43 protein-coding genes and 2 pseudogenes (1 of these 45 only partly in view) are annotated in these 57,671 nt (G+C 61.0%); 26 read left to right on the top strand and 19 right to left on the bottom strand.

What is annotated here, in order from left to right:
• The first annotated feature begins 608 nt into the window (after positions 1-608).
• The 4 genes and pseudogenes from YH62_RS07090 (at position 609) to YH62_RS07075 (ending at position 6,215) form a co-directional block, all read left to right on the top strand.
• Positions 609-2,525 carry an acyltransferase family protein gene (locus tag YH62_RS07090; RefSeq protein WP_046793460.1) on the top strand — a complete coding sequence of 639 codons (1,917 nt, stop codon included), beginning with the start codon at positions 609-611 and terminating at the stop codon, positions 2,523-2,525.
• Positions 2,526-2,632: 107 nt separating this feature from the next.
• Positions 2,633-3,218: pseudogene (locus YH62_RS07085) on the top strand (cupin domain-containing protein).
• A 73-nt stretch (positions 3,219-3,291) separates the two neighbouring features.
• Positions 3,292-4,595: pseudogene (gene gabT, locus YH62_RS07080) on the top strand (4-aminobutyrate--2-oxoglutarate transaminase).
• 66 nt (positions 4,596-4,661) lie between these two features.
• Positions 4,662-6,215 carry an acetolactate synthase large subunit gene (locus tag YH62_RS07075; RefSeq protein ID WP_046793459.1) on the top strand — a complete coding sequence of 518 codons (1,554 nt, stop codon included), beginning with the start codon at positions 4,662-4,664 and terminating at the stop codon, positions 6,213-6,215.
• A gap of 44 nt (positions 6,216-6,259) precedes the next feature.
• On the opposite strand, the gene YH62_RS07070 is transcribed toward YH62_RS07075, so the two are convergent.
• The 16 genes from YH62_RS07070 to YH62_RS06995 form a co-directional block, all read right to left on the bottom strand.
• Positions 6,260-6,640 (bottom strand): RidA family protein, encoded by a 381-nt coding sequence (locus YH62_RS07070; protein ID WP_046793718.1) that lies wholly within the window; start codon positions 6,638-6,640, stop codon positions 6,260-6,262.
• A gap of 16 nt (positions 6,641-6,656) precedes the next feature.
• On the bottom strand, positions 6,657-7,721 hold the full coding sequence (locus tag YH62_RS07065; RefSeq protein WP_046793458.1) for an ABC transporter ATP-binding protein: 1,065 nt from the start codon (positions 7,719-7,721) through the stop codon (positions 6,657-6,659).
• Between the two features lie 16 nt (positions 7,722-7,737).
• Positions 7,738-8,541, bottom strand: a complete 804-nt coding sequence (locus tag YH62_RS07060) for an ABC transporter permease (RefSeq protein ID WP_046793457.1) — start codon at positions 8,539-8,541, stop codon at positions 7,738-7,740.
• 6 nt (positions 8,542-8,547) lie between these two features.
• Positions 8,548-9,396, bottom strand: coding sequence for an ABC transporter permease (locus YH62_RS07055; protein WP_046793456.1), 849 nt, complete (start codon positions 9,394-9,396; stop codon positions 8,548-8,550).
• A gap of 99 nt (positions 9,397-9,495) precedes the next feature.
• Positions 9,496-10,536, bottom strand: coding sequence for an ABC transporter substrate-binding protein (locus YH62_RS07050; protein WP_046793455.1), 1,041 nt, complete (start codon positions 10,534-10,536; stop codon positions 9,496-9,498).
• Between the two features lie 13 nt (positions 10,537-10,549).
• Positions 10,550-11,521, bottom strand: coding sequence for a membrane dipeptidase (locus YH62_RS07045; RefSeq protein WP_046793454.1), 972 nt, complete (start codon positions 11,519-11,521; stop codon positions 10,550-10,552).
• Positions 11,518-12,240 (bottom strand): hypothetical protein, encoded by a 723-nt coding sequence (locus YH62_RS07040; protein WP_046793453.1) that lies wholly within the window; start codon positions 12,238-12,240, stop codon positions 11,518-11,520. Before YH62_RS07040 ends, YH62_RS07045 begins: the two co-directional genes overlap by 4 nt.
• Positions 12,237-13,946 carry a hypothetical protein gene (locus YH62_RS07035; RefSeq protein WP_046793452.1) on the bottom strand — a complete coding sequence of 570 codons (1,710 nt, stop codon included), beginning with the start codon at positions 13,944-13,946 and terminating at the stop codon, positions 12,237-12,239. The genes YH62_RS07040 and YH62_RS07035 overlap by 4 nt, the downstream gene beginning before the upstream one ends.
• 5 nt (positions 13,947-13,951) lie before the next feature.
• On the bottom strand, positions 13,952-14,707 hold the full coding sequence (locus YH62_RS07030) for an IclR family transcriptional regulator (RefSeq protein WP_046793717.1): 756 nt from the start codon (positions 14,705-14,707) through the stop codon (positions 13,952-13,954).
• Between the two features lie 169 nt (positions 14,708-14,876).
• Positions 14,877-15,830, bottom strand: coding sequence for a sugar-binding transcriptional regulator (locus tag YH62_RS07025; protein ID WP_046793451.1), 954 nt, complete (start codon positions 15,828-15,830; stop codon positions 14,877-14,879).
• 84 nt (positions 15,831-15,914) lie between these two features.
• Complete coding sequence (locus YH62_RS07020; RefSeq protein ID WP_046793450.1) at positions 15,915-16,622, bottom strand: HAD-IA family hydrolase; 708 nt, start codon at positions 16,620-16,622, stop codon at positions 15,915-15,917.
• A gap of 11 nt (positions 16,623-16,633) precedes the next feature.
• A complete protein-coding gene (locus tag YH62_RS07015; RefSeq protein WP_046793449.1) occupies positions 16,634-18,157 on the bottom strand; it encodes an alkaline phosphatase D family protein in 1,524 nt (507 codons plus the stop codon).
• On the bottom strand, positions 18,144-18,893 hold the full coding sequence (locus YH62_RS07010; protein WP_046793448.1) for a glycerophosphodiester phosphodiesterase family protein: 750 nt from the start codon (positions 18,891-18,893) through the stop codon (positions 18,144-18,146). The genes YH62_RS07015 and YH62_RS07010 overlap by 14 nt, the downstream gene beginning before the upstream one ends.
• Positions 18,894-18,919: 26 nt before the next feature.
• Positions 18,920-19,840 carry an ABC transporter permease subunit gene (locus tag YH62_RS07005; protein WP_046793447.1) on the bottom strand — a complete coding sequence of 307 codons (921 nt, stop codon included), beginning with the start codon at positions 19,838-19,840 and terminating at the stop codon, positions 18,920-18,922.
• Between the two features lie 2 nt (positions 19,841-19,842).
• A complete protein-coding gene (locus tag YH62_RS07000) occupies positions 19,843-20,832 on the bottom strand; it encodes an ABC transporter permease subunit (protein WP_082118271.1) in 990 nt (329 codons plus the stop codon).
• Positions 20,819-22,096 carry an extracellular solute-binding protein gene (locus YH62_RS06995; protein WP_245282064.1) on the bottom strand — a complete coding sequence of 426 codons (1,278 nt, stop codon included), beginning with the start codon at positions 22,094-22,096 and terminating at the stop codon, positions 20,819-20,821. Before YH62_RS06995 ends, YH62_RS07000 begins: the two co-directional genes overlap by 14 nt.
• 262 nt (positions 22,097-22,358) lie before the next feature.
• On the opposite strand from YH62_RS06995, the gene YH62_RS06990 reads away from it, so the two are divergent.
• The 3 genes from YH62_RS06990 (at position 22,359) to YH62_RS06975 (ending at position 27,455) form a co-directional block, all read left to right on the top strand.
• Positions 22,359-23,774 carry a sensor histidine kinase gene (locus tag YH62_RS06990; RefSeq protein WP_245282051.1) on the top strand — a complete coding sequence of 472 codons (1,416 nt, stop codon included), beginning with the start codon at positions 22,359-22,361 and terminating at the stop codon, positions 23,772-23,774.
• Positions 23,771-24,490: a response regulator transcription factor gene (locus YH62_RS06985; RefSeq protein WP_082118270.1), complete on the top strand. Its 720-nt coding sequence runs from the start codon at positions 23,771-23,773 to the stop codon at positions 24,488-24,490. Before YH62_RS06990 ends, YH62_RS06985 begins: the two co-directional genes overlap by 4 nt.
• 976 nt (positions 24,491-25,466) lie before the next feature.
• The gene (locus YH62_RS06975) at positions 25,467-27,455 is read left to right on the top strand and encodes a PhoX family phosphatase (protein WP_046793444.1); all 1,989 of its coding nucleotides are present in this window, start codon (positions 25,467-25,469) and stop codon (positions 27,453-27,455) included.
• Between the two features lie 56 nt (positions 27,456-27,511).
• Here YH62_RS06975 and YH62_RS06970 read toward each other — a convergent pair whose 3' ends face one another.
• On the bottom strand, positions 27,512-28,327 hold the full coding sequence (locus tag YH62_RS06970) for an ATP-binding cassette domain-containing protein (RefSeq protein WP_046793443.1): 816 nt from the start codon (positions 28,325-28,327) through the stop codon (positions 27,512-27,514).
• Between the two features lie 112 nt (positions 28,328-28,439).
• Between YH62_RS06970 and YH62_RS06965 the strand changes: the two genes are divergently transcribed.
• The 5 genes from YH62_RS06965 to fhuB all read left to right on the top strand — a co-directional run bounded on the left by YH62_RS06965 (position 28,440) and on the right by fhuB (position 36,386).
• Entirely contained in the window at positions 28,440-30,209 is a 1,770-nt protein-coding gene (locus YH62_RS06965; protein WP_046793713.1) for an ABC transporter ATP-binding protein, read from the top strand.
• 36 nt (positions 30,210-30,245) lie between these two features.
• Entirely contained in the window at positions 30,246-31,130 is an 885-nt protein-coding gene (locus tag YH62_RS06960) for an AraC family transcriptional regulator (protein ID WP_046793442.1), read from the top strand.
• A 182-nt stretch (positions 31,131-31,312) separates the two neighbouring features.
• Positions 31,313-33,448 carry a TonB-dependent siderophore receptor gene (locus YH62_RS06955; protein ID WP_245282050.1) on the top strand — a complete coding sequence of 712 codons (2,136 nt, stop codon included), beginning with the start codon at positions 31,313-31,315 and terminating at the stop codon, positions 33,446-33,448.
• Positions 33,449-33,550: 102 nt separating this feature from the next.
• Positions 33,551-34,405, top strand: a complete 855-nt coding sequence (locus tag YH62_RS06950; RefSeq protein WP_046793711.1) for an ABC transporter substrate-binding protein — start codon at positions 33,551-33,553, stop codon at positions 34,403-34,405.
• The gene (gene fhuB / locus YH62_RS06945) at positions 34,332-36,386 is read left to right on the top strand and encodes a Fe(3+)-hydroxamate ABC transporter permease FhuB (RefSeq protein ID WP_082118268.1); all 2,055 of its coding nucleotides are present in this window, start codon (positions 34,332-34,334) and stop codon (positions 36,384-36,386) included. Before YH62_RS06950 ends, fhuB begins: the two co-directional genes overlap by 74 nt.
• A 41-nt stretch (positions 36,387-36,427) precedes the next feature.
• Here the strand turns inward: fhuB and rhaI are convergent, their stop codons facing one another.
• Both rhaI and YH62_RS06935 read right to left on the bottom strand, forming a co-directional pair.
• Positions 36,428-37,720, bottom strand: coding sequence for an L-rhamnose catabolism isomerase (gene rhaI / locus YH62_RS06940; protein ID WP_046793440.1), 1,293 nt, complete (start codon positions 37,718-37,720; stop codon positions 36,428-36,430).
• Between the two features lie 21 nt (positions 37,721-37,741).
• Complete coding sequence (locus tag YH62_RS06935; RefSeq protein ID WP_046793439.1) at positions 37,742-39,838, bottom strand: bifunctional rhamnulose-1-phosphate aldolase/short-chain dehydrogenase; 2,097 nt, start codon at positions 39,836-39,838, stop codon at positions 37,742-37,744.
• Positions 39,839-40,036: 198 nt separating this feature from the next.
• On the opposite strand from YH62_RS06935, the gene YH62_RS06930 reads away from it, so the two are divergent.
• From YH62_RS06930 to cysG, 14 genes are all read left to right on the top strand, one after another.
• Positions 40,037-40,852 (top strand): DeoR/GlpR family DNA-binding transcription regulator, encoded by an 816-nt coding sequence (locus YH62_RS06930; protein ID WP_046793438.1) that lies wholly within the window; start codon positions 40,037-40,039, stop codon positions 40,850-40,852.
• Between the two features lie 47 nt (positions 40,853-40,899).
• On the top strand, positions 40,900-41,895 hold the full coding sequence (gene rhaS / locus YH62_RS06925) for a rhamnose ABC transporter substrate-binding protein (RefSeq protein WP_046793437.1): 996 nt from the start codon (positions 40,900-40,902) through the stop codon (positions 41,893-41,895).
• Between the two features lie 109 nt (positions 41,896-42,004).
• A complete protein-coding gene (locus tag YH62_RS06920) occupies positions 42,005-43,534 on the top strand; it encodes a sugar ABC transporter ATP-binding protein (protein ID WP_046793436.1) in 1,530 nt (509 codons plus the stop codon).
• Positions 43,535-43,543: 9 nt separating this feature from the next.
• Complete coding sequence (locus tag YH62_RS06915) at positions 43,544-44,533, top strand: ABC transporter permease (RefSeq protein WP_046793435.1); 990 nt, start codon at positions 43,544-43,546, stop codon at positions 44,531-44,533.
• Positions 44,530-45,531 carry an ABC transporter permease gene (locus tag YH62_RS06910; protein ID WP_046793434.1) on the top strand — a complete coding sequence of 334 codons (1,002 nt, stop codon included), beginning with the start codon at positions 44,530-44,532 and terminating at the stop codon, positions 45,529-45,531. The genes YH62_RS06915 and YH62_RS06910 overlap by 4 nt, the downstream gene beginning before the upstream one ends.
• Positions 45,528-45,848 (top strand): L-rhamnose mutarotase, encoded by a 321-nt coding sequence (gene rhaM / locus YH62_RS06905; RefSeq protein WP_046793433.1) that lies wholly within the window; start codon positions 45,528-45,530, stop codon positions 45,846-45,848. Before YH62_RS06910 ends, rhaM begins: the two co-directional genes overlap by 4 nt.
• Entirely contained in the window at positions 45,845-47,227 is a 1,383-nt protein-coding gene (locus YH62_RS06900; RefSeq protein ID WP_046793432.1) for an FGGY-family carbohydrate kinase, read from the top strand. The genes rhaM and YH62_RS06900 overlap by 4 nt, the downstream gene beginning before the upstream one ends.
• 52 nt (positions 47,228-47,279) lie before the next feature.
• A complete protein-coding gene (locus YH62_RS06895; protein WP_046793431.1) occupies positions 47,280-47,867 on the top strand; it encodes an ANTAR domain-containing response regulator in 588 nt (195 codons plus the stop codon).
• A 35-nt stretch (positions 47,868-47,902) separates the two neighbouring features.
• Entirely contained in the window at positions 47,903-49,186 is a 1,284-nt protein-coding gene (locus YH62_RS06890) for a CmpA/NrtA family ABC transporter substrate-binding protein (RefSeq protein ID WP_046793430.1), read from the top strand.
• Positions 49,187-49,536: 350 nt separating this feature from the next.
• Positions 49,537-50,778 carry a nitrate/nitrite transporter gene (locus tag YH62_RS06885; protein ID WP_046793429.1) on the top strand — a complete coding sequence of 414 codons (1,242 nt, stop codon included), beginning with the start codon at positions 49,537-49,539 and terminating at the stop codon, positions 50,776-50,778.
• 18 nt (positions 50,779-50,796) lie between these two features.
• Positions 50,797-53,247, top strand: coding sequence for a nitrite reductase large subunit NirB (nirB, locus tag YH62_RS06880; protein WP_046793428.1), 2,451 nt, complete (start codon positions 50,797-50,799; stop codon positions 53,245-53,247).
• Between the two features lie 4 nt (positions 53,248-53,251).
• Complete coding sequence (nirD, locus tag YH62_RS06875) at positions 53,252-53,587, top strand: nitrite reductase small subunit NirD (RefSeq protein ID WP_046793427.1); 336 nt, start codon at positions 53,252-53,254, stop codon at positions 53,585-53,587.
• Complete coding sequence (locus YH62_RS06870; RefSeq protein WP_046793426.1) at positions 53,588-56,248, top strand: nitrate reductase; 2,661 nt, start codon at positions 53,588-53,590, stop codon at positions 56,246-56,248.
• Positions 56,220-57,671 carry the 5' portion of a siroheme synthase CysG gene (cysG, locus tag YH62_RS06865; RefSeq protein WP_046793425.1) on the top strand. The gene runs 48 nt beyond the window's last position, so 1,452 of the gene's 1,500 nt are visible here — the first part of the coding sequence; it begins with the start codon at positions 56,220-56,222; its stop codon lies off the right edge, out of view. The genes YH62_RS06870 and cysG overlap by 29 nt, the downstream gene beginning before the upstream one ends.

The raw sequence follows: 57,671 nt of genomic DNA, 5'->3' as shown, positions 1-57,671 counted from the left end.
AAACTACCTCGCGCGGGCCAGCCTCATTGCTTTCAGCTTCTCCGTCTTTGCGCGCCGCCGTTCGATTTCCTCGTCGATTATCGATATGGCGACTTCGTGGGTCCGCTCGAAGCGGCGCCGCCTCTCATCCATCGGGCGAAGTTTCTCTTCTGGGATTGAAGGATTCTCTGTCATGCCAGCTAAATAGCGCCCAAAGTTTCATGAACAAGCTCCAGCGATGGCGTCCCGATGGCTGGTCGGCAAATCGGCGGAAGCCAACCCATTGTAATCCGCAAAGGCGGAAGCTGACTCACAAAGTGGCAGTGATCGTTCCATGTGATGCCGAGTGAATCCGTGACAGCGCAGGGCAAATTTCCAACCTAAGATGACAACCTTCTTGTTCTCGTGACATTTCTGCCGTTACATGCGTTTGGGCTGACCGGTTGTCGCTAGCCCGAAAGGCGAGCACTCGTTTGATCCAGAGTGCTTCACCTCATCTGTCTGTGAGGCCATTCTCCCGCATTGCGGTGGCCTCCAGCACAAGCATGCCTATGAATTGAGAGGCTGCGCCTCTCCTGCGTCGTCACGAATTCACGGTTCTAGGTTTATGTTCAGACAGTGAGGTGTACATGAAGTATCGCCCCGACGTGGATGGCCTGAGAGCCGTCGCCATTCTTCCGGTCCTGCTTTTTCATTCCGGTGTTTCTGGTTTCTCGGGTGGCTTCGTCGGTGTCGACGTCTTCTTCGTTATCTCCGGCTACGTGATTGCCTTGAGCCTGCTCAATGATCTCGAGAATGGAAAATTCTCGATCTTGCGCTTTTACGCCAAGCGCGTCCGGCGCATTTTTCCGGCTCTCTTCGTCACCGTCGCCATCACATGCGTCATCGCCTATCTTTTGTTTATCCCCTCGTACTTTCTTGATTTCTCAAAGAGTCTGCTTGCGACATCGATCTTTATGTCCAACATGTATTTCTGGAAGGCGTCCGGATATTTTGCCGCCGATTCAGTATTCAGTCCGTTGCTGCATACGTGGTCGCTCTCAGTTGAAGAGCAATACTATATATTCATGCCGATCGCGACGTTCATCATCTATCGCTTTTTCGGAAAGCGATGGCTGCTGACCTTGCTGCCTGTGATTCTCGTCAGCTTCGTGCTGAGCGTCTATGCGACCACCACCGCTCCGACCGCCAATTTCTACGTCCTGCCGACCCGGGCCTGGGAGCTGTTGCTCGGAGCAGCGCTCGCCCTGGGCATGATACCCATGGTGAGGTCCCGCTGGCTTGCCGAGGCGATCGGGTTTCTCGGTCTTGGCCTGATCGCCTTTGCGGTCTTCACGTTCGATGAGGCCACGCCGTTTCCGGGCTTGAACGCGCTTTATCCATGCCTCGGCAGCGTGCTTTTGATCTATGTCGGCAAATCGCCTGCCCGGCCCCTGGCGACATCGATCCTGTCGCTGCCTCCGATGGTCGGGATCGGCCTGATCTCCTATTCCCTGTATCTGGTTCACTGGCCAATCGTTTCCTTTTTCCGCTACCAGACCCTCGACCACCCGACCACAATCCAGGCATTCGCCATCGTCGCCGCCAGCTTCATCCTGGCCTACCTGTCATGGCGCTTTGTCGAACAGCCGTTCCGCACACCCAACCCGGCGATCACGCAGCCGCGGCTTCTGGCAGGCGGCGTGGCTGCGATCGTTGTTTTCGCGGCGGCCGGCGCTGTCGGCATCGCTTCCGGAGGCTTTCCCGGGCGCACTCCAGACTTTACCGAGCAGAAGATTGCCGGCCACGAGCAATGGAACCAGGGCAAGTGCTTCCTGTCCAACGACCCGGACTATCGCAAATGGAGTGCCGACGACTGCGCGATCACGCAAAGTGACGGGCCGGTGGCACTTCTGTGGGGCGACTCATTTGCCGCTCAATACGTTCCGGGGATCGCAGCCAATTCCGCACGGATCCCGATGAAGATCCTCCAGTACACGGCCGCGGGCTGCCCGCCGATCATTTCCTACTATTCCTATGCCCGGCCGCGCTGCACCGAGTTCAATGCCAATGCTTTGAAGATCATCAAGGATCTGAACATCGACACGGTGATCCTCAGCGCCCGTTGGACGGACCTGCAATTGCGCGGGTTGGACCAGCTCGAAAGCACGCTCGCACAACTTAAGCCGCTTGGTACGAAGGTTTACGTCATCGGCCAGTCGCCGCAGTTTTCCACCAGCGTGCAGGTGATCGCCTATGCTAAGGGAAGCCGCGAGCCGGACGCCGTGGACAAATGGAAGATCTTCTTCGACCCGGCCATCAACGCTGAAATCAAGCACTATGCTGGCGCGGCTGCATTCATCGATCCGTTGCCTTCACTTTGCTCCGGCGTGGAATGCCCGTATCGCGAAAAAGGCCAGTATCTGTACGAGGACGCCGAGCATTTCTCGGTCGACGGCAGCAAGCTGGCAGTAGCTGCCTACTTCCCGCTCGTAGGCCCAGCGCCCTTGCCCGCCGAGCCTTCACCTGCCCCGGTGGCAGCGGAAACCGTGTCAGATCTGCGGTAACCGATGAATGGATCTCGTTTCTTAATAGTTATGCTCAAAATATCATCCAGTTGAACAATCCATCGTTCCACGTCATAACCTGCCGACAGCGAGTGGAAAGATGTGAAATGGACCAGAAATTCGACATCGGCGCCCGCCTGAACGCCATGCGCGTCGCGGCGGGCCTTTCGCAGCGCCAGCTGGCCGAGCGCGCAGGCGTGCCGCATGCTCAGATATCGAACGTCGAGACCAACAAGGTCAGCCCTTCGGTCGCCACCTTGAGGAAAATCCTGAACGGCCTCGGGGTCGGCATGGGCGATTTCTTCGAGCCGGAAAGAAGCCCGCCCGAAAGGCCCGTTCTTCTCCGCTCATGAACTGGTCGACCTCACCTCCAAGATAGCAGCCTCCCCGATCTCGGACAGCGACGGCACGCTGATTTTTCGACAAATCGGTGATGCTCGAGCCCATAACCTTCAGATTTTACACGAGATCTACGAGGCCAATGCCGATACGGGCGATACGCTTCTTCAGCATGCGTCTTCCGAAGGCGGCTTTGTCGTCGAAGGCGAGCTGGAGGTAACCGTGGGTGATGAGGTCCGGGTGCTGAAGGCGGGCGAAGCCTATCTCTTCGACAGCCGCGTGCCTCACCGCTTCCGCAATCTTTCCGACCGTCGCACCATCGTCATTTCGGCCTGCTCGCCACCTTATTTATGATTCTGGACGGCATCTATTGCTCAATATAATGAGCAGCATTATAGCTGAGTCATCGACAACAGGGGAGATTGTCATGACCGCCTCAGCAGATCTTCAAACACGCCAGAAATCCGCAGTTGCGGGCGGGGTCGGCACCCGCTCCATCTTTGCGGAGAAGGCGCTGAATGCCGAGCTATGGGATGTGGAGGGGCGCCGCTTTATCGACTTCGCGGCTGGCATCGCCGTCAACAACACCGGTCATCGCCATCCGAAGGTCATGGGCGCGGTCGCAGAGCAGGCCGAGCATTTCACCCATACCTGCTTCCACGTGGCGCCCTATGAGGGCTAATCCGGCTTGCGGAGCGGCTGAACGGGATCGCTCCGACCGGTGCGGAAAACCGTACCATGCTGGTGACGACCGGTGCCGAGGCCGTCGAGAACGCCATCAAGATCGCCCGCGCCTATACTGGCCGCTCCGGCGTGGTCGCCTTTTCCGGCGCCTTCCACGGCCGCACGCTGCTCGGCATGGCGCTCACCGGCAAGGTCATGCCCTACAAGAAGAACTTCGGCCCCTTCCCGGCCGAGGTCTTCCACGCGCCCTTCCCCAATCCCTATCTCGGCGTCTCGACCGATGAAGCAGTCGCCGGACTTGAGTGGTTGTTCGCAGCTGACGTCGACCCTCAGCGGATCGCGGCCTTCATCGTCGAGCCCGTCCAGGGTGAAGGCGGCTTCAACGTCGCGCCGAAGGAATTCCTGGTCCGCCTGCGCGAGATCGCCGACCGGCACGGCATCGTGCTGATCGCCGACGAGGTTCAGGCCGGCATGGCCCGCACCGGCAAAATGTTCGGCTTCGAGCATGCGGGCGTGAAGCCGGACCTCGTCACCATGGCCAAGGGGTTGGCCGGCGGGTTTCCGCTTTCGGCCGTCACCGGCAGAGCGGAGATCATGAACGCGGCGCATCCGGGCGGGCTCGGGGGCACCTATGCGGGCAATCCGCTCGCCGTTGCCGCCGCCAACGCCGTGCTCGACGTCATCGAAGAAGAGAGGCTCTGCGAGCGTGCAGCCGAGATCGGCCGCAGGATCAACGATCGCCTCACGTCCATCGCCGCGCGCCAGGGAATGGAGCGGATCGGCGATGTCCGCGGCCCAGGCGCCATGGTCGCCTTCGAGTTGGTCGAGGATCGCGTCTCCAAGGCTGCAGCACCGGCTATCACCACCCGCATCGTCGCGGAGGCGGAAGCGCGGGGCCTCATTCTTCTGTCTTGCGGAACGCGCCTCAATGTGATCCGCTTGCTGGCACCTCTCACCATTGAATGGGAGGTCTTGGAGGAAGGGCTGGATATCCTAGAGGCCTCGATCGAGGCCGCCTTCTCGGATACCGCGTCCGCAGCGGCCTGATCCTTGCTCTCCGAAAATGGACCGAACCCGGTTCGCTTCGCCACTCCCCTAGAAGAGGAAATGTCCATGAACGGCGCCGATATGCTTTGTGATGTCCTTTTGGTGAATGGCGTCGATGTCTGCTTTGCCAATCCGGGTACATCGGAGATGCACTTCGTCGCCGCGCTCGACAGGAAGCCCGCCATGCGCTGCGTGCTCGGACTTTCCGAAGGTGTAGTGACCGGTGCGGCGGATGGCTATGCCCGCATGGCGGACAAGCCGGCTGCTACCTTGCTGCACCTTGGCCCAGGTCTCGCAAACGGGTTGGCAAACCTTCACAATGCCCGCCGCGCCCGCACGCCGATCCTCAATGTCGTTGGCGATCATGCCTCCTATCACCTGCAATATGACGCGCCACTGACGAGTGATATCGAGAGCCTCGCACGACCGATGTCGCATTGGGTCGGGCGCGCCGCCGGCGCCCAGGACATCCGCCGTTGCACGGAGGAGGGTTTCACGGCCTCCATTGCCCGGCGGGGCGTCTCCTCCATGATCCTGCCCGCGGATGCCGCCTGGGGCGAGGTTTCGCCCGTGCAGCTTTCGCCCGTCGTGGTTCCCTCCCCTTCCTCTATCGATCCCGAAGCGCTCAAGGCTTCCGCCGATGCACTTCGCAGCGGCAAACGTGTCGTCATCCTCCTTGCAGGCCAGGCCATGCGGGAAAAGCCGGTGAATACCGCCGGCCGGATCGCCGCCGCGACCGGTGCGGCTCTCTTCTCCACCTCCTCCGCGAGAAGCGCGCGCGGGGCAGGTCGTGCCCTTGTCAGACCGGTGCCCTACAATATCGAGCTGGCAATCGAGGCGCTGAAGGATTTCGAGGTGGCAATCTGCATTGGCGCCTCGCGGCCGGTGACATTCTTCGCCTATCCGGGAAAGCCGAGCACCACGCTGCCTCCCGGCTGCGATGTTATCCAACTGGCCGGACATGAACACGATCTTGCCGAAGTGCTGGAGCAGTTGGCCGATGAACTCGGCATCGCGCCGAATGCCGCGTTCGTAGAAAATCCGTTCCGGCAGAACGACATCCAGGTTCCCAGAGGCGCCTTGACGCCCGACGCAATCAGCCTGGCCATCGCCCGCCATCTGCCTGAAAACGCGATCGTCATAGACGAAGCGCTGACCTCGATCGGCCAGCACAATGCCCTAGCGCCTTGCCTTCATCCGCATGACCATCTGCCGATCACCGGCGGTTCCATCGGCATCGGCATTCCGCTGGCGACCGGCGCTGCGATCGGCGCCTCGGATCGCAAGGTGATCGCCATGCAGGCAGATGGCAGCGGCATGTATACGGTGCAGGGATTGTGGACGCAGGCGCGCGAACAGCTCGACGTCGTCACCATCGTCTTCGCCAATAGCGCCTACCGCATTCTGCAGGGCGAGATGGTGAATGTCGGGGTCAATTCCTACGGCGTGAACGCTCGCAAAATGCTCGATCTCGACCAGCCTAAGCTTGATTGGTGCTCGCTCGCCAAAGGGCTCGGCGTCGAATCCGGGCGCGCCACGACGACGGAAGAGTTCGTGAAGCTCTATGAGGGGGCGCTCGGATGCAAGGGACCGTTCCTCATAGAAGCCGTGATGGCCTGATCAACCTGGTCCGGAGGCCATGACATCCGCAGCGGACGACCTCCCTATGCTGCCCTGGTCGCTGCGACCATGATCATCTCGACTTTCATGTCGGGGCTTGCGAGTCGCGCCTCGAAACAGGCGCGCGCCGGCGGGGCGACGTCGGTGACCCATTCGTCCCAGACCTCGTTCATGGCGGCATAGTCGTCCATGTTGGCGAGCATGATGGCACAGAAGATCACGCCCTGCTTGGCCGAGCCGATCTCGGCCAGCCGCCCTTCCGCCTTGGCGAGCAACTGACGGGTCTGTTCGGCCGCACTAAGCGATCCGTCATAAGGCGCTTGCGGCGTGCAGGCGAAATAACCGGTACCCTGGTGAACGACGGCGAGGCTGCCGCGCTTGCCGATGCCGAAGCGGTGGATGATGGAGGAGAAATCTTGCGTCATGAGATAGATCACCTGATTACTTCGTGATGACGAATACGGAATCTGGCGTCCAGCTTATGCAGCATTCCTCGCCTTCCTTGATGATGACGACATCGGCGCCGAGCACACGTACCCGCATGGTGAGATCCCCTGCCCGGCCGATAACGAGTGCATTGTCGCCGTAGTTGACGATCGTCTCGACCGTCATGCGCACGTTCTTGCGGCCTTCGATTGGACTGCGGGAAAGCTTGATATGTTCGGGACGGATCAGCAGCGTCACCGGCTGGCCATCGGAGAGGACCTCCGTGCCCGCATAGTCGAAGGAATCGAGTACCGGGTTCTCGGCTATCCTGGCGCTCGCATTCGTCACCGTTGCGGGAATGAGATTGCTCTCGCCGATGAATGCGGCGACGAATGAGGTTTGCGGGCGATGATAGATGTCGAGTGGCGCTGCAGCCTGCTCGATGCGTCCCTTTTCGAAGACGACGATGCGGTCGGACATGGACATGGCTTCCGACTGGTCGTGGGTCACGAAGATCGTCGTGACCCCAAGGCTGCGCTGGATGCGCTTGATCTCGATCTGCATCTGCTCGCGCAAATTCTTGTCGAGCGCGCCTAGCGGCTCATCGAGGAGGAGCAGCGACGGCTCGAACACCAGTGCACGCGCCAGCGCCACACGCTGCTGCTGGCCGCCTGACAGCTCCTTCGGATGACGGTGGCCGAAACCCTTCAGGCCGACGAGCGAGAGCATGTCCTCCGCCTTTTTCAGCCCCTGGCTGCGGCTGACCCCGCGCATCTGTAGCGGAAAATAAACGTTCTCCACCGCCGTCTTGTGCGGAAAGAGCGCGTAGTTCTGGAAGACGATGCCGATGTTGCGCTCATGCGGTGCAAGCTGCGTGATCGACTGGCCGCCCACCTGAACAAGTCCGGACGTTGCCTTTTCGAATCCGGCGATGATCATCAGTGTCGTCGTCTTGCCTGAGCCGCTTGGGCCCAGGAAGGTCACGAACTCTCCTTTTTCGACCGAAAGATTGACGTCGCTGAGCGCCGTGAAATGCCCGTAGGTCTTGGTGATGCTGGAGAGCTGCAGATAACTGGTCATGGGAATTCCTTGGAAATCAGTGTGCGCCGGTAGGTTTGCTCGGCTTCGGAGCGCGGCTTCGGAGCGTGCTGATGAAATAGGGAGCCACGATGCCGACGAGGACTATGGCGAACAGAAGCGTGGAGATGACCGCGATCACCGGATCGGCTTCCTGGCGGATGCTGTCGAACATCTTGCGTGGCAGGGTCTCCGCGCCGCGGCCGGAGATGAAGATCGCCACCACGGTTTCGTCGAAGGATTGGACGAAGGCAAAGAGCGCACTGATGATGAGGCCCGGCCTCAGGATCGGCAGCGTCACATGGATGAAGGTTCTTGCCGGGTTGGCGCCGAGGCTTTGAGCCGCCCGCTCAAGGTTCCTGTCGAAGCCCTTCAGATTGGCCGACAACACCAGGAACGCGATCGGGACCGACAGGCAGGTATGGGCCAGGATGACACCGAAAGGGGTGGGCACGAGCCGTAGCTGACCAAAATAGGAATAGTAGCCCACCGCCATTACGATGTGCGGCACGGCAAGCGGCATCAGCATCATGAGGTCGGCGAAACCTTTGCCGCGGAAGCGGTGCCGTACCAGGGCAAAGGTGGCCGGCACCACCAGAAGCATGGTGAGGATCATCGTCGCCGTGGCGATCAGGATGCTGTTCCAGGTGGGGATCAGCCAGCTCATGTCCGTGAAGTAGGCCCGGTAATAGCCGAGCCAATAGCCTGGTGGCGGAAACTGTAGCGATCGGGCGTCGGAGAACGACATCGGCACGACGATGACGAGCGGTGCAGCGATGAAAAGAACGACAAGAAAGCCGGCCCAGCGCATGAATGTGTTCATGGACGATCACCCCCAGAGTTTGTCGAGGCCGAAGCGGCGGTGATAGATGGTGAGGATGACGAGGGTGACCGCGAGCAGCACCATGGCCATGGCCGAACCGAGGCCGAAGGCGAGGAACTCTTCGATCTGGTGCCCAATCAGGCCGGCGATCATCTGCTCGCGCGGGCTGCCGAGCAGAACCGGCGTCACGTAAAAGCCGAGGCAGATGACGAAGACAAGCACTGAGCCGTTTGCAATGCCCGGCGCCGTAAGCGGCAGGTAGACGTGCCGGAACAGGGAAAAGCCCTTGGCGCCGAGACTTTCGGCTGAACGAATGAGCGCCGGATCGATCTTTTTCATCACCGAATAGATGTTCATGATCATGTAGGGCGCCAGGATATGGATCATCGCGAGCGTGGAGGAGAAGCGCGTGAAGAGAAGCTGTGGCGGGCTCTCGATGCCGATCATCTGCAGGAAGGCGATCAACGGCCCGTTATTGCCGAGCAACACCATCCAGGAATAGGTGCGCACCAGGAAGCTGGTCCAGAAACTCATGGTCACCAGAAGCAGGATCAGCATCGCGGTGCGAGGCTTGGAATGGGCCATCAGGTAGGCGAGCGGATATCCCACCAGAAGGCAGCATGCAGTGACGAAAGCTGCCGTCAGAAAGGTGTTCAGGAAGACACGCTGGTAAAGCGCTCCGGTCAGCACCTTCGTATAGTTGGCGAGCGTGGGGCGCGGCTCCGTAAAGCTCATGATCGCCACGTCGGCGAGCGGAACCACGAAGAAGATGAGCATATAGATGCCCAGCGGCGACAGGAGAAGCCAGGGCCAGATGTTAGGCTTTTCTGTGAGTTTTGAAAGACTTGTGCCCATTGCCGCTCCCCTTTTCTAGTTTCGGCATGTCGCATGGCATCGCGCGGTGATCCGCGCGATGCTTTTAAATGGATGATGCAGGCGATCTTGAAGAGCGGATCAGCTCGCGATCCATTCTTCGAAGCGCTCGGCAATCTCTGCCGGATCGGCGCCAAAGTTCGCCATGTCCTGCTCGAAGGTCCGGGAATAGTTCTCCGGCGACGTGGGCATGCGCTTGGCTTCCTCCGCGGTGACGAATTCACCGGAAGCGGGGTTCAGTGGCCCATAGTCGGCCGCCTTGCAGAACCCGGCCAGCGGCTTGGCGCTGGTTGCGAATTGGACGAATTTCTTGGCGTTCTCGAGATTCGGCGTGTCCTTGGCCACCACCCAGTAGGAGCGATCGATTTCACCCTGGTCCCAGGTCATGGCGACCGGTGCTCTTGCCTTTTCCGCCTCGAAAAAGCGGCCGTGCCAGATGCCGATCATGTCGACTTCGCCGTCGCGCAGGATCTGGGTCGATTGGGCTCCGGCCGTCCACCAGACCCGGATGTGAGGCTTGATCTTGTCGAGCGAGGCGAAGGCCCGGTCGACGTCAAGCGGATAGAGGTCCTTCACGGCGACACCGTCGGCGAGAAGCGCGATCGGCAGAACACGGGCGGCATAGCGTTGCAGCGAACGCCCACCGGGAAACTTCTGCATGTTCCAGAAGTCCGCCCAGGTCTTCGGCGCCTCCTTGTATTTGTCGGAACGCCAGGCAAGCACCGTGGCAAACGCGTGCGAAGCGATGCCGTTCTCGAACAGGCCGCCCTCATAGGGGGCTTCCAGCTCCTCGATGATGCCCGCGTCGTTGGCGCGCACGAGTTCGCCGGCACCGAGCGTCGTCACGTCGAACTCGTAGATGCCGGTGTTCACCTGCTGGGCGAGCTTGGCAAAGGAGACCGGAGAAACGGTCTTCACCTGAATTCCGGTCTCTGCGGTGAATGGGTCGATCAGATGCGCCTTGGCCGCCTCTTCCCAAGGTCCGCCCCAGGTGTTGACGTAGAGTACGTTTTCCTGGCCGCGCGCGATATAGGGTGCGGCGAGCGAAGCACTCACGGCCGCACCCGCCGTCTTCAGAAACGTGCGCCGATCCGGCATGAGGAAAGTCTTCCTTGCAGGCATGTCTGTTCTCCTCCTATGCTTTTCTGAAAGTGGCCTCATAGAGCCGAAGCCAGTTCTTGTGGGTTATCTTCGCTACCTCTTCTTCCGAGAATCCCACTGTACGGAGACCGTCGGGGATTACCCGGATGTCCTCGACTTTCTGGAACCATTCCGGCGGCGCAGCCTTGAGCGGCTTGCCGGCGGCGCTTGCGCCGTAGTCTTCTCCGCGGGTCCAGCGGCCTTTGCGCATCCAGGCATAGTCGGGCGCGGTAAAATTATGGCTCTTATCCGTGCCGATCGCGACGGAATCGATACCGGCGATATCGACGGTACGAGCGACCATTGTGCACCAAGCCTCGATCGAGGCGCAGAATTCGTCGCCAGTGATGTTGCGATAGGCGGCGCAGCCGATCACGCCACCGGTATCCTTCAGCGCCCGAATGACGTCGTCCGACTTGTTGCGCTTATGGAAAAATAGCGACTGGGCATTGGCATGGGTCACGGCGATCGGCTTTTCGGAAACCTTGATCGCGTCCAGCGTCGTGCGATCGCCCACATGGCTGCAATCGACCAGAATGCCGGCCGCGTTCATCTCGCGCACCACTTCCTTGCCGAAGCGGGCAAGGCCGGAATCCTCCGCTTCGTAGCAGGAACCGCCGAGTTCGTTCTGGTTGTTGTAGGTGAGCTGCACGACGCGCACGCCGAGTTCGGCGAACATTTCGACGAAGCGGATCCGGCCCTCGAACAGATTGCTGTTCTGGAAACCCATGATGATGGCGAGCCTGCCCGCATTGGAAATGCGGGTGATGTCGCTTGCCGTCAACGCGATTTCGGCAATGTCTGAGTTCTCGCGCACCAGGTCCCGCCAGCGGCCGATCGAATCGAGGGATTCCACCGTGCCTTCCCAGAAACCACAGGTGTTTACGATGCCGCCAACCGTTCCCTTGAGCAGGGTTTCAAAGGCGCCGCGATCGAAATGTCCACATTGCAACCCGTCGATGATCATGCCTTGGCGCCTTCCCTTTCGCGTTCGGAGAGCTTGGATGCAAGGAAGCTCACATCCGTTTCGTCGTCATTGTCCTTGCGACCGATAACCGTGCCATCCTCGGTGATGATCATCGGCCCGGCATGGCGGCGGGAAACGACGCTGTCGGTCGCAAGCGCCTTCTTGGCCAGATGGTAGATGCGCCACCAGAGATCGGCTTCGACCTCCACTCCGCCCTCGAACAACGCCCAAAGCAGAGGATCGTCCTGCCGGACGTCCCCGGTAACCGGTGCAGCCACTGCGTTCAGTACATTGCCGGAAACGGTGATCGCGAGGCCCGTGCGCCCCCCGAGACTTGCAGCAACCGCAAGTTCGGCCGGGTCGACGGCATCATTGACGGTCAGCTCCGCCGCATCGAACTTCTGAACGAGTTCTCCGAGGAGATCGATCACTGCCGGAAGCACGAACCAGGCATGCTGCCTGGCGCCAGCAAGCACGATCCGTGCCCCCTCCTCCGAGGTAATCGAAATACGGGACGGATCGGCCGAGCCGAAGCTTTCGAAGCGTTCCTCGAACAGCCGAAAACCGCCGAGCCCAAGCTTCTGCGAATACATCGGGAAATCACCGACGACGAGAAAGAAGCCCTTGGGCAAGCTGGTGAGCGAAAAGATGCGCTCGGACATCATCCGCATCTCGCGGGGCATGACGCGCATCGTGGTCTGGGTCGATGAAGAAGTCATAGGACAGGCTCCGACGGGTAGTACCAGGTGCCGGTATAGCCGGCGCGAAGATCGTCGGGCGTCGGAGCCCCGTGATAGAGCACCCCACGCAGGTTACGGCTGAGGAAGTCGCGGGTCTTGTCGATGCCGTGGATGCCGACATTCATCAGCCGCACCAGATCGATCGGCACGAATTGCTCGGCGTTGATGTTGGCGAGCGGCGTGTGATAGCCGTGCCCGCGCAGGCTCTGGATGCGCGCGACGATGTAGCGGTGCTCGGGATGCCTCATGAGAAAGCGTGCAATAGTGAGCGAGCTTTCAGCCCCGCCGAGATCAGCGGCAAGCGCCTGTATTTCACCGCATGCATCGAAGCCGAGATCAAGCGCATCGGGCACCTCCTCGCGGGCACCGCGCCTCGGCTCCTCGGCAGTTTCCGACTTGTACCACACATATTTATAGGCTTCCGGACCGGACATGTCCGTCTCGAGCGCCCACTGGTATTCCTCGCGCAGAAGGCGGGAGACGTGCTCCACGGTCTCGGCGGGAGAGACGTTGAGTTCGTCGGCTCCTGATATCGCCTCGATAAGCCGGTCGGCGTCTTCCGGCACGAGCTCGATCATCAGGGAAAGGAATGTTTCGTAGGCCTCGGGTGAAAGGTCGCCGTCGAATTCGCAGGCCAGAATGTCGAGCGGTTGGTCGGCCGCGCGGCCGTTGACCGTGCCGTTCGCCTGGAATTCTTCGAGGGCGGTGACCACCTGTTCGAGATCGCCGGCAATCTGGTCGCTGGATGTGAATGTCTCGTAGAGCATCTGGTCCTGTTTGCGGAAGACGATCGCCTGTCGCAGGAGCGCGATGAGGCGGGAAACCCGCCCATCGCCTGCGGCAAGCTTCAGCCCTCTGGCCTTTGCGATCGCCGTCTCGCGGGCACTGAGAAGCGCACTGATCAGCTTCGGGTGCTTATGCACGAAGAAGATGAGACCCAGCGCCGAACCGTTGCCTACACCGATATAGCGGCGGAGTTTCGGATCGAGCTTGACCGCTTTGTCGGATTTCTTGGCGGCAAGATGTTCGACGAGGTCGCAGGAGAATTCCCGCATGAGATAGGCGGTGAGAAGCTGAGCCTGCAGAACCCCGCCGAGCGCATGGCCGGCACCGAGCGAAGGAAAAGAGCGCGTGCCGAACGTGCCGTTGCCGTCGAGCCCGGTATTGCGCATAAGGTAGCAGACCTTGGCAAGGTCGGCGACCTCGGGCTGCCGCCCTTCGGCAAGCGCTTCGAGTGTTTGATTGAAGACCCGCATGGAGCGGTTCGACCGGCACCAGATCAGTGTTCCGGGGGTTGCGCGCCCCATGTAGAGCTTTGGGATCTCCCGCCGCGCAGTCTCGACGTCGGCCTCCGTGGCCGCTCCTTCGATCAGGGCGCCCATCATGTCCCAGGCCTGACCTATGATGCGGCCGGTGCGGGCCGTCGAGCTCGGCGGACGCGAAAAGCCGATGAAGGAGAACTCCTGTCCGGGCGTCTTGATGGAATAGACCACCGTACCCTCGGCATTGGCGTCCACATCGAAGAGCAGGTTGGAAATGTCCCAGCGCTCGCGGATCATCTTGTTCATGAGTGCCCGGGTGATGCTCAACCGGCTCGGCTGGATGGCGGCGAGCCGTGAGGTCTTCATCACCTCGTGTCCGGGTCTTGGAAGCGGCATCGCCGCCTGTTCGGAAGTCGCGGTCATGACCGTCAACGTTCTCCCTGCTGCATTTTGGTGATGGTCTTTGCCGCCTCCAGCAGCGGCTCACGGAACGTCTCTATGTCGAACCGGAACTCCGGCATGACGAGCGAAAGGGTCGCGGTGCACTTGCCGTTGAGATCGAAGATCGGCGCGGCGATCGCGATCACGCCGCTTTTGGTATAGCCGCTGGAAACGGCATAGCCGTCGGCCCGCGTCGCCGTCAGGATGTCTTCGGAAGCGAGCGGTTCACCGCTCTCTTTCAGCTTGCCGAGCGTCATCTCGTCGGCGAACGCGGTCAGTACGCGGCCTGAAGCCGAGCCTTCGAGCGACATCGTCGTGCCGATCTTCTGTTCGGCGCGCAGCACGCTCTCGGATTCGACACGCGATACGATGCAGGGAAGCCCGCGGTCGAGCACCGCCAATGAAGCCGTCTCCTTCACCCGCTGCACCAGCATCTCGATGATCGGCTGAACACGCGTGCCGAGATCGGCCTGCTCCAGGGCCGAGGCCGCGATACGGCAGGCGTGCATGGAGAGACGGTAGCGCATCTCCTTGTCCTGTTCGACCCATCCCGCCTCGATGAGCGTCAGCAGCCGTTGATAAGCGGTCGGCCGGGAGAGCTGCATGGCCGAGGCCACCTCCGGCAGCTTCATCCCCCGTGGGCTTGCCGCCAGCACGTCGAGCACCGCCATCGTCTTCAAAACGGTGGAGAGGGGGCGGACTCCGCTTTCCTCTTGTATTCTATTTGAATATGTCGTATCCATGTAGAATACATTCGCGAAGAAATTGACCGTTGTCAACCGAGTTGACGGCGATCGTGCGTCGTTCGAATGGTCGGGAGGGCAGTGCACCCTTGAAAGCGGGTAGCCGTGTTCGCGAGACTATTTCAAGGCCAGGAAGGCATGGGCGGAGCGATTAGTCCTCTAGCTTCCATCATGCCAGCAGGTTTTCGGCCGTCAGCGCGTCGGTTATCAGGCCATTGATCAAATGCCCCCTTAAGGCGCCATAAAGAGCCGCAAGCTTTCTCTCGCCCTTGGCGACACCGATGACCAGCGTCCTGTCGCATGAGGGTATGGGCGCGCTGGCGACCCGATCGTTTGTGATGCCTTTGATGAGCCTTCCGTCCTTGTCGAATGTCCAGCCGACGATCTCCCCGACGGCCCCGGCACTCTGCAGCAACGCCAGCTCATCCTTGGCGATGAAGCCATCTATGAAGAGCGCTGCTTGAGGCCCTACGTCACCGACGCCGACGAAGGCAACGTCGGCCCTGGCCGCAAGCCCCAGCGTCTGACGAATGCCCGGCTGGCTATGAAGCGTCGCCCGCTCCTGCTGGGACGAGGCGATGACGGGTACCGGCATCGGAAAACACTTGGCGGTGATGAGATCGGCCATCTTGAAGACGACGTTATAGAACCAGACGGAACCCTCGCGGGTGATATTGCCGGTCAGCGATACGATCTTGTGATGCGGGGCATCCAACGGCACCATCTCCTCAATGGCCGCCTTGAGCGTATGGCCGGTTCCGATCGCGATGACGAGAGGCTTTTCCGATGCCAGCCGGCGTTCGATCTCGGCTGCCGCCGCCTGTGCCAATCCCGCGGTTGCGGTCTGCACCTGGGGGTCGGACGGGATGACCTCCACGAACTTGAGCCCATATCTTGCACCAAGTCTGGCGCCCAGTTCCATGCAATCGCCGACAGCATGGTCGAGCCGGATCTTGATCAATCCCTGTGAAACGGCGCGGGATACAAGCCGCTGCGCCGTCTGACGCGAGACGCCCAGCTTATGAGCGATCTCGTCCTGGCTATTGCCGGCGATATAGTAGAGCCAGCCTGCCTTCGCCGTGAAGTCGAGACGGCTGCTATTAACATCCCTTTTGACGACCATGGTGATCCCTCCCCTCTTCATGCCGGCATCCAAGCCGGAGGCATGACCTCGATGCGCGACGTGCGCTGGATCGCGCGATACTGGTCAATTTCCAAACCCTCCGACCGAAGTCTGAACCGGTTGGCGCTTGTGGACGAATTCGCCGAGCAGCTTGTGCAGCTCAACGGCACCCAAAGCTACTGCCTGCGCCCCGGCCTCCAGCAGGAGTTTGCGCCTGCCTGGCCGAGGATCGCCAGGTGCGACAAAGCCGATCGCCCTTACGCCTGCCTTCCGCGCAGCCGCGATGCCGGCCGGACTATCATCGATGAGAAGGCTATTCGTGTCCGCAACGCCCATCTTCGAGAGGCACAGTTGAACGAGATCGGGCGCCGGCTTCGGGGCAGCCACCATTTCCGCGCTGTACACGTGAGGCGCGAAGTCGTCCCATATGTCTAGAAGTCCGAGGCTGGCCTTCAGCCGCGTCACGGAACTGTTTGAGGCGACGCATTTGGCGACATCGAGCGTCCGCAGTACCTCCGCCATGCCGGGCATGACCTTCAGTTCGCGTCTGAAGGCCGCGAATATCTCCGCATGCCATGTCGAAAAGACGGCTCCGATGTTCTCAAGACCCCGTGCTTCGAGGATTGCACGCATTTCGGGCTCGGACTTGCCGGTAAACTCGACGAGGACATCATAGGCCGTCATGGGCAGCCCGCCTCGCGTTACGGCCTGTGCCAGGGTGCGCGCCGCAAGCGGTTCGCTATCGATGAGAACACCGTCGCAGTCGAAAATAAGAAGATCAATGCTATTCATGAGCCCGTTGTTCACTTTGAAATCTCTATGGCGGAAATGCCGTCCTTGATCGTGAAAGTTGCGAAGACTTCGACCGTCGCCTCCGGATCGTTCTTGTCTGACACGGCGACGAATTCCACGATGCAGCGATCCTGCGTCAGCGTAGCGAGGGCATAGCCGTGGGCTCCGCCCCTGCCGAAGCGGAGACGCGGATTGGCGCTAAGCGCCTTGTCTAGGGCTGCCTGAGAAGGACCGTTCGAGGTGATGGAGCCGACGACGAATTCTGTCGCCAGCGGTTTTGCGGCCGGCATATCGAACGTCTCTGGGATCTGTGCGGCATAATAGGAGTGAAGGTCCCCGCCGAGCAGAACCACATTGCGCAAAGCAGCCTTGTCGATCATGGTCATCAATCGCCTGCGCGCAACCTGATAACCGTCCCACCCATCCAGAATATCCTTTTCGCGGCCGTATCCTCCTATCCGCTCGGAAAGCAGTGTCGGCTGGGCTAGCAGGGTCCACTTCGCATGCGCCTGGCTGAGCCGCTCCTCGAGCCATTTCTCCTGTTCGGATCCGAACATCGTCCGTTGGGATTGTGCAGCTTCGGCGAGATTAGCCGCGACATGGGAGCGATATTGGCGAGCGTCCAGAAGTAACAGGTCCAGCATCGATCCGAAGGCGAAATGATCGTGGATGCGCAGGTTCCGGAAATCCGGCGCGAGATGCGGTGGCACTGGCATATGCTCGTACCAAGCCTGATAGGCGGCCTGCCGCCGTGTCAGAAAATGTGGCTCGTTCGTAGCGGTGGGAGCCGACGTCGAATGATAGTTGTCGACCACTTCATGGTCATCCCAGATGACAAGCCAGGGAAAAGCCGCATGTGCGGCCTGGAGATCGGCATCCGATTTGTATGTCTTATAACGGGCTCGATACTCGTCCAGCGTCGTCGGGATACCCGCTTCGTGAGAGCGAACCTTGCCGCTTCTGGAGCCACCTTCGTAGATGTAGTCGCCCAGATGGAGCACGAAATCGATCTCACGAGCGGCCATGTCGCGGTAGGCTGCATAGAAACCTTGCTCGAAGTGCTGACAGGAGGCGAATGCGAAACGCACACGCGTCTCGGCATTGGCGGTCGGAGCGGTTTTCGTCCTTCCGATCCTGCTTGCCGCTCCATTACAGGAAAAGCCGTAGTAATAGGTGGTCGCCGGCGTGAGACGATCAATTTCCACGTGGACGGAGTGGCCGAAATCCGCCGATGCGACAGTGGTCCCGCGCTGCACCACGTCCGTCAGCGCCGCATCCCGTGCAAGGGTCCACTCCACCTCGCAAGGGGCGTATTCTTGCTGCTCTAAAGGAGTAAAGGAGAACGGGTCTGCCGGAGTTTCGGGAAAGACAAGTCGAGTCCACAGGACGATGCTTTCCGGGCGTGGGCAACCGGAGGCCACGCCCAGGGAAAATTCCGGCTGAACCTGCCTGGCGCCTTTTGCCGGAGAAAGCTTCAACACCGCAACTGACGCCAATCCCCCACCGAGCGCCGTGCGGCGGTTAATGGATGGCATCGAGCGCCTCCGCCCGAACCGACAATGACGCGGCCGGATCGTCGCTGGTGATCCAGCCGACACCGTGCGCAAGCCAGGTCTCGAGCCCCTCGCGGTCGTTCAACACCCAGGCGCACAAGCGCGTTCGGGGAATGATGGCGTTGATTTCCTCGAAGGCGGTCGCGAGCACTGTCTTCTCCACGGCGACGATCTCGACCAGCGCCGCCGCCCTTCTGACCGTTGCCTGGACGCCCAGGGCTTCCGCGGACCTCGCATTGATCGAGCATAGACGGCCGATATCCGGCGCCACGCGCCGGCACTCGGCAAGCACGTCGAAATTGAAACTGGTCAGCAGGCTTCGGCCGGTCAGGCCATGACGCCGGATTGCCTCTGCGGCAAGAGCCTCCAGCCCCGGATAGGGAACGCTGTGCGCGTCCGCCTTCAGTTCCACATGCAGGTCGACGGGATGCGAGGATGCGAAGAGCGCCAGCACTTCGTCCAGTGTCGGGATGCCCTCAGGCGAACCCTTGAGGCGGATGGCCGACCGATCCTTCGGAGACAGTGCCCTGACGGAGCCCGTTGCTTCGGTTGTCCGGTCGAGCGTCGCATCGTGGATTACGACCAGCTCGCCCGCATCGGTGAGATGCACGTCGAACTCGATCGCATCGACGCCCAGTTCAAGCGTCCGACGGAAGCCCTCCATGGAATTCTCGGGCCAGAGGTTTCTGGCGCCACGATGTCCTACGATTTTCGTCATTTCATACCTGCATGTCTTGGGTGGAATTATTTGCCAGCGTCGACCAGTCCCTTGGCGAACCAGCGTTGTAGGAAGAGAATGACCAGCGTCGGCGGCAGCATGACCAGCAGGGAAGCGGCCATCGCCACTTCCCAACCGCCTTCGGAATCGCCGACGGGAACAAAGTTCTTGAGCGCTACGATGACCGTTCCCATTTCCTTTTCCGTTGTGAACAGCAGCGGCCAGAGGTACTGGTTCCAGCCGCCGATGAAGAGGATGATGGCGAGCGCGGCCATGTTCGGCACGGAAAGCGGCAACAGGATCGTGAACAGGAATTTGAGCGGGCCGGTATTGTCCAGCTTGGCTGCTTCGCAAAGTTCGTCCGGCACGGTCAGAAAGAACTGGCGGAACAGGAAGACGGCCGTCGCCGATGCAATGATCGGAAAGATCAGGCCGGAATAGGTGTTCACGAGGCTCCAGTTCATGGTCGCGTCGATGCTGATCCCAGCCAGCCATTGAAGGACCGGACCTATGCCGACCGCATTGAGCAGCCAGCGAAGCGGCCCGGCCGCATCCGCCACCGCCTCGTAGGTTGGAATGATACGCACTTCGACCGGCAGCATCAGGGAAATGAAGATCAGCCAGAAGGCGGTCATCCGGAAGGGAAAACGGAAATAGGTGATCGCGAAGGCCGCGATGATCGAAATGGAGATTTTTCCGAAGACGATGCCCAGGGTGACGAAGAGCGAATTCAGGAAGACCCTGGTGAAATCGCCCTTCTCCCACGCGATGGACAGGTTCTCGGTAAAATGATCGCCTGGCAGTAATGGAAACGGAACCTGATGCATTTCGGCGGGCGTCAGCGAGCCGGCGACGAAGGTGAAGTAGAGCGGCAGGCCCACCATCAGCGCTCCGAGGATGAGTATCAGATGGCAGATGACGGAAAGCAGCGGATTTCGCTCGACCATGCTCAGACCTCGTAGTTGACCTTGCGCTCGATTGCCCGGAACTGCAGGACGGTGAAGAGGATGGCGAGCACCATGAGAACGATGGATTGGGCCGCCGACGAGCCGAGGTTCAGGTTGACGAAGCCATCCTGGTAAACCTTGTAGACGAGCGTGGTGGTCGATCCGGCAGGGCCTCCGCGTGTGACCGAGTCGATGATGCCGAAGGTCTCGAACAACCCATAAACGAAGTTCATGATGAAGAGATAGAAGACCGTCGGCATGATCAGCGGTACCGAAACGGTGGCGAAACGCCGCCATGGTCTGGCGCCATCGATGGCGGCGGCCTCCCGCAAGGATTGCGGAACTGCCAGCATGGCCGCGGTCAGGAAGATGTAGTCGTAGCAGACGTGCTTCCATACCGAGGCCAGCGTGATGAGAATGACGGCATCCGTCGTCCTGAGGTTCGGATCCCAGGGATAGCCCATGCTCTGCAGCCAGGTCGCGATCGGGCCGACGGACGGATTGAACAGGAATGCCCAAATGGTGCCGGATACGACCGGCGCGATGGCATAGGGCAGCAGAATGACGGTACGATAGCCGTAGCGGCCGCGAATGACATGGTCGGTCGCGAAAGCGAGCGCGCCGGCGATCACCAACGTCAGGACGTTCTGTGCGAGCGTGAACCAGAATGTCAGCCAGGCGCTGTAACGATAGGTTTCGCTTGTGAAAAGCTCGATGAAGTTCTGCATGCCGACGAACATCGCCTTGCCGCCAAACGGATCGATCTGCACGAAAGCGAGCGAGAGCGCCTTCCAGGAGGGCACGAAGAAGAAGAACAGCAGAATGATGAGCTGAGGCGAAATCAGCGCTGCGGCCAGCCCCGCTCCTCGAAAGTGAGCGCGCTTCAGGCCGCTTTCGCTGGGCGCCAGCCATTTGCGGACGGCACCCCGCCGAGCGGGAAAGGAGGAGCGGGACCGCCCCTCCTCCACCATGCCTAGATCAGTTGCCGCCATTGAGAGCCTCGTATTGGCGGAGAACCTGGTTGCCGCGCGCGACGGCGGAGTCGAGGGCTTCCTGGGGCGTCTTCTTGCCGGTCCACACCGCCTGCAGTTCCTCGACCAGAATGGCCGAGCTCTGGTTGCTGTTGCCGAAGCGGAAGCCGCGGGAATTGACCGTGGGCTCGCCACGGGTGAGCTGAAGGATGGCGATTTCACGGGTCGGATGCTTCTCGAAGAAGCCATCCGATTTCATCTTTTCGTAAGCAGCGTTCGTCACCGGCACATAGCCCGTCCACTCGGCCCAATAGGCCTGCGTCTCCGGCTTGGCGACATGGTTGAGGAAGGCTGCTGCCGCCGCGCTTTCGGCTTCGGACTTGCCCTTGAGCACCCAGAGCGCTGCCCCGCCGATATTGCTATTGCGCGGCGAGACGTCGGTCTCATGCGGCATGTAGGTCGCCGACCAGTCGAACTTTGCATTGGTCTCCACCTCGGCATGGGCCGCTGTGGAGGTCACGATCGTCGAGCAGGTGCCGGAGGTATAGAGCTGCTTCGGCGAAAGACCCTGCCCGGCAAGCTGGATGATGCCGTCGTCGATCCAGCGCTTCAGCCGTTCGACCTGCTTTACCACAGGCGTCTTGTTGTAGACGTATTCGGTGTCGAGCCCTTCGAAGCCGTTGCCCTTGGTGCCGAACGGATAGTCGTTAATCGATGCATAGCCCTCGATCAGGCTCCAGTAGAAATCGCTGTCCAGCACCATGCCGCATTTGGCGACACCCTGATCCTTGATGGCATAGAGTTGCTTTTCGACCTCGTCCCAAGTTTCGCCGGGAGCATCGAAGCCGGCCGCCTTGAAGTGATCCGCATTGTACCAGAAGATCGCCGTCGAGGAGTTGAACGGCATGGCCGCGGGCCTGTCGCCTTCAAGATAATAATCAGCGACAGGTTTGACGAAATTGTCCCAATCGATCGAATAGTCGTATTTCGTCATCAATTCGCTGACGGGGACGATAGCGTTGGAATCGATCATCGTGAGGAAGGTGCGTTCGCTCGATTGTATGATCGTCGGATGTTTCCCGACGCGATATGCGGCGATCATGGCCGCGAAGGTTTCCTCGTAATTGCCCTTTCGAATGCCGACCACCTCATAATCGTCCTGACTTTTGTTGAAGTCGGCGATGATCTTTTGGATACCCTCCTCGATGCGGCCGCCATTGGCATACCACCACTCGATGGAGGTCTTGGCCTGCGCCCATGCCGGCATGGCCATGACGGCAAACATGGAAACGGCAGCTAACGTGCTTTTACGGAAACGGATCATCTGAACAAATCCTCTGACACTGTGGGAAGGCCGCTGGAAACAACAGGCGTCGCAAGCCTGCGCCTGTCCCCGTTCTAAGGAGAGCTCATAACCGCCATGTGACATTTACCTCCAAGCGTGAGCATATGCTCACGCGGGCCAGTCCGGCACCAGCGCGGCTTTGCCGCCGCTCGGCCATTGACGGGCGCTGCCCATGACATAGGTATGAGCGCTGAACTGAAACGTGGCGATACATCTTGTGCGGCTAGACAGACTACTTGCGTACTGGCGCTCCCAGTCACTGGCTAGGCAGTTCCTGTTCACCGGCGGACTGGTAGCCGTTGCGGCGATGCTGCTGATCGGCGCATTCGTTTCGGATCTGATCGAGCAGGCGGTAACCCGGAATTCGGCGGCGTCGACAGCGCTCTACGTCGACAGCGTGATAGCGCCCATCCTTCCGGACATGACGACCACCGAGACGCTGGATGAATCGGTAGCGCGGGCGCTGGACGAGACGTTGACGCAAGGCACGCTGGGAACACGCCTTTTATCGTTCAAGCTCTGGCGGAAAGACGGGACGATACTCTATTCGAAAGACAAAAGCCTGACGGGGAAGCGTTTCGAGCCGGGTGAAGACCTGCGCACGGCTCTTTCGGGACAAATGGTCGCCGAATTCGATCAGATCGACAATACCGCCGACATTCCCGAGCAGGCGAGAGACCTGCCGCTCCTGGCAATCTACAATCCCGTGCTCCAGCCCTGGTCGGGCGAAGTGGTCGCCGTCATAGAATTCTACGAAGTCGCGAACGACTTCGAGCGGAGCCTGCGAAACGCCAGGCTGCATAGCTGGCTTGCCGTGGCAGCGGCGACTTTCGCATTTTTCCTCGCCCTTTCCTTCATCGTTCTTGGCGGTAGCCGCACGATCGAAAAGCAGCGGCACATGCTGAACGATCGCGTCAACGAGCTTTCCGCTCTCTTGGCCCAGAACCAGGCGCTCAATACCCGGGTGCAAAGGGCGTCCCAGCGGACCGCGGCATTGAACGAACGTTTTCTACGCCGGGTCGGCGCCGACCTCCATGATGGCCCGGCCCAGCTGGTGGCTTACGCCTCCCTGCGGCTGGATAGCGAGGCGGTGCTGGATCCGCAGACGCCCGTCGATAGACGTGAGCGCGAGATTGCCTCGATCAAGGGCAGCCTGAACGAGGCGATGCGGGAAATCCGCAACATCTGCGCCGGGCTTATCCTGCCGGACATCGAATCGACAGGATTGGCCAAGATGCTGGAGAGAGTCGTTCAGGCGCATCGCGACCGAACCGGGACCGAGGTGCAACTGTCTCTCACCGATCTGCCGCAGGATATCTCCCACGCAGCCAAGATCTGTATCTATCGCTTTGTGCAGGAAGCGCTCAACAATGGTTGGCGCCATGCAGGCGGCATCGGTCAACGGGTGGTGCAACGTTTGGAGGACAATTGCGTTGTTGTCGAAGTCATCGACACCGGGCCGGGCTTCGATCCCGCTCAGGTCAAACCGGCGAGCCTGGGTCTTGCCGGTTTGCGTGAACGCGTCGAAAGTCTTGGTGGCCGATTCGAGATCAACTCATCGAAACGCGGAACGACGGTGACGATGTCCTTGAATATCTGTGAAACGGAGCAAGCATGACGAGAAACCTGCGTATAGCTGTCGTCGACGATCACCCGCTGTTCAGGGAAGGTGTTTCGCGCAGCTTGTCGGAACTCGGGTTCGAGATCGTTGCGGAAGGCAGCACGGGCGACGACGCGGTGGTGATCGCCGTCACGCAACGGCCTGATATCCTGCTCATGGATATTTCAATGCCGGGAGGCGGGCTGGATGCCCTCGCCCCGATCCTCGACGAATGCCCCGATCAGAAAATCGTCATGCTGACGGTATCGGAGACCGGCGAGGATATCCGGCGCGCCCTGCAGAGCGGCGCCAAGGGCTATGTGCCGAAGGGCGTCGGCTCAAGGGATCTGGCCGATGTCCTGCGTTCGATCGCCGGCGGAGAAAGCTATGTTTCGCCAAGCCTTTCGGCCAAGATCCTGGCGGATACCGGCACAGCCTCGAACGAGAGCAGCCAGGCCGAGCAATTGGAAGAACTGACATCGCGCGAGCGGGAGGTCCTGGATCTCGTCGCGATCGGTTTGAGCAACAAACAAATCGCACGCCAGCTCGATCTCCATGAGAAAACCGTTAAGCATCACATGACGCGTATCTTCGCGAAACTGCAGGTCAGCAACCGGACGACCGCTGCGATCATATGGAGGGAAGCGGCCCAGAGCAGGACTTCCGGCAATCTCGAGCCGGCTTCTTTGATGGCTTCGGCGGCAGTGCCCTCACCTTTTCTGCAGGGATCTTAGCCGGTCCTTGTCTGCTGTGGTGGCCGCACGGTTGATGATCGTGCGGCCGCGACGATCCCGCATGATGTAGCGCCCGCCTCGTGTCTCTTCCGCGATGCCGCTGCGATGTTTCACTTCGATCTGTGAATCGTCGGCCGTCTTTGCGTTCGCTTTCGCTTCGCGTTTCCGGCTCTTCTCCCCGGACCGCCTGGAGCGTCGACCATCCTCGCGACCGGAGCTTCTTTCTCGTCCGCCTTTTCCCTCGCTATTTCCCTTGCCTTCGCCTCGGCTGTCTCCTTGGCCCTCTCCCCTGCCTTCGCCTCGGCCTTGTCCTCCTCCTCCCTCGCCCCCGCTTCCTCCGTCTCCGTTCTTGGCAAGGGCTTTTTGCTCTCGCAGGAAAGAAGTCGGATCGCCGGAAAGCCGGTAAGGCGAGGCGGCACAGACAAGCGCCGAGGACAGGAGACCGAGACTGGAGAGAAATTTTCTGCGCGAGAACATGACGGCTTCCCTGTCATCGACAGCAATGGTGCTCAGCTTCTTCAATGTGGCGGCCGAAGGTGAAAGCCGCCAGTATTCTGCGGAAGAGTAAAAGACTCGCCGGCTGACCGACCGGCGAGCAAACGACCTGCGCAGGGAGGGACACGGCCGGCGCAGGTTTGCAGGATTCACGAAAATCGAGCGACCGCAAAATATTGTTTTCTGTCATCCCGTCCCTGCCGGCCATGCGAAGCCCAAGTCGCGAAAATATGAGCTCGTGGCTCCTACGTACCTTAAGTCTGGAACGGCCCAACCAGGCGACTGTTCCCGCATCCGCCGTCCATCGGACCTTTGCATTGCGCCTTTACGACCAAGGTCTTAGGACAGGATTTCATCGCCTGTGGAACAGGTGCCGTCACGAGAGCTATCCCGGATAACTGTCGCAAAACCGCAATACGACCTCTCTAGGTTTAGAACGGCTCCAAACTGGTAGTCTTCCCTTAAATCCCGGAGATAGGCGATGACCGAACATCTTTCTCAAAAGGTATTCCCGACCACCCAACTAGAAGATGCCGATGGCGACGGTCATAATCCGAGCATCAACCCGACCATGGGGGAAATCATCAGCAAGCGCTTCTCGCGCCGCAACTTTCTCCAGGGCTCGCTTGCCGTCTCCGCGATCGCGGCGACCGTGAGCCCTGTTGCGCTGATGACGGCGGAACAGGCGCGCGCGGCCGGCGGATCGGCCTTCTCCTTCCCGGAAGTCGAAGCCGGTGTGGACGCCAGTCATCATGTCGCCGAAGGCTATGATGCGGATGTCCTGCTGCGTTGGGGCGATGCGCTCTTCCCCGATTCCCCCGCCTTCGACGCGAAATCCCAGACGGCGGAGGCGCAGGCCCGCCAATTCGGCTACAACAACGATTACGTCGGCTATATTCCATTGGAAGGTTCGGCCGAGCACGGACTGCTTGTCGTCAATCACGAATACACCAATCCGCACCTGATGTTCCCTGGCCTCGTCAAGGTCGTCGACGGCAAGATCGAGCAGGGCAAGCTCTCGAAGGAACAGGTTGACATCGAAATGGCGGCCCATGGCGGCACGATCGTCGAAATCCGCAAAGTGGACGGCAAGTGGCAGGTCGTTCCGGAAGGCAAGTTCAACCGCCGTATCACCGCGACGACGGAGATGGCGCTGAGCGGGCCGGTCGCCGGTCATGACCGTGTGAAGACGTCCGCCGATGCGAGCGGCACCAAAGTCATCGGCACGCTCAACAACTGTGCGGGCGGGGTGACCCCTTGGGGCACCTACATCATGGCGGAGGAGAATTTCCACGGCTACTTCTCCGGCGAGCTCCCCGCCGATCATGCCGAAGCTGCGAACTACAAGCGCTACGGCGTTCCGGAAGGTGGCTACGACTGGGCGGACTATTACGACCGCTTCGACCTTTCCAAGGAGCCGAACGAGCCCAATCGTTTTGGCTGGATCGTCGAGGTGGATGTCATGGACCCGACTTCGACCCCGAAGAAGCGCACCGCGCTCGGCCGCACCAAGCATGAGGGTGCGGAATCCATCGTGGCTGAAAACGGCAAGGTCGTCTTCTACCTGGGAGACGACGAGCGCTTCGACTATGTCTACAAGTTCGTCACCGAAGGCATCTACAATCCTGACGATCGCGCGGCGAACATGGACCTGCTGGATACCGGCACGCTTTATGTCGCGAAGTTCAATGAGGATGGCACCATGCAATGGTTGCCGGTAGTGCATGGCGAAGGCCCGCTGACGGCCGAGAACGGCTTTGCCAGCCAGGCTGACGTGCTGATCGAGACCCGCCGCGCCGGCGATCTTCTCGGCGCCACCAAGATGGACCGTCCGGAAGACGTCCAGCCGAACGGCGTCAACGGTAAGGTCTACGTCATGTTGACCAACAATACCAAACGCAAGGCCGACCAGGTGGATGCCGCCAATCCGCGGGCGGAGAATGCTTTCGGGCATATCATCGAGATTGCAGAGGACGGCGGCGACTTCACCGCGACCTCCGGCAAGTGGGAAGTGCTCCTGAAATGCGGCGATCCTGCCGTGGCCGAGGTCGGCGCGACTTTCTCGACCGAAACGACCAAGAACGGCTGGTTCGGCATGCCTGACAACTGTGCGGTCGATTCGGCCGGACGGCTTTGGGTTTCGACCGACGGCAACAACAACAAGGCGACCGGCCGCACCGATGGCCTGTGGGCGGTCGATACCGATGGAGAGGCTCGCGCGACCTCGAAGCTGTTCTTCCGTGTGCCGGTGGGCGCCGAACTCTGTGGTCCGCTCTTCACGCCCGATGATGAGACGGCCTTCGTTGCCGTCCAGCATCCCGGCGATGGCGGCGAGGACTGGGATGGCCATGGCCGCCCGTCCTATTATGAAGACCTTTCCACCCGCTGGCCCGATTTCAAGGACGACATGCCGGTGCGGCCATCCGTTCTCGCCATCACCAAGATCGGCGGCGGCAAGATCGCCGTCTGACACTCGGCGCCGAGGCGGGGTGCCTGTTCGCCCTGCCTCCTCGACCCGACCCTTGGCTACTGCGCCAAGGCCACCAGCCGTCCGCTCGACGGCTGGTGGATAATATCCATGCGTACGTCGTAGATGCGTGCCAGTTCCTCGGGCGTCATCACCTCGTCCGGACGACCATTGGCAATGAGCCGGCCGGAGTGGAGTGCGATGATCTGATCGCAGAAGCGGGCCGCCATGTTCACATCGTGGAGCACCGTGATGATCGTGATGCCTTTTTCCCGGCAAAGATCATGGGTGAGCTGAAGCACTTCGAGTTGATGGCCGATGTCCAGCGCCGAGATCGGCTCATCGAGCAGGAGGCATGTGGCATCTTGCGCCACCAGCATGGCAAGCCAGACCCGCTGGCGCTCGCCGCCCGAGAGACTGTCCACCATGCGGTCGGCGAAGGGGCCGATGCCGGTCAGTTCGATCGCTTCCTCGACCTTTGCGTGGTCGGCCGCGGTGAACCGGCCAAGCGCGCCATGCCAGGGATAGCGCCCTAGCGCCACCAGTTCCTTCACCAGCATTCCCGGTGCCGCGGGCGTCCGCTGCGGCAAATAGGCCAGCCGCCGCGCAAAGGCGCGTGCCGGCCAGGTTTCCAGGGCCCGCCCCTCGAACAGGATCTTGCCGGATGCTGGCTCCTGCTGGCGACCGATCAGCTTCAGCAGCGTCGATTTGCCCGAGCCATTATGTCCGATCAGGGCAATGGACCTGCCCGCCGGCAGATCGAGGCTGAGCGGATGCAGAAGCACCCGTCCCTCGATCGCGAAACTCACCTCTTTCAGGGAAAGCAGTGGAGAATTCTGCACCGCAAGATGCCGTTCGTTCAAATGCAGTGTCATTGGAGCACTATCCGCCCGGATCGGTTTTCAATATGGAGAAATCGGCTCACCTTTCGCCAATTTCACCCGCATGGTCAACCGGCCTTCCATATTGCCCGCCTCGAGATTCAGCATGCTAAGCCGTTTCTTCACCTATTACCGGCCCTATCGCGGCCTTTTCATCCTCGATTTTACCTGCGCGATCCTCTCGGGCATCCTGGAGCTCGCCTTTCCGATGGCGGTGAAACTGTTCGTCGACCGGCTGCTCTTCAGCCAGGAATGGCTGCTGATCCTGCTCGCTTCGGCGGCATTGCTCGTCGTCTATGCGGTCAATACCGGTCTCATGGTCGTCGTCACCTACTGGGGCCACATGCTCGGCATCAACATCGAGACGGACATGCGCCGCGCCGCCTTCGATCACCTGCAGAAGCTTTCCTTCAGCTACTACGACAACCAGAAGACTGGTCATCTCGTCGGCCGGCTGACCAAGGATCTCGAGGAGATCGGCGAGGTCGCCCATCACGGGCCGGAAGACCTCTTCATTGCGGTTATGACCTTCGCGGGTGCGCTGGCGCTGATGTTCTCCGTCAACTGGCAGCTCGCGCTGCTCACCGCTGTCATCGTGCCGCTGACCGCCTGGGTGACGAGCCGCTACGGCAGCCGCATGACCCGCAACTTCCGCAGGCTCTTCGACCGGGTCGGCGCTTTCAATACGCGCATCGAGGAAAATGTCGGCGGCATCCGCGTCGTGCAGGCCTTCGCCAACGAGCAACACGAGCGAAGGCTGTTCGAAGAGGACAACCAGAACTATCGCCGCGTGAAGCTCGAAGCCTACAAGATCATGGCCGCGAGCACATCTCTGAGCTATATGAGCATGCGCCTGACGCAGATGATCGTGATGATCGGCGGCGCCTATTTCGTGCTCGCCGGCGAACTCACGACCGGCGGCTTCATCAGTTTCCTGCTGCTGGTCGGCGTCTTCTTCCGTCCCATCGAAAAGATCAATTCGGTGATCGAGACCTATCCGAAGGGGATCGCCGGCTTCCGCCGTTTTACCGAGCTTATCGATACGCAACCGGATATCGCCGACGCACCGGACGCGATAGACGTCGATCATCTGAAGGGCGAGATCGTCTACGAAAACGTTTCCTTCGGATACACGCCTCAAAACCCGGTCCTGCGGGACATCGACCTCAATATCCGCGCCGGCGAGACAGTCGCCTTTGTCGGTCCGTCGGGCGCGGGCAAGACGACCATCTGTTCGCTGCTGCCTCGCTTTTACGAGATCCTTGACGGTAGCATCACGATCGACGGGATCGATATCCGCAGGATGACGCAGCGATCGCTTCGTCAGCAGATCGGGATCGTGCAGCAGGACGTCTTCCTCTTCGCAGGCACGATCCGCGAGAACATCGCTTACGGCCGACTTGAAGCGAGCGAGGCCGATATCCTCGAAGCCGCCCGCCGGGCCCACCTGGAAGACATGCTTGCAGCTCTTCCCGAGGGGCTCGATACGATCATCGGCGAACGCGGCGTAAAGCTTTCCGGTGGTCAAAAACAACGCGTGGCGATTGCCCGTATGTTTTTGAAGAATCCGCCGATCCTCATTCTGGACGAAGCCACTTCCGCGCTCGACACCGAAACCGAACGCGCGATCCAGCGGTCGCTGGCGGAGCTCGCCGAGGGACGCACCACGCTTATCATCGCGCATCGTCTCGCCACCATCCAGGGCGCCGACCGGATCGTCGTCATCGATGGAAACGGCATCGTCGAACAGGGTACCCATCAGGACCTGGTTGCTCGGGATGGCGGCGCCTATAACCGGCTTCACGCCGCCCAGCTCGGGGCATCCGGCAGGATGCAAGGGCCGGCGTTGATAGCACCTCCAAAACTTGATAGGTAGAGGCTAGTTTTAGCTGATCGCTGCAGAGACACCGGCATGACTTTCCAGCCGAAGATGCGCAACAAGATCGAGGGTTTTTCGGTGATCGGCGGATTGCGGCGTCGTCACTGGAACGGCATTACTGCCGATCTTTGGGACGTGGAGTGCGCGTCCTATGCGGGCGGATACTATGTGGCGCGTGATCCCCGGCTGTTCATCCTGCTCGATCACCGCGGAAAGGGCCGTCCATCCGTCAAGCTCTCTCCGACCGCGCGCGGCGCCCCGCAGGATAGCCGCGAAAGCGCTATTTCGTATGTTCCTGCCGATATGGATCTCTGGGTCGATATCACGGATGTCCAGTATATCCGACATCTCGACCTGCATTTCGATGCCGAAACCATCAGCCGGCGCCTGATGGAAGAGATTGATCCGGCGCGCCTTAAAGATCCGCAATTGCTCTTTCACGATCCGCGCGTGGTGGCGCTTGCCGAACTGATAGCCGCGGAGGTGGCCAATCCCAAACCGCTTCACGACCTTTACGGAGACGGGCTTTCGCTCTCCCTCATCATCGATGTTCTGAAACTCACGAAAACCGCGCCCCGCCGGCGTGGCGCACTTACGTCCTGGCAGCTTCGGAAGGTAACCGATTTCATCGAGGCCAACTGCCTGCGCAATATCCGTCTTGATGAAGTGGCCAGCCTCGCCGGTCTGTCGCCTTCCCATTTCAGCCATTCCTTCAAGGCTTCAACCGGCATGGCGCCGCATCAGTGGCAGATGAATGCCCGCCTCGCGCGCGCCAAGCAGTTGCTGGCCGCGGAAGACCAGCCTCTGACCAATATCGCCGTCGAAACCGGCTTTTCCGATCAGGCGCACTTTACGCGGGTATTCCGCAAGCATGTGGGAACAACGCCCGCCCGCTGGCAAAAGGCCCGGCGAGCTTAGGAACATCACGAAGTTCTGCTCGACAAAGTAAAATTTGCCCAAGAACATTCAATTGCCGTGGAACCAGGCAAGCCCCGCAAGTAAATCTGAGTTAATGGCTCATCTTATTGCGTTGCCGCATATGGCTAACTGGGGGCAAGACGATGCAAAGGGCTGCGGTTTTCAAGGTAAGAGCGGGTTTGATGGCCGGCACGGCAGCGATCGGCCTTGCGGCGGCCTGGCCCGCTTTCGCGCAGCAGGAGACGGTGCTCGAGCAGATCACCATCCGTGCCGATGCGGCGTCCGATGCTACAGGGCCAGTTCAGGGCTACGTGGCCAAGAGTTCTACCGCGGGTTCCAAGACCGGAACGCCGCTCAACGAGATTCCCCAGGCCGTTTCCGTCGTCGGAAAGCAGGAGATGGACGACCGCGGCGTGGTCAACAAGGTCGATGAGGCGCTGCGCTATACGCCGGGCGTCGTCGCCGCGCCTTACGGAACAGATCCGGATACCGATTGGTTCTATATCCGCGGTTTCGAGGCCACACAGACCGGCGTCTTCATGGATGGCCTGCATCTGTTCAGCTATGGCTTCGGCGGGTTCCAGATCGATCCCTTCATGCTCGAACGGGTCGAGGTTCTGAAAGGGCCGGCCTCCGTCCTCTATGGCGGTTCCAATCCCGGCGGCATCGTCAACATGGTGCGCAAGCGGCCGACCGACGAGCCGTATTACTATACCGAGACGGGCATCAACAGTAACGGAAACGCTTTCGGCGGCTTCGATATCTCCGACAAGGTCGGGTCGAGCGATACCATGACCTATCGCCTGACGGGCAAGATCGCCGGCGGCGACAACTACTCCGACTACAGTCACGATCTGCGCGGCTTCATCATGCCGCAGCTGACGATTTCGCCCGACGATGCGACGAAATTCACGATCTGGGGCTATGCCGGTGCGCTCGATCAGGTGCATGTCGGAAACGGCTTCCTTCCCTATGTCGGCACGGTCGTCGATGCGCCTTTCGGCAGAATTCCCCGCGACTTCTTCCCCGGCGAGCCGGATCTCGACAAGGGACGGTATGATCAGCAGATGATCGGCTACGACCTGGAGCACGAATTCGACGGAGGCTGGAAGGTCTCGTCGAACTTCCGCTACGGTCATCTCGATAAATATGAATTCGGCCCTTATCCCTATCTCTATGCTACGCCGACAGCGCTCAATCGCATCGGCTTCGAGGGAGATACGACCGCCGACAGCCTCGCCTGGGACAACCGCATCGAGAACGAGTTCGAACTGGGCGGCGCGACGCATAAAGTGATGGCCGGTATCGACTATCGCTACTACCGCATCGACAACGTCCAGAACTCTGTTTTCGGCGCTGGCTTTCCGCCCTCGCCCTTCCCCGGCACGATCGACGTCTTGAACCCAAATTATGGGCAGACACAGCCACCGCTGAGCCCGCTTTACGATGAAGTCCTGACGATGAACCAGGTAGGGTTCTACGTTCAGGATCAAATCCGTTTCGGCGAGAACTGGCTTCTCACCCTTAACGGCCGCTATGACTATGTCCATAGCAATTTCGACAACCAGCTCACACCGGCCAGCAGTTATAAAAGCTCCGACAACGCCTGGAGCGGCCGTGCAGGGCTTGCCTACGAGTTCGACAACGGTCTGACGCCCTATGTGAGCGCCGCTACTTTCTTCAATCCTCTCGTCGGAACCGGGGCTTCCGGTCCTCTCGTTCCCGAGGAAGGAGAGCAGTTCGAGGCGGGCATCAAATATGATCCGACTTTCTTCGACGGCTCTCTGACCGCATCCGTCTTCCACATCAACAAGCAGAACTACGTCGTTTCCCTGCCGACGCCCCCGTTCACGCGCTCGCAGATCGGCGAGGTGGAATCGAAAGGCATAGAGCTCGAGGCCAAGATAAACCTCAATGAAAATTGGCGGCTGCTCGGCTCCTTTACCTATACGGACGTCGAAGTCACCGATAACCCGCTAAACCCTGCCCTGGTCGGCAAGACGCCCTACATCGTGCCGGACGTGACCGCCTCGCTGTGGCTCGACTATACGGTGACGACCGGTGCGCTCGAGGGCTTAAGCCTCGGCGCCGGCCTGCGATACAAGGGAGAATCCTGGGCCGATGAGGCCAACACGCTCAAGGTTCCGGATGCGACGGTGGTTGATGCGGCCATTCGCTACAAGAAGAACGATTGGACCGCTTCGCTGAACGTCGCGAACCTGTTCGACAAGGAATATGTCGAGAGCTGCGGCGGCATTGGCGCCTGCGGCTATGGCGATGCCCGCACCTTCACCTTCAAGCTCAGCAAAGTCTGGTAAGTTGACTCCAGAGGTGTGGTTTTGCAGGAAGGCCCGTAAACGGGCCTTCTTCTGCGACTGGAGAACCATTTGAGCAAACCATTTTCGCTGACGCGCAGGGCCATGCTGGCCGGGGCCGCCGCCTTGCTGGCGACCGCCGGACGGTCGCGCGCAGGGCAATCCGGCCCACGGGTGGCAACCCTCGACTGGGCGTTGATCGAGACGCTGCTTGCGATCGGCGCGAACGTGGTGGCGGGAACCGAGCTGCGGCAATTCCGGCAGGTGGCGGTGGCACCCGAAGTTCCGGGAACCGTGGCCGATCTCGGCTTGCGCGGTACGCCGAACTTCGAAGTTTTGCGCTTCGCCAGGCCGGACCTGATCTTCAATTCGAACTTCTATGCCTGGGCCGATCCCTTGATGAGCAGGATTGCTCCGGTCGAAAGCCATTCGGTCTATGTGCCGGGCCAGAGTCCCTATCAGCTTGCCGAAAAGGCGACGCTCGCGATCGGCGAGCGGTTGCAGCTGGCCTCCGCCCGCAGCCTGGTCGACGAGCTTTCGGAACGGCTCGACCGCTATAGAAGGGAGCTCGCCGACGGCAACGACCGGCCGATCCTGCCGATCAATCTCGGCGATGCGCGCCACTACCGTGTTTTCGGCTCGGACAGCATGTTCGGCGAAGTTCTGGCGCGTCTCGGTTTGTCCAACGCCTGGACGGGGACGACCAGTTATTCAGCCATGGCTCCGGTGGGGATAGAAACGCTCGCCACCATGCCGGATGCCTGGATCGTGCTGATCCCGCCGCATCCCGAGGATGCGTTCCGGGCATTGACGGAAGGCGCCTTCTGGAAAGCGCTGCCGGCGGTGCGCGAGGGCCGGGTTCTCACCATCGGTTCGGTCAATCCGTATGGGGCCCTGCCCGCGGCCGGCCGATTTGCCGATTTCTTGGCGGAGGGACTTTCCAGTGCCCGAAACCGTTAGCCTTTCAGCGGGAAACCGTGGGTCCCGGACGGGGGTTGTTCCCATCGTCGTCCTCGGCCTTGCCTGCGTGCTCAGTTTCGCGCTGCTGCTTGTTTATCGCCCCGGCGTACCGGGAGACCCAGCCACCGCTGCGGCCCTCGACGATCTCCTGTTCTGGAACAGCCTTTTGCCACGTGCCGCGATCGCGCTCATTTCCGGTGCGGCCCTCGGTCTTGCCGGCGCGCTCCTGCAAAGGGTATTGCGCAATCCGATCGCCGACGCCTCGACGCTCGGCATCGCTTCCGGAGCGGAACTGGCGCTTACCCTCGGATTGAGCTTCTCGCCCCTGCTCATCGGCGCGTCACGCGAACTTCTCGCGTTCGGCGGCGGGCTCGCTGCTCTCCTTGTCGTTCTCGTGCTGAGCTGGCGGCGCGGGCTCGATCCGGTAACGGTGGCGCTCTCCGGCATGATCGTAAGCCTGATTGCAGGCTCGCTCAGCGTGACGACCATTCTGGCGCGCGGCGAATATGCGATGTCGATCCATATATGGGGCGCGGGCTCGCTCAGCCAACAGGATTGGAGCGGCGTGCTGTCACTGGCGCCGCGGCTGGTACTCGGTTTTGCCGCAGCACTTTTCCTCAGCCGGCCGCTGACGGTCCTGGCACTCGACGATGCAAGCGCAAAAAGCCTTGGCGTGGCGCTGCAAACGGTGCGCTTCGCGATCCTTCTGCTTGCCGTCTGGCTGTCGGCCTCCGTCACGGCAACGGTCGGCATTATCGGCTTTCTCGGCCTGGCTGCCCCGACCTTTGCTAGGCTTTGCGGCGCCCGCACCACAAGCCAGGTCATGCTGGCAGCACCGCTTGCGGGAGGCGCGATCCTCTTGCTGGCCGATTGCCTCACGCAATTGCTCGGCTCCGGCTTTTCCGATTTCGTGCCGGCGGGAGTCGCCACCGCGCTTCTCGGCGGTCCCTTGCTGCTCTTCCTGCTGCCACGCGTCCATGGCTTTTCTGCCGTCACGGTGGAAGCCGGCGCGGGCATCCGCCGCCTCGGCGAACCAGGAAGAATGCTGATCCTGCTTGCCTTCCTGCTTGTCGTTTTCCTCGGGATCGCGCTCGTGTTCGGTCGGAACGATACCGGCTGGAACATCGCTACAGGCGCGCTCTTATCCGATCTCCTGCCGTTCCGCCTGCCTCGCATATTGGTTGCGATGGGCGCAGGCGCCATGCTGGGGGCCGCCGGCCTGATCATGCAGCGGGTTACGGGCAATCCGCTCGCTAGTCCCGAAGTGCTCGGCATATCGAGCGGCAGCGGTGCCGGACTGACCCTGGCGCTTCTTTTCCTCGGCTTTCCCTCTTCGCTCCTGATGATTGCAAGCATGGCGTTCGGTGCGCTGGCTGCCTTCGGCATCATGATGGTGGTCGCCGCCCGCTCCGGCCTGTCTGCGGAACGGCTGCTTCTCGCAGGGATCGCGGTAGGCGCGTTTTCCATGGCGATCGTCAGCATCGTTCTCGCCCAAGGCGATATGCGAAGCTATACCCTGCTCACCTGGCTTTCCGGTTCCACCAGCCGCGCAGGGACATTCGAGGCGTGGACGGCGCTGATCTCGCTGGCCGTACTGGTGGCCCCGCTTTTCCTGATGACGCGCTGGCTTTCCATACTGCCGCTCGGTTCGGGACTTTCCAGAAGCGTCGGGTTGCGGATCATGCCCTCCCGGCTCGTGCTGGCCGTCCTGGCGGCACTAATGACGGCGATCGCCTCTTTCCTCGTGGGCCCTCTGAGCCTTACCGGGCTGATCGCTCCGCACCTGGCGCGGCTTATCGGTTTTCACCGACCGGCTCACCAACTGCCGGCCACGCTGTTGATCGGCGCCGGCGTGTTGGTGTTGGCGGACTGGCTGTCGCGTGTGGTGATCTATCCCTATCAGGTACCCGTCGGGCTGTTCGCGGCCCTTATCGGCGGGCCTTACCTTCTCTGGCTGCTCACGCGAAGGGAGCAGCCATGAGATCGAGAGCGATTTAGTTTCGGGAGAGTGGCCGGCAGGAACTACACGATCCCGCCGCCGCCGGATTGAGACTGCGGGCGCTCGGCCGCAACCTTTCGCCGATAGCCGCTGGCGCGGTAGGTCGCAACCGGATCGATGGCTCCGCCCGCGCGGCGACGAGCTTCGGCAAGGATCGACTCCACGTCGGTGCGGTAGGCGCGCTTCAGGGTTTCGGACGCCATTAGAGCGTCGTTTTCCTGCTGATAACCGTCTAGCGCTGCACGATCGACAAGAAGTGCCTGGGCATAGGCCCGGCGGATCTCATTGGCGCTGGAAATCAGGCTCTCGATCGGATCGGTGACGTTATGCGACTGGTCGATCATATGCGCCGGATGAAAACCCTTCACGCCGCGATGCTCCGCATCGACCAGCTCGTTGAAGACGAGGAACAGCCGGTAGGGCTCGATCGCGCCGGCATCGAGGTCGTCGTCGCCGTATTTCGAATCGTTGAAATGGAAGCCCCCGAGCTTGCCGAACTGGATGAGGCGCGCGACGATCATCTCGATATTGGTGTTCGGCGCATGATGTCCGAGATCGACGAGGCAGAAGGCCTTTGGTCCAAGTGTATTGGCGATGAGGTAGCTCGTGCCCCAATCCTGCACCACCGTCGAATAGAAGGCGGGCTCGTACATCTTGTGTTCGGTAAACAGCCGCCAGTCGTCCGGCAGCGCCTTGTAGATCTCCGCCATGGAGGCGAGATAGCGCTCGAAGGTACGGGTGAAATGGCTTTGGCCGGGGAAGTTTGAGCCGTCGCCGATCCACACCGTCAGCGCCTTGGAGCCGATCGCCTTGCCGATCTCGATACATTCGAGATTGTGCTCGATCGCTTGGTTGCGTGTTGCGGCATCCGTATGGCTGAGCGAACCGTACTTATAGGAATGCGCCTGGCCAGGAGCATCGGAAAAGGTGTTGGAGTTCATCGCGTCGAAACGCAAGCCGAGCGCGTCGCCCTTCGCCTTCAACTCCTTCGTATTGGTCTTGTCCCATGGAATATGAAGCGAAACGGTGGGGGTCGCCTGTGTCAATTGATGGATGACGGAGCAGTCGTCCAGTTTGTCGAAGATGCCGCGCGGCTCGCCCTGCCCCGGAAAACGGGCAAAGCGCGTGCCGCCGGTGCCCACTCCCCATGAGGGGACGGCAACGAAGAACTCCGCGACCTCTTTCGTCACCGCCTCGATATCGATGCCGCGCCGGGACAGGTTCTCGCCGAGCGCCTCATAATCGGATTTCAGCGCTGTCGTGCGTCTTTCGTTTTCGGCGGCAATCACATCCGCCGCAATCTTGAGATCAGCCATTTCTTCCTCCCCTGGCAGCTGTCAGCGCGTGAAGCTCTGTGCGTTGCCGGCATCCACGTTGATGATGTTGCCGGTCGACTTGGCGGACGCGTCGGATGCCAGGAAATAGATCGCCTCGGCGATATCCTCCGGGAAGACGTTGAGTTTCAGGAGCGAGCGCTTGCGGTAATGCTCCTCGAGTTCGCCCACTTCGATCTTGGAGGATGAGGCACGCTGCTCGCGCCATTCGCCGCTCCAGATCTTCGAGCCGCGCAGCACCGCATCGGGATTGACCGTATTGACGCGGATGCCAGCTTCCGCCCCTTCGAGCGCCAGGCAGCGCGCGAGGTGGATTTCGGCCGCCTTGGCGGTGCAATAGGCCGAGGCGTTCGGCGAGGACGCAAGCCCGTTCTTGGACGCGACGAAGACGACGTTGCCGCCGAGCTTCTGGTTGCGGAAAAGTTTGAAGGCTTCTCGGGATACAAGGAAGTAACCGGTCGCCAGGATATCGATATTCCTGTTCCACATGGCCAGCGTCGTCTCCTCCACCGGCGCAGAGGAGGCAATGCCGGCATTGGAGACGAGAATATCGACACCGCCGAATTCAACACAGGCTTCGGCGAAGGCGGAGATGACCGCATCTTCCTTGGTGACGTCCAGGACGGCGGCACGAACGGCATCCTTGCCGAAGGACTTCTCGAAATCCGCCTTGGTCTCGTCAAGCGCTCCGCCGTCGATGTCGGCAAGCACCACGCAGGCCCCCTCGCCCATCAGCCGCGCGGCGGTCGCGCGACCGATACCGCCGGCGCCGCCGGTGACGAAGGCCACTTGGCCCGCGAGGCTCTTCGGCTTCGGCATCCGCTGCAGCTTTGCCTCTTCGAGCAGCCAATATTCGATGTCGAAGGCTTCCTGCTCCGGCAGTCCCTGATACTCTGAGACAGTCGAGGCACCGCGCATCACGTTGATGGCGTTTACGTAGAACTCGCCGGCGATACGGGCCGTCGCCTTGTCGCGCGCAAACGACAGCATGCCGACGCCGGGCACCAGGAAGATAACCGGATTGGGGTCACGCATCTTCGGCGAATTGTCGTGCTTGCAAGTCTCGTAGTAGCGCGTGTAGTCGGCGCGATAGTCTTCCAGCGCTTGATCGAGAGAGGCCGCCACCCCGTCGATGTCCGGCTTGGCGGGGTCGAAATCGAGGATCAGCGGGCGGATCTTGGTGCGCAGGAAATGATCGGGGCAGGACGTGCCGAGGCTCCCAAGCGGCTTCAAATTCTTCGAATTGACGAATTCAAGCACCGCGTCCTGATCGTCGAAATGGCCGAGCTTGCGTTCAATCTTGCCGATCCGTCCACGAATTTCCGGCATGAGCCGGGCGGCGATCGCGCGACGCTCCGCCACAGGCAGGCTTTGTGCGACAGCACCGCCGAAGATCGTCTTGCCTTCCGTCTGCCCCGCGAACCAATCGATCGCCTTGTTGATGATATCGAGCGTCAGTTCATAGCAGGTCTTGGCGTCGTCCGCCCAGGTAAAGAGGCCGTGGCTTTCGAGCACGACACCCTTGGCATCCGGATTGGCCTTCACGAAGGCTTCGAGGTCGAGCCCGAGCTGGAAGCCGGGACGCCGCCAGGGCAACCAGCCGATTTCATCACCGAAAACCTGCTTCGTGAGTTCCTTGGAGTTCTTCGCCGCCGCGATCGCGATGATCGCGTCGGGATGCATGTGATCGACATGCGAATAGGGCACGAAGCCGTGCAGCGGCGTGTCGATGGATGCGGCGCGCGGATTGAGATTGAAAGTGCAATGCGGCAGGAAGCCGACCATGCGGTCCTCGTCTTCCACGCCCTTGTAGATGCCTTTGAGGGCTTCCAGCTTGTCGAGATAGAGAGTGGCGAAACCGTCGAGCTTGATGGTTCCCACGTCGCCGCCGGAGCCCTTCACCCACATGACGCGGACTTTCTCGCCGGTCAGCGGATCGGTTTCCATGACCTTGGCCGAGGTATTTCCCCCGCCGTAGTTGGTGATGCGCTTGTCGGCGCCGAGGAGGTTCGAGCGATAGAGCAGTTTGCCCGGCTCATCGAGGCCGGCGGCATGGGAATCATCCCAACGATTTTCGAGAAGGCGGGTTTTGCCCGACATCGCTTTCCTCCAGATGTTTCGGCTCACGGCGACCAGGGTGGCCGCTATCCCATGTCGTTGGTATCGCGCATTGCTTTGGCTCATGTCAATCAAAAACGATCACAAACATTCATTGTGCGTTGCAATAAATTCGAAGTTGATCGTTTATGATTGACAACATAAGTTTTCCAGCGATAGTTGAGCATCAGGAGGAGCCCCATGCACGAACGTGAACGTCATCGCATCATCTTGAGCGCTATCCAGGAAAAGCCGGTGATCACCGTGCAGGATATCGCCGAGCTGACCGATGCTTCCGAGGCGACGATCCGGCGAGACATCGCTTCGCTGCATGTGCAGGGCAAGCTCCGGCGCGTGCGCGGCGGCGCCGAAGCGGTTCATCCCCCGCAACTCGGCAATCTCGCCGCCCGCCCTTTCCGTGTTTCCGAATCGGTCAATATCGACAAGAAGCGCGCAATCGCGCGTGCGGCCGTCGAGCTTTGCGAGGAAGGTGACTCCGTCATCATCAATGGTGGCACGACGACCTTCCAGATGGTGCATTATATGTCGGCGCGGCGGCTGCAGGTGATGACCAATTCCTTCGCGATCGCCGAGCATCTGGTCAAACACTCGAAAAGCACCGTTTCCGTGCCTGGCGGCGCGATCTATCGCGAGCAGAGCCTGATCCTTTCGCCGTTCGACAACGATGCGATCCGCAATTTCTATGCGCGGCGCATGTTCATCGGGGCACAAGGCGTCGGACCCCTCGGCATCATGGAGGCCGATGCGCTGGTGATCCAGAGCGAGCAAAAGCTGATGCACCAGGCCGAAGAGCTGATCGTCATGGTGGATTCGAGCAAGTTCAGCCGCCGATCCAGCCTCATTCTCTGCCCGCTGGAGCGGGTCACCACCATCATCACCGATGAAGGCGTTTCGGACGAAGCCGTGCGCATGATCGAGGACGCGGGCATCAGGCTGATCGTTGCCGGTGCAGTCGATGCTTCCGCCGCAAAGGAGGATTCCCCGTCGGCGGCGTGAGCCATCCGATGGGAGGGGACTTAAATCTTAAACTGGGAGGACTGGAAATGAAACTTGCAAGGAAACTCGCTCTCGGCGTGGCGCTTGCCTTCGCCACCATGAGCACGGCGGCAAGCGCCGCCGACATGAAGATCGCGCTTGTCGTCAAATCGCTCGGCAACGGCTTCTTCGAAGCCGCCAACAAGGGCGCGCAGGAAGCCGCCAAGGAACTTGGCGGCGTCGAGATCATCTATACCGGACCGACGACCACGACCGCCGAAGGCCAGATCGAGGTGATCAATTCGCTGATCGCCCAGGGCGTGGATGCGATCGCCATTTCCGCGAATGACCCCGATGCGGTCGTGCCGGCGCTGAAAAAGGCGGCGCAGCGAGGCATCAAGGTGATCTCGTGGGATAGCGGCGTGGCGGCTGAAGGCCGCATCATGCACCTGAACCCCTCGTCCAACGAGCTGATCGGCAAGATGTGCCTGCAGCTCGCGGCCAATCATCTGGAAGGCGGCAAGGGCGATTTCGCGATCCTCTCCGCCACCACCACATCGACCAACCAGAACACCTGGATCGAGGAGATGAAGAAGCAGCTGAAGGATTTCCCCGGACTTAACCTCGCTACCACCGTCTATGGAGACGACCTGGCGGACAAGAGCTATCGCGAAGCCCAGGGTCTCCTGACCTCTCAGCCGAACGTGAAGGTCATCGTCGCCCCGACGACGGTCGGCGTGCTGGCCGCCTCTCAGGCGGTCAAGGATGCCGGCAAGATCGGCCAGGTTTATGTCACCGGTCTTGGCCTGCCCTCCGAGATGGCTGGCGCCATCAAGTCGGGCGCCACGAAGGAGTTCGCGATCTGGAACCCGATCGACCTCGGCTATTCCGCAACCCAGATCGCCTACCACATCGTCAAGGGTGATACGGACGGCGCACCCGGTTCGGAAATCGAAGCGGGCCGCATGGGCAAGATCAAGGTCGGCGACAATGGCGAGGCCGCGATGGCCGACCCCTTCGTCTACAACGCCTCGAACATCGACGAGTTCTCGAAGATCTTCTGAGGCGTTGGCATTTGCCCTCACCCTAGCCTTCTCCCCGCGTACGGGGAGAAGGTGCCGGCAGGCAGATGAGGGGCTTTAGGTGAAACGGATAATGAGCGCTGTAGCATCCATGACCGACCAGAGGCCTGTCGCACAGGCACCAGCGACCGAAGCTGCGCCGATCCTGGAAATGCGCGGCATCTCGCAGATTTTTCCGGGCGTAAAGGCGCTTGATGGCGTCAGCATCAAACTCTATCCCGGCCAGGTCACCGCGCTGATCGGGGAAAACGGTGCCGGCAAGTCGACATTGGTGAAAATCCTGACCGGCATCTATCGCCCCAACGAGGGAGAAATCCTGATCGACGGCGAGCCCATTGCCTTCCATGGCGCACAGGCCGCCATCGATGCAGGGGTGACGGCCATCCATCAGGAGACCGTGCTCTTCGACGAACTCTCCGTCGGCGAGAACATCTTCCTCGGCCATGCGCCGCGAACCCGTTTCGGCACGATCGACTGGCGGCAGATCAATTTAAGGGCAGGCGAGCTCCTGCGAGCCCTGGAAAGCGAGATTGATCCCACGATCCGTTTGAAGGATCTCTCGATCGCCCAGCGGCATCTGGTGGCTATCGCTCGCGCGCTTTCCGTGGACGCCCGCATCGTCATCATGGATGAGCCGACGGCGGCACTTTCCCGCAAGGAGATCGATGACCTTTTCCGCATCGTCAATAATCTCAAGCGGCAGGGCAAAGCCATCCTCTTCATCAGCCATAAGTTCGACGAGGTCTACGAGATCGCCGAAAATTTCGTAGTCTTCCGCGATGGTCGCGCTGTCGGGAACGGCAGATTGAAGGAGACCGCACAGGACGAGATCGTGCGGCTGATGGTCGGACGGGACGTCAAGGACGTCTTCCCGAAGGTAAAGGTGGAAATCGGCGCGCCGGTGCTTGCCGTCGAAAGCTACAGCCATCCGACCGAATTCCGCGACATCTCCTTCGAACTCAGGCGTGGTGAAATCCTCGGCGTTTATGGTCTGATCGGGGCCGGACGATCCGAGCTCTGCCAGGCCCTTTTCGGAATCACACGCCCTTCATCCGGCCGGCTGACGCTGGAGGGAACACCCCTCGACATCCGCTCGTCGAGCGACGCCATACGCGCCGGCATCGTCTATGTGCCGGAAGAGCGCGGTCGCCACGGCCTGGCGCTGCCTATGCCTATCTTCCAGAACATGTCGCTGCCTTCGCTTTCGCGCACCTCGCGATCGGGTTTTCTCAAGGCCGCAAACGAACTGGCGCTCGCCCGCAAATATGCTGAGCGGCTTGACCTGCGCGCGGCGGCGCTCTCCGTGCCGGTCGGCACGCTTTCCGGCGGCAATCAGCAGAAGGTGGTGATCGGCAAATGGCTGGCGACACAGCCGAAGGTGATCATTCTCGACGAGCCGACCAAGGGCATCGATATCGGCTCCAAGGCAGCGGTCCACGGTTTCATCAGCGAACTGGCCGCCGAGGGCCTCTCGATCATCATGGTCTCGTCGGAATTGCCGGAAATCCTCGGCATGTCGGATCGCGTGATGGTGATGCGCGAGGGGCTTGCAGCCGGCATCTTCGATCGCGAGCGCCTGAACGCCGAGGTGCTGGTGCGCGCGGCGACCGGTAATGCGTGAGGAAAGCCGATGACCAATCTTCTGAAGAACCGTGAACTTTTGCTCATCGTCATCATAGGCTTGATGGTGATCGGCTTTTCCACCCGCGCACAGGGCTTTGCCGCACCCGGTAATCTTGCCAATATCTTCAACGACACATCGATCCTGATCATCTTGGCGCTCGGCCAGATGACTGTCATTCTGACCAAGTCGATCGATCTGTCGGTTGCCGCCAACCTCGCCTTCACCGGCATGGCGGTTGCCCTGACGAACGCCCCCTATCCAGACCCGCCGCTGGCAGCCCTGATCGTCATGGCGATCGGTATCGGCGCCTTTCTCGGTGCCATCAACGGCTTCCTCGTCTGGGCCTTGCAGATACCGCCGATCGTCGTCACGCTCGGTACGCTCACCATCTATCGCGGCATGGCCTTTGTCCTTTCGGGCGGCGGCTGGGTGAACGCCCACCAGATGACGGCACAGTTTCTCAATATCCCCCGCACGCAGCTTCTTGGTCTGCCGGTGCTTTCCTGGATCGCCATCGCTATCGTGCTTGGCGCCTGGTTCGTGCTGACCCGCCTGCCCTTCGGCCGCGCGGCTTACGCTTCCGGCGGCAATCCGACCGCCGCCGTCTATGCGGGCATCGATATCGGCTGGACGCGCTTCATCGCCTTCGTGCTTTCCGGCGCGCTTGCCGGCCTTTGCGGCTATCTCTGGGTATCGCGTTATGCTGTGGCCTATGTCGATATCGCTGTCGGTTTCGAACTTGATACCGTCGCGGCATGTGTCATCGGCGGCATCTCGATTGCCGGCGGGATCGGCTCGGTCGCCGGTGCCGTGCTCGGCGCTCTCTTCCTCGGCGTCATCAAGAATGCGCTGCCCGTGATCGGCATTTCGCCTTTCGCCCAGCTGGCGATTTCCGGCATCGTCATTGTGCTCGCCGTCGTCTTCAACGCCCGGGCCGAACGCAAGGCTGGCCGCATCATCCTGCGGGATCGGGCTGCTCCGGAGGCCTCCGCATGAGTGAAACCGCCAACTCAAAACGGGTGATCCCCGATCGGCTTGGAACCCGGACGTCACGGCTGCTGTCGAGCTGGGAGGTCCTGCTTCTCGGGGTCGCGGTCGCGATCTTCGTCTTCAATTCGTTCGCGTCGCCATACTTCCTGAACGCCTGGAACCTTTCGGACGCCACGTTCAATTTCACCGAAAAGGCAATGATCGCCTTTGCCATGGCCCTGCTCGTCATTGCCGGAGAGATCGACCTGTCGGTCGCTGCAATCATCGCGCTGGCCTCGACCGCCATGGGAGCGGCCGCACAGGCCGGCATCGGCACGCCGGGACTGGTGGCTATCGGCCTCGGGGTCGGGCTCGCCTGCGGTGCGTTCAACGGTTTCCTGGTTTCGGTTCTGAGGCTACCCTCGATCGTCGTGACGATCGGTACGATGAGCCTCTTCCGGGGCATTTCCTATATCGTGCTCGGCGACAAGGCCTATGGGAACTATCCTGACAGCTTCGCCTATTTCGGCCAGGGCTACGTCTTCTGGGTCTTTTCCTTCGAATTCGTTCTCTTCATCCTACTGGCGATCGTCTTCGCCATCCTGCTGCATGCGACGAATTTCGGCCGCCAGATCTATGTCATCGGCAATAACGAGTTCGCCGCGCGTTTCTCCGGCATTTCGGTCGAGAGGGTGAAATTCATCCTTTTCCTGCTGACGGGACTGATGGCGGGTATCGCCTCCGTTTGCCTCACCTCCCGGCTGGGCTCGACACGGCCTTCGATCGCCCAGGGCTGGGAGCTCGAGATCGTTACCATGGTCGTGCTCGGCGGGGTCTCGATCCTTGGTGGGTCAGGCACTATCGCCGGCGTCGTCATCGCGGCTTTCGTCATGGGGCTCGTCACCTTCGGGCTCGGCCTTCTGAACGTGCCGGGCATCGTCATGTCCATCTTCGTCGGCCTGCTTCTCATCACCACCATAGCGATCCCGATCGTCGCCCGCCGCATCAAGGAAATGAGCCGATGACGCTCGAAAGACATGCCTTCAAGATGAAGCTCAATCCCGGCATGGAGGCCGAATACAGGAAACGGCATGATGAGATCTGGCCGGAGCTGGTCGCCCTGCTTCATGAGGCCGGCTTCAGCGACTACTCGATCCATCTGGATCGAGAGACCAATATCCTGTTCGGTGTGCTGACGCGCCCGCAAAATCACACCATGGCGAAGCTTCCCGACCATCCCGTCATGAAGAAATGGTGGGCGCATATGGCCGACATCATGGAAACAAATCCGGATAATTCGCCGGTCGCGACCGATCTCGTGACGGTCTTTCATCTGCCATGAGCGAGCCTGCAAAGATCGCCGTCCTCGATATCGGCAAGACCAATGCCAAAGTCGTCGTGCTCGATTGTGCGACAGGCGAGGAGATCGGCGAGAAACGAACGCCGAACCGGGTCCTGCCCGGCCCACCCTACCCGCATTACGATATAGAAGCCTTGTGGGCCTTCACCCTGGAAGCGCTGAATGCCTTCGCCAAGGAGCCTGGCTTCGACGCCATATCGATCACCACGCACGGTGCATCCATGGCTCTGCTCGATGCCGGCGGAAAGCTGGCTCTGCCCGTGCTCGATTATGAGCACCAGTACCCGCGGGAAATTCAGGAGGCCTACCGGGCGATCCGCCCGCCTTTTTCCGAAACCTTCTCCCCCGCCCTCTCCGGCGGGTTAAACGCGGGCGCGCAGCTCCATTATCAGAAGACTGCATTTCCAGATGCGTTCGCCCGAGTTCGAACCATCATGACCTATCCGCAATATTGGGCATGGCGGTTGACGGGCGTAGCGGCGAACGAAGGCACGTCACTCGGCTGCCACACGGACCTCTGGGACCCTCGGCATGGCCGCTATTCCTCTTTGGTCGACGGGCTAGGCATCGGGGATCTCATGGCGCCGGTGCGTTCGGCCTTCGATGCGCTCGGGCCGGTTCGGCAGGAAATCACCGAAAGCTTGGGGCTTCCAAAGCCGATCCCGGTTTTCTGCGGCATTCACGATTCCAACGCCTCGCTGCTGCCGCACCTCATGGTCCGGGAGGCGCCTTTCGCCGTTGTCTCGACCGGCACCTGGGTCATCAGCTTCGCCGTCGGCGGCGATCTCGACCACCTCGATCCCAAGCGCGACACGCTGGCCAATGTCGATGCCTATGGCCGTGCTGTCCCCTCGTCCCGTTTTATGGGCGGCCGCGAGTTCGAGCTGCTGACCGCCGAGCTTGGAAAGCTTTCTCCCCAGGCTGCGCTTTGCGCCATGCCGCACGTCGTTCAAAAAGGCCTCATACTGCTGCCGAACATCGCGCCGGGCGCAGGGCCCTTCCCTGGACGCCGCTTCGAATGGGTGAATGAAGAGAACGCAACCGCCGATGAGCGCTGGGCGGCGGCCTGTCTTTATCTCGCTCTGATGACGGAAACCTGCCTGGACCTTATCGGCGCAAGAGGGCCTATCCTGGTGGAAGGCCCCTTATCGGCAAATCCTGCCTATCTGCAGGCGCTCGGAGCCCTTCTCAAGCGTGAGGTTATCGCGATCTCCGGTTCCACAGGCACGAGCCAGGGCGCGGCGATGCTGGCGGGCGCTCCGCAATCTGTTCGACCTCAAACAAAAGCCGAGACCTTGCCGCTGGACCTGTCCGGCTATCGTGCGACCTGGCGGAAGCGGGCGGAGCGCCCACGCGAATAATCTTCTTTGCAGATCGCTTGCCAAGCTTGCTGCAGTGCGGCATCACTAGTCAATGCTGGCGCCTGACCTGACCATTCTCGTGATAGACGAAAACGCGATCCGCGCCTCGATCATCGAGGAGGGGCTGCGCGAGGCTGGCCATGGCAAGGTCACCGTCATCCATGAGGTGAACGGGGTTGCAAAGATCATCGAGACGCTGAAGCCGGACGTGATCGTCATCGATATCGAGAACCCGAACCGCGACATGATGGAACATCTGTTTCAGCTCACGCGCACCGTCAGCCGGCCGATCGCCATGTTCGTCGATCGCTCCGATACCGCCTCGATCGAGGCCGCCGTCGAGGCCGGGGTCTCCGCCTATGTCGTCGACGGGCTGAAGAAGGAGCGCGTCAAGCCGATCCTCGACATGGCTGTCAGTCGCTTCAACGCCTTCAGCCGGCTTCAGCGGGAACTCGCAGAAGCGAAATCGGCGCTCGAGGAGCGCAAGGTCATCGAACGGGCCAAGGGCATCCTCATGAAGATGAAAGGTCTTTCGGAGGAAGAGGCCTTCGCGCTGCTTCGCCAATCGGCCATGAACGAGAAGAAGAAGATCGCGGAAATCGCCCAGAGCGTCGTGACTGCGGCAGGGCTTTTGATGTGAAAAAGTCCCGGACTTAATGTCCCCGAGGAAGTCGGATGAGCATGATGACCAAGATTGACAGCAGCCGAGACGCTCTTTCCACTCCGCGCCGAATTGCCGGCGAAGGACCGAAGACCCTTCGGGCAGGCTTCATTCCGCTGGTCGATGCATCGGTGCTGATCGCGGCGGCGGAATTTAGCTTTGCGAAGAAAGAGGGGCTGACGCTCGATCTCGTGCGCGATGTTTCCTGGGCCAATGTGCGCGATCGCCTCGCCTTCCGGCAGTTCGATATCGCCCATATGCTTTCGCCGATGCCGGTTGCCTCGATGCTGGGCCTCGGCTCCAACCCCTCCCCGACGGTCACCCCCTTCGCTCTCGGGCGAGGCGGCAACGCCATTACCCTTTCCGTGCGGCTCTTCGAACGGATGCGCGATGCGGCCGGTCTTTCCGAGACGGCGAGCGCGCTCGACAATGCCAAGGCTCTCGCAGTTGTCGTGCGGCAGATGAAGGAGCGTGCCGAGCCTCTGCCGACGCTCGGCATGACCTATCCCTTCTCCTCCCACAACTACGAGTTCCGGTATTGGCTGGCAGCCGGCGGCATTGATCCGGATAAGGATGTCAAACTGGTCGTGGTCCCTCCGCCTCTGACATCCGACGCGCTTGCGGCGGGCGGGATCGACGGCTTCTGTGTCGGGGCGCCGTGGAACATGGTCGCCTCCGAGCGTGGCGTCGGCCGCATCGTTGCGGCCAAGCAGGATATCTGGCCATCCGCGCCCGAGAAGGTGATCGGCATGCGTCCGGAATGGGCCGAAAGCCATCCCGAAACCGTCTCCCGCCTGATCGTGGCGCTCGACGCCGCCGCCCGTTGGTGCGACCAGCCCGAAAACCACGATGCGCTGGCCGAAGCTTTGGCCGATCCCCGCTACATCGCAGCCCCGGTTGATATCATCCGCCAGGTGCTCGGCGGGCAATTCAGCCTCGATGACCGAGGCAACCGACGCGTCATAGATCGCTACTTCACCTTCCACGAAGGCTTTGCAAATTATCCCCGTCCCAGCCAGGCATTGTGGATCTACAGCCAGATGATCCGTTGGGGCCAGGCCCGTCTGACTGACGAAGGGCTCAAAGCTGCTGCGAGCGCCTATCGTCCCGATCTCTATCGCGCCGCGCTCGGCAAGGCAGATATGCCGGAGGGCGGAGACATTCGCGTGGAAGGGAATGGCGAGGGCGACCGCTTCATGGATGGCCACATTTTCGATCCTGCGGATATCGGCGGTTACGTGGACCGGTTCGCTGTCAGGAGCCGCTTCAGCGTGGGCTCGAACGGCGACGAAGTCTGAGACTTCCAGCCCTGGCTGCCTATCAGTCAGGCTCTCCAGAAAAGCATCAGCATAAATGATTTGCAGGCGAGTTCGCCTGCCCAAAAATTAATCTCCGAATTATTCCTAAGAATTCCATTCTTTTACAAAGGCTTACCTGCCTGATCCAAAACTGGCATGCAGTTTGCATGGTAACTTGCGCACCGGTCAACGGCGATCGGTGCGGATGAGCGCGCCATAAGCGCCCACAAAGACATCGACGTCGCAAGGTCTTCGTGTCCCGGGATCCTCCCATCCCTGGAGACACGGTTTCCGAGCGGCGTTTTTTTATGTCCGAAAATCCGTCGGCCACCAGACAAGGGAACATGTGCATGACCAAGATTTCGACAACAGGCATCAGCAGCGGCCACGAACCGGAAAAGGCATTGTGGATGTCCACGCTCGCCTTCACCATCTGTTTCGCCGTCTGGACGATCTTCGCCATCATCGGCGTCCGCATCAAACAGGATCTGGGCCTCACCGAAGCCCAGTTCGGACTTCTCGTCGGTACCCCGATCCTGACCGGGTCGCTTGTGCGCATCGTGCTCGGCATCTGGACAAGCCGCTATGGCGGCCGCCTGGTCTATACGCTGACCATGTTCGCCTCGGCGGTGGCGACCTTCTTGCTCTCCTATGCGACCACCTATCCGCAGATGCTGCTCGCCGGTCTCGGTGTCGGACTTGCCGGCGGCTCGTTCGCCGTCGGCGTCGCCTATATCTCGCCATTCTTCCCGCCGCAGAAGCAGGGCACCGCACTCGGCATCTTCGGTGCCGGCAATGTCGGCGCGGCGGTAACGAAATTCGCAGCCCCGTTCGTCCTTCTCGCCTGGGGATGGCAAGCCGTCGCGCAGATCTGGGCTGCGGCTCTCGTTGTCATGGCGGTCGTCTTCTGGTTTACCACCACTGACGACCCGGCCTACCGCGACCGCCGTGAGAAGGGTGCCGCACCCCGCAGCCTTGCCCAGGAATTCGCACCGCTCAAGAACGCGCAGGTCTGGCGCTTCTGCCTCTACTACTTCTTCGCATTCGGCGGCTTCGTGGCGCTGTCGCTCTGGCTGCCGCGCTATCTGGTCGGCGTCTACGGCTTCGATCTTGCCGTAGCCGGCATGATCGCCGCCGCTTACTCGATCCCCGGCAGCATCTTCCGCGCCTTCGGCGGCATGCTCTCCGACAAGAAGGGCGCTCGCAGCGTCATGTACTGGATGTTCGGCGTCTCCGCGGTTTCGACGCTCATCCTGTCGCTGCCGGTGGGCGTCACGCCCATGGTCTTCATCGTGGTCGTCTTCGTGCTCGGCTTCGTGATGAGCCTCGGCAAGGCGGCGGTCTACAAGCATATCCCCGTCTATTATCCCGAGAGCGTCGGTGCGGTGGGCGGCGTCGTCGGCATGGTCGGCGGGCTCGGCGGTTTCATCCTGCCGATCGCCTTCGGGCTGCTCAAGGACGCAACCGGCCTCTGGTCCAGCTGCTTCCTGCTTCTCTTCGCCGTCGTCGCCGTCTCGCTGATCTGGATGCATGTGTCGATCAAGCAGATGGACCGCCGCGGGCTCTCCGTCTCCGCCGTGGCGGCCACCTGAACCAAGGAAATGAAAACCATGACCGAGAAACTCGTCATCATCGGCAACGGCATGGCGCCGGGACGCATGCTGGAGCACCTCTTCGAGCAGGCGCCCGGCCGATACGAAGTCACGATCTTCAACGCCGAGCCGCGCGTCAACTATGACCGCATCATGCTCTCGCCGGTACTTTCCGGCGAGAAGGACTACGAGCAGATCATCATTCACGGCGACGGCTGGTACATCAAGCACGGCATCACGCTCTACAAGGGCCATAAGATCGTTGCGATCGACCGCGCCCAAAAGACCGTGACCTCCGACCACGGCGTCACTGAAAGCTACGACAAGCTGGTGATCGCCACCGGTTCGGTGCCCTTCATCATCCCCGTGCCTGGCAAGGACTTGCCGGGCGTCATCACCTATCGCGATCTGGACGACGTGCAGGCCATGCTTCTCGCCGCACAATCGCGTCAGAAGGCCATCGTCATCGGTGGCGGGCTTCTCGGTCTCGAGGCTGCCGCAGGCCTCGCACAGCGCGGCATGGACGTGACGGTGTTGCACGTCATGCCGACGCTGATGGAACGCCAACTCGATCCGGCCGCCGGCTATCTCCTCCAGAAGGCGGTTGAAGAACGCGGCATCAAGGTCATCTGTAAGGCCAATACCAAGGCGATCATCGGCAACGGCAAGGTGGAAGGGGTCGAGCTCGACGACGGCCGCATCATCCCTGCGACCCTCGTCGTCATGGCCGTCGGCATCCGTCCGAATGCTGGTCTTGCCAAGGATGCCGGTCTGGCGGTCAATCGCGGCATCGTCGTCGATGCCGGCATGCAGACCTCGGACGGCGATATCTATTCGGTCGGCGAATGCGCCGAGGTGGACGGCATGGTCTATGGCCTCGTTGCTCCGCTCTACGAAATGGCGCGCATTGCCGCCTCGCATCTCGCCGGCGACAGCAAGCCCGCCTTCGTGCACTCCGATACGCCGACCAAGCTCAAGGTCACGGGTATCGAGCTCTATTCGCTCGGCGATTTCGCCGACGGCGATGACCGTCAGGAGATCGTGCTGCGTGATGCCACCGCGGGCATCTACAAGCGCCTCGTGATCAAGGACAACCGCATCATCGGCACGGTTCTTTATGGCGAGACCTCCGATGGCGCCTGGTTCAACGACCTGAAGAAGAAGGCGACCGATATCTCGGAGATGCGCGACACGCTGATCTTCGGCCAGGCCTATCAGGGAGGAGCGCCCCTGGACCCTATGGCGGCCGTTGCAGCCTTGCCGGATGATGCGGAAATCTGCGGCTGCAACGGCGTCTGCAAGGGCAAAATCACCTCGACCATTTCGGATAAGGGCCTGACCTCGCTCGACGACGTGCGTGCTCACACCAAGGCCTCGGCGTCCTGCGGGTCCTGCACCGGCCTTGTCGAGCAGTTGATGGCGCTGACGCTTGGCGATAGCTACAATCCTTCTGCCGTCACGCCGATGTGCACCTGCACCGAGCTCGGCCATGATGATGTGCGCCGCCTCATCAAGGCGAAGAAGCTGAAGACCATTCCTGCCGTTATGCAGGAGCTGGAATGGAAAACCTCCTGCGGCTGCGCCAAGTGCCGCCCGGCGCTCAACTACTATCTCGTCTGCGACTGGCCGGACGAATATGCCGACGATTACCAGTCGCGCTTCATCAACGAGCGTGTCCACGCCAACATCCAGAAGGACGGCACCTATTCGGTCGTGCCGCGCATGTGGGGCGGCGTCACCAATTCGCAGGAGCTGCGCGCCATCGCCGACGTGGTCGACAAGTTCGAAATCCCGATGGTCAAAGTAACCGGTGGCCAGCGCATCGATCTTCTCGGCATCGAGAAGGAGGACCTGCCGGCCGTCTGGGCCGATCTCGGCAAGGCGGGCTTCGTTTCCGGGCAGGCTTATGCCAAGGGCCTGCGCACCGTGAAAACATGTGTCGGTTCCGACTGGTGCCGCTTCGGCACGCAGGACTCGACCGGCCTCGGCATCCGCATCGAGAAGTTCATGTGGGGCTCGTGGACGCCGGCCAAGCTGAAGATGGCTGTCTCCGGCTGTCCGCGAAACTGCGCGGAAGCGACCTGCAAGGATATCGGCGTCATCTGCGTCGATTCCGGTTTCGAGATCCATTTCGCCGGTGCCGCCGGCCTCGACATCAAGGGCACGGAGGTTCTCGGCCTCGTCAAGTCTGAGGATGATGCGCTCGAGCACATCGTGGCACTGACCCAGATGTATCGCGAGCAGGCCCGCTATCTGGAGCGTATCTACAAATGGGCGAAGCGCATCGGTTTGGAGGAAATCCGCCGCCAGATCATGGGCGATGCCGAAAAGCGCAAGGCCTATTACGACCGCTTCGTGTTCAGCCAGAAATTCGCCCAGGTCGACCCCTGGTCAGAGCGCGTCTCCGGCAAGGACAAGCACGAATTCAAGCCCATGGCGACCATTGGCTTCAACCAGGCGGCCGAGTGAGGAGATGACGATGAACTGGATTGAAATCGGGCACATCGACGACATTCCACTGCGCGGCGCGCGCTGCGTGAAGACGCCTCAGGGCAAGATCGCCGTATTCCGCACGGCGGAGAACGAGGTTTTCGCGATCGAGGACCATTGCCCCCACAAGGGCGGGCCGCTCAGCCAGGGCATCGTCCATGGCCGGGCGGTGACCTGCCCCCTCCACAACTGGGTGATCTCGCTGGAGTCCGGAAAGGCATTGGGGGCCGACGAAGGAGAGGTGCGGACCATCCCCGTCCGTTGCGAGAACGGCGCGCTTTCGATCGCGCTGGAGAATCTGATGGTGGCGGCCGAATAGATGGAGACGGAGGTCAAGACAACCTGTCCCTATTGCGGCGTTGGCTGCGGTGTGATCGCCAAAATCGCCAATGACGGCATCGTGTCCGTCAAAGGCGATCCAGATCATCCAGCCAATTTCGGCCGGCTCTGCTCCAAGGGCTCGGCGCTTGCAGAGACGATCGATTTGGACGGCCGCATTCTCCATCCGGAGATAGCCGGAGAGCGGGTCGAATGGGCAGAGGCGCTTGACCTCGTTGCGCAACGTTTTTCAAACACTATCGCCGAGCACGGACCGGATTCGGTTGCCTTCTATGTCTCCGGCCAGTTGCTGACCGAGGATTATTATGTCGCGAACAAGCTGATGAAGGGCTTCATCGGCTCGGCCAATATCGACACCAATTCCAGGCTCTGCATGTCGTCCTCGGTCGCAGGCCATCGCCGCGCCTTCGGATCGGACACGGTGCCCGGCACATACGAGGATCTGGAGCTTGCCGATCTCGTCATCCTGACGGGCTCCAATCTCGCCTGGTGCCACCCGGTCATCTACCAGCGGCTGGCCGCGGCCAAGGCAGCGCGGCCGGGCATGAAAGTGGTGGTCATCGATCCTCGCCGCACCATGACCTGCGATATCGCCGACCTGCATCTGGCCATCCGTCCCGATGGGGACGCCGCGCTGTTCGCCGGCCTGCTCGCTCATCTCGCGAAGAGCCCGGCCATCGACGAGAACTATGTCGCCGCCCATACGGAGGGTTTTGGAGAAGCCTTTGCCGCCGCTTCCGCGCTTTCTCTGGCGGATTTGATCGAGAGCACCGGCCTGCCGGTCATGCATATCCGGGAATTCTTCCGCCTGTTCGAAACGACGGAGAAAGTCGTCACCTGCTACAGCCAGGGTGTCAATCAATCCTCCTCCGGAACCGACAAGGTCAACGCCATCCTCAATTGCCATCTGGCAACCGGCAGGATCGGCCGGCCCGGCATGGGGCCTTTCTCGCTCACCGGCCAGCCGAATGCCATGGGTGGTCGTGAAGTGGGCGGGTTGGCGAACATGCTCGCGGCTCATATGGCGATCGAAAGTGCCACAGATCGCGATCGGGTACAGCGTTTCTGGGCCTCGCCGGCGATTGCCGCGAAGCCGGGGCTGAAAGCGGTCGACATGTTCCGGGCGGTCGCCGACGGACGCATCAAGGCGCTCTGGATCATGGCGACCAATCCGGCCGTCTCCATGCCGGATGCCGATACCGTGGAGGCCGCTATTCGGGACTGTCCCTTCGTGGTGGTATCGGATGTGCTTCGTGAGACCGATACGGTCCGGCACGCCCATGTGCTGCTCCCATCGCTCGGATGGGGCGAAAAGGATGGGACGGTCACCAATTCCGAGCGTCGCATTTCACGCCAGCGTCCGTTCCTGGCAGCACCGGGCGAGGCAAAGGCCGATTGGTGGCAGTTGACCGAAGTGGCTCGCCGCATGGGTTTTGCAGATGCTTTCGCTTACCGTGAGCCGGCCGACATCTTTGCCGAGCATGCGGCCCTTTCCGCCTTCGAAAACGACGGAAGCCGCGATTTCGATATCGGCGCCTATGCCGCAATGGACCGCTTCTCCTATGACGCGCTGGCACCGTTCCAGTGGCCGCAGCCTATGGCTAGCGAGCGGGTCGTCACCCGTTTCTTCGCCGAGGGCGGGTTCTTTCATTCGGACGGCAAAGCCCGTTTCATCGCAGTCTACCCGCCCCAGGCGACCGATCGCACCAACGAGCAATATCCGCTAACGCTGAATACCGGCCGTGTCCGCGATCATTGGCATACGATGACGCGAACCGGGAAAAGCGCCCGCCTCTCCGCCCATCTCGCCGAGCCCTTCGCCGAAATCCATCCGGCCGATGCCATCGAGCTTGGGATTGACGGCGCAGCTCTGGTGGAACTCGAGAGCCCATACGGAAAAGCGATCGTCCGCGCACTCGTCACCGAACGGCAGGCGCGCGGCAACATCTTCGTGCCGATGCATTGGAACGATCAGTTCGCCGCCAAGGCGCGTATCGATGCCTTGGTCGCGCCGCTGACCGATCCCTTTTCAGGTCAGCCGGCCTCCAAGAATGTGGCAATCGCCGCTCGCCCCTTCCCGGCCTCCCGTTACGGTTTTGCGGTTTCCGCCGGCAGGCCGATCACGCCGCATGCGGATTACTGGGCGCTTGCCAAGGCGGACGGCGGATGGCGGACGGAACTTGCGTTCATCGATGCGCCTGAGAACTGGACGTCGTGGTGCCGCGACACCTTCGGCATTTCCGGCGAGATCGAGCCGCTCGGCTATGCCGACAGGCAAACCGGTGATCTACGTCTCGCCTTTTTCGATGGTGACCGGTTGCTGGCCGCTCTTTTTCTCAGCCATCAGCCGGTGGCGGTCGCCCGCAATTGGGCTGTCAGCCAGCTCACAGTCAGCCATGCGGATTTGCGCAAGCGTTTCGCACTCATCGCGGGCCGACCCGGCGCCGATGTGCCGGATCCGGGCGCGACGGTCTGCTCCTGCCTCGGCGTCGGCGTCAACCGGATCATCGAGGCCGTGCGCGGCGGCTGCCACAGTGTGGAAGCCGTCGGCAAGCACACCAATGCCGGCACCAATTGCGGCTCCTGCCGCGCCGAAATCAGGGGGATCATCGATGGATGTCTTGCAGCCGCGGCGGAATGAAGTGCCTGCCCGTATGGCACCACTTGCCAAACTTCCTGTCTTCTGGGCGCTGGAAGGCAAGCGTGTAATCGTTGCGGGCGGTTCCGACGCGGCCGCCTGGAAAGCCGAACTGCTGGCCGCCTGCGGTGCGGAAGTGCATGTCTTTGCCGAAGAGCTTTCGGAGACGTTCGAGCGACTAATCGAACGCGGTGCTGAACATTCCGAAGGCGGTTTCGTTACGCATAGACAAGACTGGAACCCCGCAATCTTTTCAAATGCAGCCCTCGCGATCGCCGATTGCGAGGAAGAGGACGAGGCACGGTCTTTCTTCGATGCGGCACGGGCGGCCGGCGTACCTGTCAACATCATCGACAAGCCTGCCTTCTGCCAGTTCCAGTTCGGCTCAATCGTCAACCGTTCGCCGGTGGTCGTTTCGATCTCGACCGATGGCGCGGCTCCCATTCTCGCGCAGGCGATCCGCCGCCGCATCGAAACTCTGCTGCCGCAATCGCTGAAGGGTTGGGCCGAGCTCGCCCAGTCGCTGCGGGAAAAAATCAACGCGCGCCTGGTGCCCGGCCCGCAACGGCGTGCCTTCTGGGAGCGGTTCGTCGATCATGCTTTTGCCGGTAAGCCCGCAGCCGAAAACGAGACAGAGGTGCTGAATGATACGGTTCGACTGGCCTCCACCCCGGCATCCCAAGGGCGGGTCACCCTCGTCGGCGCCGGCCCCGGCGATGCGGAGCTTCTGACCCTGAAAGCCGTTCGCGCCCTTCAAGCGGCCGACGTAATTCTTTTCGACGATCTCGTCTCGGACGAGGTCCTGGAACTTGCCCGCCGCGAGGCGAAGCGCATGCTGGTAGGCAAGCGCGGCGGCCGCGAAAGCTGCAGGCAGGAAGATATAAATGACATGATGGTGAAGTTCGCGAGCGCCGGCAAACATGTCGTTCGTCTGAAATCCGGCGATCCGATGATCTTCGGCCGCGCCGGCGAGGAGATCGCCTGGCTCGAGGAAAAGGGCATTCCAGTACAGGTCGTGCCGGGTATCACGTCCGCAAGCGCGATGGCCTCGCGGCTCGGAGTTTCGCTTACCCACCGTGACCATGCGCAGGGCGTACGCTTCGTCACCGGCCACTCCCGCCAGGGGCAATTGCCCGACAATCTCGACTGGCAGAGCCTCGCCGACCCCGCCACGACGACCATCTACTATATGGCTGGCCGCACCGCCGGCGAGATCGCCGCAAGGCTGGTCGAAGCAGGCATGGACACGCATATGCCGGTGGCGATCGTGAGCGCCATCGCGCGTTCCAACGAGAGACTGTGGACGGGGCAGCTCAGCAGCATGCCCGCCGCGATCGCCGAGATCGGCGTCAACGAACCGGTGCTGATCGGCATCGGCCGGGGCTTCGGCAAATTGGAGGTGGCTGGCAAGACCTTGCCGCAGTCC

The organism is Rhizobium sp. LC145 (assembly GCF_001005825.1).
GTDB lineage: Bacteria > Pseudomonadota > Alphaproteobacteria > Rhizobiales > Rhizobiaceae > Neorhizobium.
Note: the sequence above shows the minus strand (reverse complement) of the source record. Positions and strands in the feature narration are given on the sequence as shown.

Bases quoted from the DNA above. Each gene is read 5' to 3' on its own strand.
- YH62_RS07010 (WP_046793448.1), bottom strand. From the start codon at position 18,893: ATGACGAAAATCGTAGGACATCGTGGCGCCAGAAACCTCTGGCCCGAG.
- YH62_RS06890 (WP_046793430.1), top strand. From the start codon at position 47,903: ATGAGCATGATGACCAAGATTGACAGCAGCCGAGACGCTCTTTCCACT.
- YH62_RS06935 (WP_046793439.1), bottom strand. From the start codon at position 39,838: ATGTCGGGCAAAACCCGCCTTCTCGAAAATCGTTGGGATGATTCCCAT.
- rhaM (WP_046793433.1), top strand. From the start codon at position 45,528: ATGACGCTCGAAAGACATGCCTTCAAGATGAAGCTCAATCCCGGCATG.
- YH62_RS07045 (WP_046793454.1), bottom strand. From the start codon at position 11,521: ATGATCATCGACGGGTTGCAATGTGGACATTTCGATCGCGGCGCCTTT.
- YH62_RS06985 (WP_082118270.1), top strand. From the start codon at position 23,771: ATGACGAGAAACCTGCGTATAGCTGTCGTCGACGATCACCCGCTGTTC.
- YH62_RS07070 (WP_046793718.1), bottom strand. From the start codon at position 6,640: ATGACGCAAGATTTCTCCTCCATCATCCACCGCTTCGGCATCGGCAAG.
- YH62_RS07090 (WP_046793460.1), top strand. From the start codon at position 609: ATGAAGTATCGCCCCGACGTGGATGGCCTGAGAGCCGTCGCCATTCTT.
- YH62_RS06995 (WP_245282064.1), bottom strand. From the start codon at position 22,096: ATGTTTGCCGTCATGGCCATGCCGGCATGGGCGCAGGCCAAGACCTCC.
- nirB (WP_046793428.1), top strand. From the start codon at position 50,797: ATGACCGAGAAACTCGTCATCATCGGCAACGGCATGGCGCCGGGACGC.
- YH62_RS07075 (WP_046793459.1), top strand. From the start codon at position 4,662: ATGAACGGCGCCGATATGCTTTGTGATGTCCTTTTGGTGAATGGCGTC.
- YH62_RS06965 (WP_046793713.1), top strand. From the start codon at position 28,440: ATGCTAAGCCGTTTCTTCACCTATTACCGGCCCTATCGCGGCCTTTTC.
- YH62_RS07050 (WP_046793455.1), bottom strand. From the start codon at position 10,536: ATGCCTGCAAGGAAGACTTTCCTCATGCCGGATCGGCGCACGTTTCTG.
- YH62_RS07030 (WP_046793717.1), bottom strand. From the start codon at position 14,707: ATGGATACGACATATTCAAATAGAATACAAGAGGAAAGCGGAGTCCGC.
- YH62_RS06950 (WP_046793711.1), top strand. From the start codon at position 33,551: ATGCTGGCCGGGGCCGCCGCCTTGCTGGCGACCGCCGGACGGTCGCGC.
- YH62_RS06975 (WP_046793444.1), top strand. From the start codon at position 25,467: ATGACCGAACATCTTTCTCAAAAGGTATTCCCGACCACCCAACTAGAA.
- YH62_RS07025 (WP_046793451.1), bottom strand. From the start codon at position 15,830: ATGGTCGTCAAAAGGGATGTTAATAGCAGCCGTCTCGACTTCACGGCG.
- YH62_RS06895 (WP_046793431.1), top strand. From the start codon at position 47,280: ATGCTGGCGCCTGACCTGACCATTCTCGTGATAGACGAAAACGCGATC.
- YH62_RS07060 (WP_046793457.1), bottom strand. From the start codon at position 8,541: ATGAACACATTCATGCGCTGGGCCGGCTTTCTTGTCGTTCTTTTCATC.
- YH62_RS07040 (WP_046793453.1), bottom strand. From the start codon at position 12,240: ATGACTTCTTCATCGACCCAGACCACGATGCGCGTCATGCCCCGCGAG.
- fhuB (WP_082118268.1), top strand. From the start codon at position 34,332: ATGGGGCCCTGCCCGCGGCCGGCCGATTTGCCGATTTCTTGGCGGAGG.
- YH62_RS06970 (WP_046793443.1), bottom strand. From the start codon at position 28,327: ATGACACTGCATTTGAACGAACGGCATCTTGCGGTGCAGAATTCTCCA.
- YH62_RS07015 (WP_046793449.1), bottom strand. From the start codon at position 18,157: ATGCCATCCATTAACCGCCGCACGGCGCTCGGTGGGGGATTGGCGTCA.
- YH62_RS06960 (WP_046793442.1), top strand. From the start codon at position 30,246: ATGACTTTCCAGCCGAAGATGCGCAACAAGATCGAGGGTTTTTCGGTG.
- YH62_RS07005 (WP_046793447.1), bottom strand. From the start codon at position 19,840: ATGGTCGAGCGAAATCCGCTGCTTTCCGTCATCTGCCATCTGATACTC.
- rhaI (WP_046793440.1), bottom strand. From the start codon at position 37,720: ATGGCTGATCTCAAGATTGCGGCGGATGTGATTGCCGCCGAAAACGAA.
- YH62_RS06955 (WP_245282050.1), top strand. From the start codon at position 31,313: ATGGCCGGCACGGCAGCGATCGGCCTTGCGGCGGCCTGGCCCGCTTTC.
- YH62_RS07020 (WP_046793450.1), bottom strand. From the start codon at position 16,622: ATGAATAGCATTGATCTTCTTATTTTCGACTGCGACGGTGTTCTCATC.
- YH62_RS06885 (WP_046793429.1), top strand. From the start codon at position 49,537: ATGACCAAGATTTCGACAACAGGCATCAGCAGCGGCCACGAACCGGAA.
- rhaS (WP_046793437.1), top strand. From the start codon at position 40,900: ATGAAACTTGCAAGGAAACTCGCTCTCGGCGTGGCGCTTGCCTTCGCC.
- YH62_RS07065 (WP_046793458.1), bottom strand. From the start codon at position 7,721: ATGACCAGTTATCTGCAGCTCTCCAGCATCACCAAGACCTACGGGCAT.
- YH62_RS07055 (WP_046793456.1), bottom strand. From the start codon at position 9,396: ATGGGCACAAGTCTTTCAAAACTCACAGAAAAGCCTAACATCTGGCCC.
- YH62_RS06870 (WP_046793426.1), top strand. From the start codon at position 53,588: ATGGAGACGGAGGTCAAGACAACCTGTCCCTATTGCGGCGTTGGCTGC.
- YH62_RS07000 (WP_082118271.1), bottom strand. From the start codon at position 20,832: ATGGCGGCAACTGATCTAGGCATGGTGGAGGAGGGGCGGTCCCGCTCC.
- YH62_RS06915 (WP_046793435.1), top strand. From the start codon at position 43,544: ATGACCAATCTTCTGAAGAACCGTGAACTTTTGCTCATCGTCATCATA.
- YH62_RS07035 (WP_046793452.1), bottom strand. From the start codon at position 13,946: ATGACCGCGACTTCCGAACAGGCGGCGATGCCGCTTCCAAGACCCGGA.
- YH62_RS06900 (WP_046793432.1), top strand. From the start codon at position 45,845: ATGAGCGAGCCTGCAAAGATCGCCGTCCTCGATATCGGCAAGACCAAT.
- YH62_RS06910 (WP_046793434.1), top strand. From the start codon at position 44,530: ATGAGTGAAACCGCCAACTCAAAACGGGTGATCCCCGATCGGCTTGGA.
- YH62_RS06920 (WP_046793436.1), top strand. From the start codon at position 42,005: ATGACCGACCAGAGGCCTGTCGCACAGGCACCAGCGACCGAAGCTGCG.
- nirD (WP_046793427.1), top strand. From the start codon at position 53,252: ATGACGATGAACTGGATTGAAATCGGGCACATCGACGACATTCCACTG.
- YH62_RS06930 (WP_046793438.1), top strand. From the start codon at position 40,037: ATGCACGAACGTGAACGTCATCGCATCATCTTGAGCGCTATCCAGGAA.